The sequence below is a fragment of the Nonomuraea sp. NPDC048916 genome (assembly GCF_040649575.1).
Taxonomy (GTDB): domain Bacteria; phylum Actinomycetota; class Actinomycetes; order Streptosporangiales; family Streptosporangiaceae; genus Nonomuraea.
In genome coordinates this window covers 1-57,531 of the sequence record NZ_JBEZFS010000006.1, presented here as the reverse complement: position 1 = coordinate 57,531, position 57,531 = coordinate 1, and the positions used below count along the sequence as shown (strand labels likewise).

Below are 57,531 nucleotides of genomic sequence, written 5' to 3'. Positions count from 1 at the left end.
TAGAGCGGGGGTCTCGATCTGGAGGGGACAGTTCGACCTCCGAGCTAATACCCAGCTCCACAAGCGCTGCTTGCTTGCGCGAGATCCAGTCCTGCGCGATCCCCAGCAGGTCAGAGCGCTCTAGCATGATCCACCGAGGCCGAGATTCCTCGCTTCGGGAAGCTCCGGCTTCGGCAAACCACGCTTCTCCGCGAGCCGTGCATTGATGGTGGTTGAGTCTGACAACTTGTAGTCACCCGAGCGACCTCCAGGGATCAGCAACGAACGTGGGACATCGAATTCCGCATACACGGAACCTGGTCGAGCTGAGATGTAGGCCTTCGGATCAGCTGGATGGACCACGTAAGTAAATCCACCTCCGCCGCGTTGAACCATGCCAGTGCGGCTCATTGCGTCATACTCGGCCTGCGACATCCATCTTCCGACACGGACAAGGTCGTCATCCCCATCATTATGGACGAGGATCGCTTGGTCTCCGGCCAGCACGTGGTAGGTGTGGTGTTCGTCGATGGTCAGGTTGTGGACGCGCTGGGTGGCGGTCCACTTCTGGATGGCGGTGACCTGGACGTGCGTGCCGGCTGAGGTCTGCAGCCACATGCCGGGCTGCAGCTGGGCGGCAGGCATCCACAAGCGGAGGGCGGGCACCCAGAACGGGTGGTTGTGGGTCGCGGTGATCGACCCGGTCGCATCACCGCGGTCACCGTCGATGTCGATCGTGAGTTTGACGAGTCGTTTTGTGCCTTGGCCGGCGATCAGAGCGGTAACCGGTCGGGGCTCGGTGCGGCTGGTTGTCGGGTCGGTGGCGAGGACCTCGCCGCCGATCTTCACCTCTTCGATCGGTTTGCTCGTGCCGTCGGCCATGAGGACCTTGGTGCCGGGGACGAAGCTGTTGCCCGGTGGTTCGCAGGTGAAGATGGGCACTCCAGGGTCGCCGTCGAACGAGCCCGTATCCGTGTCGTCGGGGTCGACTGCCGCTACACCGTCTGAGCAGGTCCCTGTGCCATATTTAGAATCATCACAGTGGATGATCGGATAGTCATCCGGGTCGACCCCATAGTCATAGAAATTCATTACCTGTGAGTCGTCAATGAAGATTTGGTCTGGGTGCGCACACGGCTGGCCTGGCTCACACTCCTGCCTACACCCTATATCCTCACACGTGGGAGCACATTTCTTCTGACAACCGTCAGTGTTTTCTACTTCCTCCTTCTTCTTTGGCGGCTTAGGATCGCATTTGCTCTTGCTCTTGCATTTCGTTGGCGGCTTAGGGCCGCATTTGCTCTTACATATCGTTGGCGGCTTAGGACCGCATTTGCTCTTACATATCGCTGGCCTGGGTTCGCGGTAATCATCTCCAGAAAGGCCTTTTGAGCCCGTCTTCCTTCTAATCGGAGACTCGGCTTCTAGCGTTTTCGTGCCTTTCGACAAATCAACTCTCGGGTCTTGTGCAAGCCCTATCGCAAAAATAACGACGTTGCCTTTTAATGGGCCCACGCCTTTCCTTGGTACGGTTTGCACGGGCTTTTTAAGATTGACAGCTCTCGCGGGAGGCTTCGCTATCTTGCGCGGATCGCCGGATCCCCCGCCTTGATCCACGTAGTGACCAGTGGGATCCATGCCCGTCAGCGGGCCGCCGTTTGCGTAGGTGTAGCGGTTGGCCTGGACGGATGGGTTTGGTGTGAGCGTCCAGGTGTCTCGGGAGGTGAAGGTGCCGGTGCCGGGTTGGTACCAGCGGGCGTGCATGTTGACGGTGCCGGTGTCGGGGTCGGTGAATTCGCTCTGATAGCCGAGCGAAGGTTTCGTGCCTGTCTGGGCGAGTACTTCGCCGTAGGGGTTGTAGGCGGTGGAGCTGGCCAGGGCGGTGCCGGAGAAGGTGCCGATCACGTCGTCGTGGAGGTCGGTGAGGGCGCCGAGGGCGGGGTCGGTGCCTTCTTGGATGCTGAGCAGGCCTCCGAAGGGGTCGCGACCGTACTTGGCCTGGATGGTGCCGGCCTGGTCGGTGATGGTGACGATGTCGTTGTCCAGCCCGGCGTACACGAAGCGCTGCTGGGCGCTCTGGCCCTGACGGGTGGCCACGCGATCGAAGGCATCGTAGGTGTAGACGGCGTCGCCGTCGTTGATGAGCCGGTCGAAGGCGTCGAAGGTCAGGTGCTTGGTATTGCCGTTCTTGGTTTCCGTGGCGAGGGTGCCTCGCGGGGTGTAGGTGTAGTCGCTGCCGTCGCCGGAGGTGAGGCGGTTGCGCTGGTCGTAGGTGTAGGTCTTGTTGCCCGCTTGGGTGCGGTTGCCGGAGGCGTCCCAGGCATAAGCGGTGGTGACACCGTCGGGGCCGGTCCAGGAGATCAGGCGTCCGGCGTGGTCGTAGCCGTAGGTGTTGGTGCCGGCGCCTGCCGTACCGGCGGTGGTTTTCGAGGTGAGGTTGTCGTCCTTGTCCCAGCCGTAAGTGATCTTCGCTAACTGGCCGCCTGTGCTGTTCTTGAGTGTGTGGGTGGCTGTCCGGTCGAGCGCGTCGTAGGTGTAGGCCTGGGTGTTGACCGGGTTGGTGGAGGCGACGCTGGTCAACCGGTCGGCCTTGTCGTAGCCGTAGGTGTTGATGCGTCCGCTGACCGGGTCGGTGACGGTCTTGAGCCGGTTGTCGTTGTCCCAGGTGTAGGCGGTGGTTCCGGTCACATCCACACGTTGGGTGGGGTTACCAAGTTCGTCGTAGGCGAAGGCACTGTTCTGGCCTGATGGGCCCGCCACTCTGGTCAGCAGGCCGCGGTCGTTGTATTCGAGCGTCTGGTCGCTTACCGAGGTGACGCGGCCGGCCAGGTCATAGCCGTATGTCTTGTCCGGGGTGGCGATGCCCTCGCCCGATCCGCTGATTGTGGTGACCTGGTTCAGCTGGTCGAACTGCCGGTCGTGCCGGACACCGCCGGGCTGGATGAGAGCGGTCTCGTTGCCGGCGACGTCGTATACGTGGGTCCAGGTGCGGTCGGCCAGGTCGGGGTGGGCGGTGGTGGCGGGCTCGGTCAGGGCCTCGATGAGGCCCAGAGTGTTGTACGTGGTCCAGGTGGCGTTGCCCCGGCCGTCCGTTAGGCGGGTGCGCGCGCCGGCGGCGTCGTAGCCGAAGGTGGTGGTGATCGACTCACTGCCGGAGACGGGTTCGATGAGTTCGGTCAGCGCGTTGGTGGCGTCGAAGGTCCGCCTGGTGATGCGGCCCTCGCCAGAGGTGATCTGGGTGAGGTTGTCCACGGCGTCGTAGCCGTACCCGCGGGTTTTCACGGTCGCGCCCGCGCTGTCCAGATTCTTCAGAGTGGTCAGGCGGCCGGCCAGGTCGTAGTCGGCGGTGATGGCATTGCCCAGCGGGTTGGTGGCCTTGGCCAGACGGCCGCTCAGGTCGTAGGTGAACGTGGTGGCGTCGCCCAGCGGATCAGTCTCTGTGGTGACCTCTGCCGCAGCATTGACCGTGTAGCCGGTGGTCTTGTTTCCCGGCAGGATCATCTTGGTCAGGTCGCCTGCGTCGTTGTACTCCAGTTTGGTGGTGTAGGCGGCGGTCGGTTGGCGCTCGATCACGGTCTGGGTGATCTGCCGGCCTAGATCGTCGTAGGTGGCCTCGTTACGTGCTCCGGTCGGGTCGAGCGCGGCCAGTTCCTCACCGAGGAGGTCGTAGTGCGATATCCACTGCCCGGCCGGTTGGCCTGCGGCGGCCGGGGGGCAGTGACGCGGACCGGGTTGTGCAGCGCGTCGTACTCGATGGTGGTGATCTGGCCGCGCGGATCCGTCGTGCTGATCAGGCGGCCGGCGGGATCGTAGCCGTAAACGGTTCTGGGGGTGACCGCGCTGCCACCGGGAGGCGTATAGGGCATGCCGGTCAGCGAAATGAGCCGTCCGGCCCGGTCGAACGCCGAGGTGGTGGTGCGCCCTTCGGCATCTACCACGTGCGTCTGACGGCCGAGGGTGTCGTATCCGAAACGGGAGGTGACGCGTCCCTGCTGGGACGACCCTGCCTTGTCGATCGCTACGGGCGGGGATTTCATCTCGATGAGCCGACCGGCGAGGTCGTAGCGAAGAGTAGTGGTGAACGCCGCCGGATCGGCACCCGAGAGGTTGCCTCGCGCGTCGACCTCCTCCAGGAGGAGGCCGCGATCGTCGACCTTCCACGTGGTGGTGAGGTCCTGCCCATCGTTCTTGATCGTGTGACGGACGAGCGCGTTCTCCTTGTTGTAGCCGAACTCGCTCGCCTCGACGCGCGTGGTGCCCGTCGCCGTGCGTTTGGCGGTGATGATGTTGTCGTTGGCGTCGTAGCCGTAAGTCGTCGTACGGGCCAGCTCGGCCGGATCGAACGTTTCCGAGGTCAGCCTGCTCGCGGCGTCGTAGACGTAGTCCGTGCGGGCGACTCCCCCGCCGGACACCTGCCGGATGGGATTGCCCGCTGCGTCATAGGTGTTCGCCTCGATCACCACGTCCTGGGCCGTGGTCGAGCCGTTCAGCTTGACGTCGTCGGCGATCACCTGCGAGAGCAGGTCGTCGTTGAAGTAGGTGTAGGACGTCTTGCGGCCCATCGCGTCCACCCACGTGCCCAGCCGGCCGCCCGGGTCATAGGCGAACGACTCGAGCGTGATCTCCGTGGCGGTGACGGGAGCGACCGGGCTGCCGGTCCAGTTCTTCAGTGTGCGGGAGGCCAGCTCACCGCGGTTGGTGTAGGTGAAGCCGAACACCGCGCCCAGCTCATCGGTGACCGTGGTGCGAGCGCCCACCTGGTCCCAAGCCGTACGCACCACGCCGCCCTCCGGGCCGGTGGCGGTCTCCTCGCGACCGTGATCGTCATAGGTGTAGGCGGTGGTCCGCTCCGGATCGCCTCCGGTCAGATCCTTGACGGACTCGGACAGCACGTTGCCGTCCGGGTCGTAGGTGTAGGTGGTCTGCGCGGTGTGGGTGGCGTCGGTGACCTCGTTCTTCACTCCCGGCTCGGTCTGGGTCAGCAACCGCCCGAGCTTGTCGTAGGTGAAGGAGGTGATGACGCCGGCCGGGTGGGCTTGAGACACCTGCGTTGAGGCGGTCGCTCGTCCGATCGCGTCGTACTGCAGTTGGGTGATCAGGCCTGTTGGATCGCTCTGCTCGGCGAGGTCACCTGCTGAGGTGTAGCGGTAGCTCCAGGTATTGCCCCGGGCGTCGGTCTGTGACGCCGCCAGGCCTGCCGGCGTGGTGCCGCCGCCCACCGCGGTCTCGCTGCCGTCGGTGTAGGCGATCGTTGTCGAGCGGCCGTTGGGGAAGTCCGTTGTCGCCGGGGTGGTCTGCTTGGTCTGCTCGCCGAAGCTGTTGTACTCCCACGCGGTGGCGTAGGTGTTGTCGGTGCTGCCGGCCGAGCGCGCGTCCCGGACCTTGACGACCCGGTCATTACGCGGATCGAACTGATCGGCAGCGTTGAGGTAGTACTCGGCTCGGGCCGTCTGACAGTTTCCCGAGGCGCGGCAGGTGATGGTGGTCAAAGCGTTGCCGCGCTTGTCGTTGCTCCGCTGCGTCGTGTTATTGTTCGGGTCCGTGATCTTGTTGAGGTAGCCGCCGGTGTCGTAGGTGTAGCTGGTCTTCTTGCCCAGTTGGTCGGTCTGGGACGTGATCCGGTATCCGCGCCAGGCGTCGTAGACCGCGATGATCGTCGCGTTCTTGGGGTCGGTGACCGTCACCGTGGAGGTACCGGTGCTGCGATTGACCACGGGCTCGCTGATCTGCCAGGTGCCGCCATGCTGGTCGGTGTGTGTCTTGAGGCGATCGGTCGTGGGCTCGTAGACGTTGACTGCCCTGACCCGCCCGGAAGGCAGGGTGACCTGGGTGAGCTTGTGCGGGGCGGCGTTGCGGGCTTCGTAGTGACGGACCACTTCATAGGGCTCGAGTGGCCGGTCGTAGACGGCGAACTCGTCGACCCAGCCATCCAAACCGCCGATGGTCGACGTCGGCCGGTTGCTCGTGCCGGTGATCGACGCCGTGAGGGTTCCCACCACGGCTCCGTCCACGTACATGGTCTGCACGTTGTCCGCGACGGTCAGCACCACGTGATGCCATGCGCCGTCGTTGACCGGCGCCGCGGTGATGATCGGTGTCGAGGTCGACTGGTAGGAGCCGCGAAGCTTCCCATCGGCTCCGATGCTCAAGACGTTCGTCTTCGTGCCGCCGCTTGAGGCGATCGACATGACCGTGCCGCTGGTGCTGGTCTTGAACCACGTCTCCAACGACGCGTACTTCCCAATCGCCGGGACGATCCCCGAAGGAAGGCTAACGCTCGTGGTGCTGGTGAGTTTTACCGCGCCGTCAGGAGTCCCGGCCAGGGCTCCCGGCTGTGCCCGGACAACCGCGCCGCTGTAGGTGGCGTTCCCTGCCCTCCACCCCAAGTCGATGGCACTGCCCGTGGCCTCGCCGAGCCGCCAATAGTGGTACGGATCGGAATCGAGCACCGAACTGCGATACTGCGAGCCCGGATCATGGCCGTAGGTGGTACACCGCGATTCGGGATCGCACACCTGCTGCAGCACATCGCCGTTGTAGGCGTAGGTCCAGGTCAACGGCGCGCCGTCCACGGCGTCGGTGGACACCGAGGTCACATGATCGCCGCTCCACTGGAAAGCCAGCGAGCGTCCCCCCGGCGAGGTGACCTCGGCGAGTTTCCCACTCGCGTCGTACGTCAACTCCTGGCTACGGCCACGCCCGTCCGTGATCTTGAGCAGCCGGCCCGCTCCGTCGAACAGATAGGTGTTCGACACCTTGTCCATCAGACGCCAGCCACCCCCGGCCAGCACGGCGAGAGTCGCGTACATGCCGGGGGGCGGCTGGAACGTGCCGTCCTTCTTATCGGCGAATCGGACCTCACGCCCATCCGGGTACGTCACCAGCAGAGCCTCACGACCGTGGATCGTCTCCGGGGTGATCCTCATGTCCCAGCGGGTCGACCACCCCGCGCCGAAAACGCCCGTGCGGCGCGTATCCATACTGTTGTAGGAGCGCACCACCGACAACGGCGGCCCCGCCGCCGGAACCTGGGCGTCCGTGGCCGTCGTGGTGTAGTTGCCCGCCTGCTGATGAAACTCCTGGCCGTCCACCCCGGAGGTGGACAACTGCGAGGTGATCGTCGGCTGCCGCACGCCGACCGTGAACGTCTGGACCGGCGAGTAGGCAGACTGGCCGCCGATGGTCGAGGCGTCAGACAGATCCACGCGCCACCAGTACTGCCGTCCCCATGAGAGCGTGCCGGCAGGGATCGGCCAGTCAGCCGACAACGAGCAGCAATCCTCATAGGTGATGCAGCCGGACATCGCCGGGTTGTCGCACACCTCGAAATCAAAGCCGATCACCCCGCCCGACCAGGTGCTGCCCACCACCTTGAGGATCGGCTGCTCGGTCAACACCAACGCCCCATTCACCGGGGTCATGGACGTGGCAGTGGGAGCCGGCGGCAGCGGGCACGGGCCGATCAGCATCCAACCTGTCGGCTCTTCGTGCGGAGGGTAGTAGTTGAGATTGGCCGGAATATTCTGTGTCGCCTGCCAAATTCGCCCGCCGGAGTAGACGCGCGTCCCATAAGCGACGTATACGCCCCGCTGCCAGGGTGATTCATTACCACACGGCGGTTCAGCGGCGATCGCGAGCGTCTTCGCGGCCGTAACGTCCGGCACGGCGGAAGTATCATGGACGAGACCTTGTCGCTGCTCTTCAGGCACCGCATTCTTCGGAACCTTGATTTTCGACTTGGGAGTACCCGCAGCGGCGGACGTCGCGGTGACCTCGGTGTCGACCATTGATGGCAGTCCTGCCGCAGTGCCCGCCACCTGCTTCGGCGTCTCCGGGGTCGCGTGAACCACAGCACCCGTTTCGGTGACAGCCGCCGCTAATGCGGTTCCCGCAGTTATGCCCACGAGTCCAGGCAACACGGTTAAAAGTACGAGAATGACAACAGGCACCGATCTAAGAACAAATCGACTTGAGAAGGCCGCACGCATGCGCCATCACGCTCCCGAACCACGTAGGGCGCCATCCGACGCCAGACGAAGCCCCACCCCATACGGAAACAAGGTTGCTGACTCGTGCAGCTCGGAGCATGTTGCCAAACGGGCAAAGCGTAACTTTTGCCAGCAAAGGCAACAAGATCTAATTTAGTTAGACAAAATCATGGAAGGTGACTTACCACTTCTATGCTCTGCCGTTGAACCCCGGCGCGCGTCGACGGGTGCTCACCATCCGTCACGCGTCCCTTCGGACCCCGGGTGGCTCTGACCGTGGGATGTCACGTCCCGGTCAGGAACGGGTATGCGCCCGTGGCGCTCCGAAAATTGGTTGATCCCACGGATTAGCCTGGATGGGATGCCTCCCGATACGAGTTCACCACGTCGTCCCCTGCTGTCCTCCAACTCGCTGTGGCGGATGAGGTCCTACCTCCGCCCCTACGTCGCCAGGCTGGTGTTCATCTGGCTGGCCGCCCTTCTCGGCATCGGCGCGAGCATCGCGCTGCCCCTGGTCGGCAAGGAGGTCGTCGACGGGCCCGTGCTCCGCGGCGACTCCGGCGCCCTGCTGCCCCTCGGTCTCCTCGCGCTCGGTCTGGGCGTCCTGGAGGCGTTCCTCATCTTCATCAGGAGGTGGTCGCAGATCGGGCCGGTGCTCGGCCTCGAGACCAGGATCCGCGACGACCTCTACGAGCACCTGCAGCGGCTGCCGATGGGCTTCCACGGCGAATGGCAGTCGGGGCAGTTGCTCTCGCGCGCGACGACCGACCTGTCGACGATCCGCCGGTTCCTCGGCTTCGGCATGCTCTTCCTGGTCATGAACATCCTGCAGCTCACGATCGTGACGGTGCTGCTGCTGAACATGTACTGGCCGCTCGGGCTGCTGGTGGCCGGGTCGGCGGTGCCGATCGTGGTGGTGTCGCTGCGGTTCGAGAAGCGCTACATCAAGATCTCCCGGCAGGTTCAGGACGAGCAGGGCGATCTGGCCACGCTGGTCGAGGAGTCGGCGATCGGGATCAGGACGATCAAGGCGTTCGGCCGCAGGCACCACGTGTACGACCGGTACGACGACGCCGCGCTCAAGGTCTACGACACCTCCATGGACAAGGTGCGGCTGTCGGCGCGGTTCTTCACCTTCCTCGAGGTGATCCCCAACTTCACGCTCGCGCTGGTGCTGCTGCTCGGCGCGCTGGCCGTGGGCGGCGGGTCGCTGACGCTGGGCACGCTGGTCGCCTTCACCACGCTGATGCTGCAGCTGGTGTGGCCGATCGCCAGCCTCGGCTACATCCTGGCGATGGCCCAGGAGGCGATGACCTCGGCCGACCGGGTCATGGAGGTGATGGACACGGTCCCGGCGATCGAGGGCGGCTCGCGGACGGTCGAGCGGCCCCGCGGCCACCTGCGGTTCGAGGGCGTGGAGTTCCGCTTCCCCGGCGCCGACCGGCCGGTCCTGCACGACGTCTGGCTGGACGTGCGGCCGGGCGAGACGGTCGCCATCGTGGGCGCCACCGGGGCGGGCAAGACGACGCTGACCTCGCTGGTGCCCCGGCTGATCGACCCCACCGCGGGCCGGGTCACGATCGACGGCCACGACGTGCGCGACCTGACGTTGCCGGCGCTGCGCGAGGTGGTGGCGACGGCGTTCGAGGAGCCGACGCTGTTCTCGATGAGCGTGCGCGAGAACCTCATGCTCGGCCGGCACGACGCCTCCGAGGAGGAGCTGGACGCCGCCATCCGCACCGCGCAGGCGATGTTCGTGTACGACCTGCCGTGGGGTCTCGACACGCGGATCGGCGAGCAGGGGCTGTCGCTGTCCGGCGGGCAGCGGCAGCGGCTGGCGCTGGCAAGGGCGGTGCTGAGCAGGCCGCGGATCCTGGTGCTCGACGACACGCTGTCCGCTCTCGACGTGGAGACCGAGGCACTGGTGGAGGAGGCGTTGCGCCACGTGCTACGCGAGGCGACCGGGATCGTGGTCGCCCACCGCGCCTCGACGGTGCTGCTGGCCGACAAGGTGGCGCTGCTCGCGGGCGGCACGATCACCCACGTCGGCCGGCACCAGGAGCTCCTCGCCGAGGTGCCCGAATACCGCGAGCTGCTGGCGCAGGACGCCGACTTCAACCCGTCGGAAGGAGCGCTGCGATGACGGCGCCCGCGACCACCACCTGGCGTGGTGTGGCCTCCGAGGATCAGGACGAGCTGTCCGAGAAGGTCTCCCTCCTGCTGCGCGACCGTTCGCGCCGGCTGCTCGGCGACCTGCTGACACCGCACCGCAAGGCGATCGCGCTGCTCACCGCGATCATCGTGGTCTCCAACGCGGCGGGGCTGGCGATCCCCTACCTGGTGAAGGTGGGCATCGACGCCGGCATCCCGCCGATGCTCAAGGGCACCGGTCCCGGCACGCTGATCACCGTGGTCGGCGTGATCCTGGCCGCGGCGGTCACCCAGGCGCTGACCAGGCAGGCGTTCCTCAAGCTGTCGGGCCGCATCGGCCAGAGCATCCTGCTGGAGCTGCGGCGCAGGGTGTTCGAGCACTTCCAGCGGCTGTCGTTGAGCTTCCACGAGAAGTACACGTCCGGCCGGGTCATCTCACGGCTCACCTCCGACATCGAGGCCATCGCCGAGCTGCTCCAGTCGGGGTTCGACGGCCTGGTCACCGCGGTGCTGACGCTGTTCGGCACCGCGGCGCTGCTCCTGGTGCTGGACGTGCACCTCGGCCTGGTGGCGCTGATCCCGCTGCCGATCCTGCTGCTGTTCACCCGGTGGTTCCGCCGCCAGTCCGCGATCGTCTACCGGCGCACCCGGGAGACGGTGGCGCTGGTGATCGTCCACTTCGTGGAGTCGATGACCGGCATCCGCGCGGTGCAGGCGTTCCGCCGGGAGCCGCGCAACCAGGAGATCTTCCGGCAGCTCAACGACGACTACCGGGGCGCCAACGCGCGCAGCATGCAACTGGTCGCGGTGTTCATGCCGGGCATCAAGCTGATCGGCAACGTCACGGTCGCGGGCGTGCTGGTGTATGGCGGGTGGCTGGCGTTCCAGGACGAGGTCACGGTCGGCGTGCTCGCCGCGTTCCTGCTCTACCTGCGCCAGTTCTACGAGCCGATGCAGGAGATCAGCCAGTTCTACAACACGCTGCAGTCGGCGGGCGCGGCGCTGGAGAAGCTGTCGGGCGTGCTGGAGGAGGAGCCGGCCGTGCCGGAGCCGCGCGAGCCGGAGGCGCTGCCCCAGGCACGCGGCAAGGTGCGGTTCGAGGGGGTGCGGTTCGCCTATGTCGACGAGACGCCGATCCTGCCCGGGCTCGACCTGACCGTCCCGGCGGGGCAGAGCGTGGCGCTGGTCGGCGCGACCGGCGCGGGCAAGACGACGCTGGCCAAGCTCATCTCCCGCTTCTACGACCCGACCGAGGGCCGGGTGCTGCTCGACGGCGTCGACCTGCGGCGGCTGGACGAGACCTCGCTGCGCACGGCCGTGGTCATGGTGACGCAGGAGAACTTCCTGTTCAGCGGCACGGTGGCCGACAACATCAGGTTCGGCCGGCCGGACGCCACCGACCGGCAGGTGCGCGAGGCGGCCAAGGCGATCGGCGCGCACGAGTTCGTCATGTCATTGCCCGAGGGCTACGACACCGAGGTGGGCAAGCGCGGCGGCCGGATGTCGGCGGGGCAGCGGCAGCTGGTGGCGTTCGCGCGGGCGTTCCTGGCCGATCCGGCGGTGCTGATCCTGGACGAGGCCACGTCGAGTCTCGACGTGCCGAGCGAGCGCCTGGTGCAGCGGGCGCTGCGGACGATCCTCGCCGACCGGACGGCTCTCATCATCGCGCACCGGCTGTCGACCGTGGAGATCGCCGACCGGGTGCTGGTCATGGAGCGCGGCGAGATCGTGGAGGACGGCCCGCCCGACCGGCTGATCGCCGCCTCGGGCCGTTTCGCCGGCCTGCACCGGGCCTGGCTGGAGAGCCTCAGTTAGTGCGGGTGCGCCCTGACGATGAGGTTCTCGTACAGCTCGTAGCCGATGAAGCCGAGCACGGGCAGCCCCATCGCCACCAGCAGCCTGCCGGGTAGAGGCGCCCGCGCCGGAGGCAGCACCCCCCTCGCCGCGGCGGCGGCCACGGGCGCCGCCGCCAGGGGCTCCGGTTCCGGCGCGGGCACCAGCTCCGGGTGTCGCGCGAGGTAACCGACCGGGAAGGAGGTGACGTGGTAGACGCCGCAGTCGGGGCAGCAGGTCCCCGACCAGGGCGGCTGCACCGGCACTCCTGCCTGGAGCCAGATCTCGACCTCGTTGCCGTAGTCGTCGGCGACGTGCCTGACCGTGTACGCCTCTTCCCAGACGTACCAGCAACGCAGGCATTCGAAGAGCCACATCCTCCGAGTGCTGAATCCGTCGCGCACGAGGACCACCCCCCGGTGACCGACCGCCATCAGCACCGAGTGTCCTTCTTCCGTCACGCTACGAAAAGACGTGACTTATGACACCCATCGCTATGGAATGCTCACCTGCTGTCAGGTTAGGTGCCGGGAATGCCGTTTACGCACCGGACTGAGCAGCGGGGTCGCGTCGGGCGTCACGGGACCCAGCGGCGGGATCAGCTCGGGATGCCACCTGAGATATCCCTCGGGGAACGTGGTGGCCGCCTGGCAGCCGCACCGCGGGCAGATCGCGCCCTGCGCCGGAGGCGGTACGGCCACGCCCGAACGCAGCCAGATCTCGCGGTAGTTGCCCTTCCGGTCCTCGCCGCGCCGTACGAGGTACTCCTCTTCCCACACGTGCCAGCAGCCACGGCACTCGAAGGGTAGGACTCGCCGCTCTTCTTCCATGGGATTCACCCCCTTTTATGAGTGTCCGCCCAGGTTGATGACCTCGCAAGCCGCCCCGGGCGAATCGGCCGTTCCAGTGAGGGGCCGTTCCAGTGAGGGGCCGTTCCGGCGAAGTGGGCGTTCCAGTGAGCGGGCGAACCCGGCCCGCCTCAGCGGGCGGTGAGCACGAAGACGATCGCGCCGGCCACCGCGCACAGCGTGCCGAACCAGGCGAACAACACGTCCAGGCCGCAGTCGAGAGGGCGGCCGCCGTGCAACGCCTCCTGAACGCGCCGGTAGCGCACGCCGGTCCGCAGCAGCAGGACGCCCCCGCAGAGCGCGGCCAGCGCGAACCCCACGGCGGCCACCGGGGCATGGCCGTACCGGAACGACAGGCCGGTGGCGGCGAGCCCGCCGGTGGACAGCATCACGGCGGTGCGGACCCAGGCCAGCCTGGTGCGCTCGCTCTGCAGCCCGGAGTCCCAGATCTCGCCGGACATCGTCAGACCGAGAGCAGGATGAGGACCAGCGCGATCACGGCGACCAGCGCGACCCCGTAGCCGAACACGGCGGCCAGGGCAGGCGGCGGCAGGGGCGCCTGGGCGCGCAGCGCGCGCTGGATGTTGCGCCAGCGCGGATAGGCCATGCCGGCGGCCAGCGCGGAGAGCGTCACCAGGACGACGGCCAGGGCGGTGCGCACCCACGGGACGAACACGTCCTCGGGCACCGCCGCCATGGCCACACCTCCCGCGCTGAGTGCCAGAGCGGTGCTGAGCCAGGTCAGGTAGGTGCGCTCGTTGGCGAGCGTGAAACGGGGATCCGGCTCCATGGACTCAACGCTAGTTCGTCCATATTTCCCCTAGAGAAGCCGGGGTTCAGCTGCAGGCTTGGGCGACTTTCTCCAGGTAGGCGGCGGTGTCGGTGCCGACCTTCTGGACCGCGTCGACGGCGTCGTTGACGTCCTTGACGTCGATGGCGCTCAGCGTGCTCGCCAGGTTGTCGCTGGCCTCCTTGAGCGTGGTGTTGGCCGCCTTGTCGGCGACGCCGTTGAGCTTGCCCGCGGCGTCGTCGAGGGCCTTCTCCATGGCTTGCGGGTCGTCCTTGAGCTTGGCGATCTCGGCGCCCAGATCTGCGACGATCTTGGGCGCCTCCAGGCAGGCCTGAGCCTTGTCGATCGTGTTGTTGACCTCACCGCATCCGGCGGCGAGCACGAACAGGACGAAGGCGGCAAGGGGCACGAAGCGGCTCTTGGGAGGGCGCATACCGCGACCCTACCCAACCGTTCGTGCCCCCCGCGCTTTTACAGCTTCGCGAAGCAGGGGCCGTCCAGGGTGTAGCCCTGGGCGGTCGGCCCGACGAAGAAGTCCTTCACCATGGTCACGCCGGTGGGCGCCTTGTCGTCCACCTTGTTGATCAAGGTCTGCCGGAAGGTGGCCGTGTTCGGGTCGTCGGCGTAGTTTCCGGCCTCGGGTGGCAGCATGCCCTCGTAGTCGACGGTCTTGAGCGTCTTGACGGCCGCGAGCAGGCCCTTGCGGCTGATGTCGCCACCGGCGACCATCTTGTCCAGCGCCGCCTTCAGCGGGTACGCCCAGGCCCAGCCCGAGGTGTAGCCGTCGTTCGGGGTGACGCCGGACAGTGCCTCACGCATGGCCTGGTGGCCCGGGGTGTCGGCGTCCCACGACTTGCCCGGGGCCGACTGCTCGTACAGGGCCTTCAGCGCGGGGGCGGCGGGCGACTTGAGCAGGGCGGGGTTCCAGGTCGGGCCGGTGCCGATGAAGCGGCCCTTGTATCCGGCGGCGGCGGCCTGGCCGACGATGGTGGCCGCGTCGGCGGGACCGGTGGTGAGGATCACCAGGTCGGGCTTGTTCTTGGTGATCTCGGTGATCGCGCGGCCCTGCTCGGTGGCGCCCGAGGGCGTCTCCACGGCGGTGAACGTGAGCCCGTTCTTCTCCGCCGCGATCTTCGCGCCGGCGGCGGCGTCGGCGCCGTAGTCACCGGCCAGGTGCACGGCCATCACGCTCTTCGGTTTGTACGCCTCCATCGCGTAGTCCACCGAGTTCATGGCCTCGACGCAGTAGTTGGACCCGGTCTCGACGATCACGTCCTCGAACTCCCACGCCGAGGTCCAGGAGGCCGGGGCCGCGACGATGCTGGCGGCCTTCAGGTCGCCGATGATGGCGGCGGTGGTGGGTGAGCCGAGCGTCTGGGCCAGGCCCAGCACCTGGTCCTTCATCTCGTTGTAGACCTGGCGGTGCACTTCGGGGTTGTACTTGTTGTCGCGGACGAACTTGGTGACGTCCACCTCGTACTTTCCGCCGATGCCGCCCGCCTTGTTGACGCGGGCCCAGAACGCCTTCTGCGCCTCGGTGATGGGCACGGCCAGCGCCGCGAACGGGCCGGCGGTCAGGTCGGAGATGCTGCCGAGGTAGATGCACCCTTTGTTTCTGTCGACCGCGGAGGGACAGGGCTCGCTCGTGACCCCTGTCGTCTGGGCGCCCTTGCTGCCCTCGTCGTCCCCCCGGATGACGCCGCATGCGGACAGAAGGGTCACTACAGCAGCGGTTACCACCACATAGCGACTCTTCATGACAAATCCCTCTCTAATAGGAGAACGGCCATGACTTCCAGTAGTTGCGCGCCCGAACCCAGAGCCCGAACAGGCCCCGCGGCTCGAAGACCAGGAACAGCACGATCAGCAGGCCGTACAGGACGGTCTCGACCTGGAACACGTTGGGCGTCTGGGTGGTGTCGCCGCTGATGACCGGCAGCAGCGCGGGCAGCGCCCTGGTCACGGGCTGCAGCAGCGAGATGAACAGCGCGCCCGCGATCGCCCCCGAGACGGTGGCGACGCCGCCGATCAGCACCATCGCGATGAACTGCACCGACAGCAGCAGGCTGAAGGAGCCCGGCTCGACGTAGCCGGAGAGGCAGTAGAGCAGGCCGCCCGCGCATCCCGCGTAGAACGAGGAGATGCCGAACGCCAGCACCTTGTAGCGGGTCAGCGGCACCCCGATGACCTCGGCGGCGATGTCGCGGTCGCGGATCGCGGCGAAGGCCCGGCCAACGCGCGAGCGGGCCAGGTTGCGGGCCGCGACGGCGAAGACGACGAGCAGCGACAGCATCAGCAGGTAGAGCACCTGCTCCTTGGTGCCGAGCGGCCCGTCCTGGTCGAGCCGATAGCCGAACAGCTGCGGGATCGCCGCCTCCCGGCCGACGCCCGGCCCGCCGGTGAGCTCCTTCCACTCCTTGAAGACGTGCTCGCCGAGGAAGACCAGGCCGAGCGTGACGATGGCCAGGTAGAGGCCGCGCAGCCGGGTGGCGAGCGGCGCGACCAGCACCCCGGCCACGGCGGCGACGAGCCCGGCCGCGGGCAGCCAGATCCAGATCTCGGCCAGGCCGTACCCGAGGTTCTCGCCGCCGGGCGGCCCGGACAGGGCCGCCGCGGTGTAGGCGCCGATGGCGACGAAGAACGCGTGCCCGAGCGACACCTGCCCCGCGTAGCCGGTGACGATGTTCAGCCCGATCGCCCCGATGGCCAGCACGTACGCCCCGGCCAGCACCTCCAGCGAGCGGTCGGCGAGCACCACGGAGACGGCGAACGCCAGCAGGACCAGCAGCCCGGTCCAGATCCGCTTGGCCCGGGTGTCGAGCAGCGCCATGTCCTGGGCGTAGGAGGTGTAGAGCAGCGGCCGGCCGCGCACCCGCCGGGACCGGCCGGCCGAGACGCCCGCTGAGACGCCGGGAGGAGTCGTCACACCCGCTCGACCTCCCTGGTGCCGAACAGGCCGTAGGGTCTGACCAGCAGCACGATCAGCATCACCACGTACGGCGTGACCACCGCGAAGTTCTGCCCCAGCCACGGCGCGAACTCGCCCTGGTAGGACTGGAACAACGACTCGACCACCCCGATGGCCAGCCCGCCGACGACGGCGCCGCCCAGCGAGTCGAGCCCGCCCACGATGATCGCGGGCAGCGCCTTGAGCGCGATCACCCAGGTCAGCTGCTCGATGCCCTGCCCGGTGCCGACGAACATGCCGGCGATCGCGGCCAGGAACCCGGCGAGCCCCCACGACAGGGCGAACACCATGCCCACCGAGACGCCCTGCGCGAGCGCCGTCTCCTGGTCGAACGCCGCCGCCCGCATCGCCAGCCCGTACCTCGTGTAGCGGAAGAACGCGAACAGCAGCGCCACCAGCACGGCCGTCACCACGAGCATCGCCAGCCACCGCTGCTGCACCACCAGCGGCCCGAGCGAGACCTGCGCGAACCCCCACGGGTCGCCCACCTGACGCACGTCCCTGCCAATGAAGCCGTTGACCACCACCCGGACGACCACGTCGATGCCGAGCGTGATGATGGCCACGACGAACACCGGCCGTCCCACCATGGGCCTGATCGCGATCCGCTCGATCGCCAGCGCCACCCCGGCGATGAGCAGCGCGGCCAGCAGCACCGCGGGGTAGAAGCCGGTCACCTGGGCCAGGTAGCTGACCGCGACCCCGCCGGCCAGCATCAGGGCGGGCTGCGCGAAGCTGATCACCCGGGTCGCCTTGTAGATGATCACGAAGCCGAGGGCGAGGAGCGCGTACACCGAGCCGTTGCCCAGGCCCCGGATCACCGACTCGAGCACGCCCTTCACCGGGTGTACATCCCTTCGACCAGGTCCTCGAACAGCTTGGCGATGGCCGCGCGTTTGACCTTCTGGGTGGCGGTCAGCTCGCCGTCCTCGTGGTCGAGCTCCTTGGGCAGGAACGCGAACCGCCTGACCTGCTCGACCCGGGCGAACCGCTCGTTCACCTCGTCGACGATGCCGCGCACCAGCTCGCGCGTCTCGGGCTTCTCCGACAGGTCGCGGTAGGTGGTGTAGGTGATGCCGCGCCGCCGCGCCCACTCCCCCACCGTGTCGGGCTCGATGCCGATCAGCGCGACGAGGTAGGGCCGCTGGTCGCCGACGACGACGGCCTCCTTCAGGTACGGCGACGCCTTCAGCGCGTTCTCGATCTGGCTGGGCGCGACGTTCTTGCCGCCGGCCGTGATCAGGATGTCCTTCATCCGGTCGGTGATCCGGACGTGGCTGCCGCCGACCAGTTCGCCCACGTCGCCGGTGTGCAGCCAGCCGTCGGGCTCCAGGACGTCGGCCGTGGCCCGGGGGTTGCCCCAGTAGCCGGCGAAGGTGCCGGGATGCCTGGTCAGGATCTCGCCGGTGAGCTCGTCGATGCGCAGCTCGGTCCCGGGGTGCGGCTCGCCGACCGTGCCCAGCCGTACCCTGCCGGGGCGGTTGGCGGTGGCGATGGCGGTGTTCTCGCTCATGCCGTACACCTCGTGCATGGGGATGCCGATCCCCATGTAGAACTTGAGCACGTCGGGCGCGATGGGCGCGGCGCCCGAGGCGGCGTAGCGGACACGGCGCATGCCGAGCCGCTCGCGCAGCGCGCGGTAGCAGAACACCCAGCCCAGCCCGTACGCCAGCCGGGTGCCCGCGGTGTGCCGGCCGCCGGTGCGCACCAGCGTGTCGCCGACGCGGTCGGCCACCCGCAGCCAGAACCGGCTGGTCAGGCGCTTGACCGGGGTCGCGGCGTCCTGCCTGATGTCGACCTGGGCGAGCACCTTCTCCCAGATGCGCGGCACGCCGAACAGGATCGTCGGCTGCACCTCGCGCAGGTTGGCCTGCACGGTGTCGATCGACTCGGCGAAGTTCACCTGCACGCCGGAGGCGGCGTTGAACCAGACGGTGAACGCCCGCTCGGCGACGTGGCAGAGCGGCAGGTAGGACACGACCAGGTCGCGTTCCGAGGGCGGCGGCGAGGTGAAGCCTCCGCCGGTGACCAGCGTCTCCACGGCGAACTCGACGTTGCGGACGGTGAGCATCACCCCCTTGGGCGGCCCGGTGGTGCCGGAGGTGTAGATCAGCGTCATCACGTCGCCGGGCGTGGCCCCGGCCATCCGGGCGCCGACCGCGCCGGGGTGCCCGGCGCGGTGCTCGGCGCCGAGCGCGAGCAGCTCGGGCCACGACATCAGCCGCGGGTCGGTGTAGCGCCCCCGGATGCCGCGCGGCTCCAGGTAGACGATGTGCCGCAGGCCGGGGCACTCGTCGAGGACGGCCAGCGCCTTGTCGACCTGCTCCTGGTCCTCGGCCACGAGGATCTTCGCGCCCGAGTCGGTCAGCAGGTAGGAGACCTCGGCGGGCGGGTTGGTCGGGTAGAGGCCGACCGTGATGCCCCTGACCGCGACCGTGCCGAGGTCGGTGTAGAGCCACTCGGGCCGGTTCTCGGAGTGGACCGCCACCCGGTCGCCCGGCTCGACGCCGAGCGCGAGCAGGGCGTGCGCGACGAGCTCCACCTGCTCCCAGTAGCCGGACCAGGTCACCTCCTGCCAGATGCCCAGGTCCTTGCGCCGCATCGCGACGGCGCCGGGGGCGGCCAGGGCGCGTTCGCGCACCCTGGTGACGATGGTGGCCGTCATGCGGTGCCTCCCAGGTACGCCTCGATGACCTCTGGATCGTGCTGCACCCGCGCCGGGGTGCCGAGCGCGACGGGCCGCCCGAAGTCGAGCACGAGCACGCGGTCCGCCAGGTCCATGACCAGTCCCATGTCGTGGTCGACGAGCACGATCGGGATGCCCAGCTCGTCGCGGATGTCCAGGACGAACCTGGCCATGTCCTCGGTCTCCTCCAGGTTCATCCCGGCGACCGGCTCGTCGAGCAGCAGCAGCCGGGGCTCCATGGCCAGCGCCCTGCCCAGCTCGACCCGCTTCTGGATCCCGTACGGCAGCAGCCGTACGGGGTGGCGGCGCCAGGACTCCAGCTCCAGGAAGTCGATGATGTCCTCGACCCGGGCGCGGGCCGCCAGTTCCTCGCGCCTGGCCCGGCCCAGCCACAGCACGGCGGCGGCCGCGCCGTAGCGGAAGTGGTGGTGGCGGCCGAGCATCAGGTTGTCCAGGACGGTCAGGTTGTGGAAGAGCTCGACGTTCTGGAACGTCCTGGCCAGGCCCATCGCGGCGATCTCGTGCGGGCGCCTGGACAGCAGGTCCTCGCCGAGGAAGGCGACCCGCCCGCTGTCGGGCCGGTAGACGCCGGACAGCACGTTGAAGATCGACGTCTTGCCCGCGCCGTTGGGGCCGATGATCGCGAACAGCTCGGCCTGGCCCACGTCGAAGCTGACACCGTCGATCGCCTTGACCCCGGCGAAGCTCAGGTGCACGTCCTCGAAGGTCAGCACGGGGCTCACGACAGCCATCGCTTCCTCCGCTTGTAGTGCTTGACCTCGCGGAAGGACCTGACGGCTCCGAGGTAGAACTCCTTGATGTCCTCGTCGGCCAGCAGCTCGGAGGCCGGCTTGTCCATGACGATCTTGCCGGTCTCCATGACGTAGCCGTGGGCGGCGATCGACAGCGCCATCGTGGCGTTCTGCTCGACCAGGAGGACCGTGGTGCCCTGCCGGTTGATCTCGACGACGAGGTCGCGGATCTGCGCCACCAGCGCGGGGGCGAGGCCCAGGCTCGGCTCGTCGAGCAGCAGGTAGCGGGGGCCGGCCATGAGCGCGCGGCCGACGGCCAGCATCTGCTGCTCGCCTCCCGACAGGTAGCCGGACACGCTCCTGCGGCGCTCGCGCAGCAGCGGGAACAGGTCGTAGACCCGGTCCAGGTGGGAGGTGCCCGCGGTGTGGCCGCCGACCTTGAGGTTCTCCTCGACGGTGAGCTCGGCCAGGATGCGCCGTCCCTCCATGACCTGGCTGATGCCTCGCCGTACGATCTGGGCGGGTTTAAGCTGGTGGATGGGCTCGCCTTCGAGCGTGACGGAGCCCTTGGTGATGTCACCGTCGTGCACGTCGAGCAGGCCCGACAGCGCGCGCAGCAAGGTCGTCTTGCCGGCTCCGTTCGCGCCGAGCAGCGCGACGATCGAGCCGGGGGGGACTTTGAGGCTCACGCCGCGCAGCACGAGCATCACGTCGTCATAGACAACCTCGAGATTGCGAACCTCAAGCAAGCCGGGCTCCTCGGGATTGTGTCCTACGTCACTCCCCGATGGTCACAATGTCCACCGTTGGCACGCGGTGGAGCAAGAGGTCCGGCCAAATTGGAACACGATTCTGGTTCTAGGATCATGCCATGACCATCTGTGAGCACCTCGTCAAGGCGGACGACCCTCCGGCGCGGACACCACAGGGCTGCGAGGAGTGCCTGGCCGCCGGAAGCGGCTGGGTCCACCTGCGTCGGTGCCTGGAATGCGGCCATATCGGATGCTGTGACTCGTCACCCAACAAACACGCCACGAAACACTTCCAGGCCGTGGGACACCCCGTGATCGAGTCCTTCGAACCCGGCGAGCACTGGCGGTGGTGCTTCGTCCACGCCCAGATGGCCTGACGCCCCCGGATCACCAGTCGCGGCGGTCGTCCCTGTCGTCGTACTGGTCGGGACGGAGCCGCTCGCCGGTGGAGAACATCGGGTCGCCCACGTAGGGGCGCGAGATGCTGGGCGCCTCGTGGTCACGCGGATACGGGGTCGCCAGCGGGTCGAGGGGATCGATCGGGGCCGTGTAGCCCTGGTGGCCGTCCTGGCTCGGGTAGCGGTCGCGACCGGCCGCCGGCGCGGGGGCCTGCCGCCGGCCCGCGCCGGGGATGCCGTGCATCGGGGTGCCGAGCCCCGCCGCGCCCGGGACACTGCGCGGGGGCGGCTGCTGCTGGTAGCCGTAGTCGCTCTGCGGATAGCGATCCTGGCGCGGCGCCGGGTAGGGCTCGGCGGCCTGGGAGGGGAAGCCCAGCGGATCGGTCGACGGCGCCACCGGGCGGCTGTCGGGCAGTTGGTAGTGGGGCTCCTGGGCGCCGGCCAGATACTGCGGGCCGGAGAAGGGCTCGGGGTCCAGGTTGTACGGCCGGCCGCCGAAGGTGTCGGGCTCGGTGTACTGCGGGCCGGAGAACGGCTCGGCGCGGCCGGGCTCCCGGTAGGCGGGAATGGGCTCGCCGGTGTGCGGGTCGGCGTACTGCGGGCCCGTGAAGGGCACCCGCTCGCCGTACTGCGGCGTGTCGCGGGACGCGGCCGGCTCCCCGTAGGAGGCCACCAGCTTGTCCTGGTGGGCCGGCCCTCTGGCCACGAGCACGTCGTTGGGGCCGGTCGTGGGCCGCTCGTCGTGCGGCGGCGGCGGAGGCTGCGGACCGGCGGGGGGCGGCCGGTGATACTGGCCGGTGCCCGGGATCGCCTCGGTCACCGGATCGTGCTGGGGCACGGCGGGCTGCTCGCCCGTGGCCTCCGCGTAGCCGTCGTCGAGCGTGTCGAGCAGGCGCCCCACGTCGTCCATCGGCATGCGGAAGCTGGCCGTGCACATCTCCCCCCGCCACAGGCTGAGGACCAGGGTGCCCTCATGCCACGTGACCCGGAGGCACCGTTCCTGACCTCTGGCATCGAAGAACACTTCACCGAACGACGGCAACGGGACAACTTCCGACATGGCAGACATACTGCTTTAACCAGCCTTTATTCGTCCACTCAACCCCGGAAAACCCTACTTAACCGGACTTCCCATCCTTATCTTGGGTCCATCTGGTCGCGTCTGGAAGCTCCTCGACGGACAGCTTGGAGTTCCGGTCGTTCAGTGTGCCACGCGAGCCGCCCCCTGGCTCCGGGAACGCCGGGATGCGTATGCCCGGTCACACCGCGTTCGGCGCGGCGACCCCGGATTGCCGGTAGCGTTTAGTGCCGTGCCGGACTCCCATCTCCCGTCAGTCGACGAACTGCTCAGCATCGCGGTCAACGCTCTCGGAGGGAGCGAGCGCCAGGGCCAGATCACGATGACGCAGGCCGTCCAGCGGGCCATCGACGAAGAGGAGCACCTGGCGGTCCAGGCGGGCACGGGCACCGGCAAGTCGCTCGCCTACCTGGTGCCCTCGGTCCGGCACGCGATGGACACCGACAAGACGGTCGTGATCTCCACCGCCACCATCGCGCTGCAGCGCCAGCTGGTCGACCGAGACCTGCCCAGGCTGGCCGAGGCGCTGGGCAAGGAGCTGCCGCACGAGCCGTCGTTCTCCATCCTCAAGGGCCGCCGCAACTACCTGTGCCGCTACAAGGCGACCGCCGGCTGGCCCGAGGACGACGAGCAGGACCAGCTGTTCGACCCGCGCGAGGTCAGCGCGACCGGGCGGATGGTGCAGCGCATCCAGGAGTGGGCGGAGGAGACCGAGACGGGCGACCGCGACGAGCTGGTGCCCGGGGTGAGCGAGCAGGCCTGGCGGCAGTTCTCGGTGAGCGCCCAGGAATGCCTGGGCGCCACCCGCTGCCCGAGCGGCGCCGAGTGCTTCGCCGAGCTGGCCAGGTCCAAGGCCGGCGAGGTCGACGTGGTCGTCACCAACCACGCGCTGCTGGCCATCGACGCGATGAGCGACATGTCGGTGCTTCCCGAGCACGATCTCGTGGTCGTCGACGAGGCCCACGAGCTGGTCGACCGGGTCACCTCGGTGGTGACCGGCGAGCTGTCCGAGGGCTCGGTGTCGCTGGCCGTGCGCCGCGTGGGCCGGCTGATCGAGCAGCCCATCGCCGATCAGCTGCTGGAGGCGGGCGAAGACCTCAAGGCGCTGCTGGCCGCCGCCCCGGCGGGCCGCGTCGACGAGCTGCCCGAGGTGCTCGGGCTCACGCTGGCCCTGCTGCGCGACACCTCGGCCCGCTGCCTCACGGCGCTGGGCCCGCGCGGCGGCGACAAGGACGACCCCGACAAGGCGGGCCAGCGCAAGGCGGCGTTCACCGCCCTCGACGAGGTCCACGACACCGCGGTGCGCATGCTGGAGGCCTACGGCCACGCCTCGGAGGCGGACCGGGCCGAGGTGGTCTGGCTCGACGCCGGCACCGACCGCCGCCCGCCGACGCTGCGCGTCGCGCCGCTCACCGTGGGCGGCATGCTGCGCGAACGGCTCTTCGGCGACCGCACCGTCGTCCTCACCTCCGCCACGCTGGCGCTCGGCGGCACGTTCGACGGCCTGGCGCGGCAGTGGGGGCTCGGCGACGGCAAGGGCGAGTGGCAGGGCATCGACGTCGGCTCCCCGTTCGACCACCCGCGGGCCGGCATCCTCTACGTCGCCAAGCATCTGCCCCAGCCCGGCCGCGACGGGCTCCCCCAGGCCTACCTCGACGAGATCGCCGAGCTGATCGAGGCCGCGGGCGGGCGCACGCTGGGCCTGTTCTCCTCGATGCGGGCCGCCAAGGCGGCGACCGAGGCGCTGCGCGAGCGGCTCGACGTGCCGCTGCTCTGCCAGGGCGACGACTCGACCATGCTGCTGGTCAAGCAGTTCGCCGAGGACGAGGCGACCTGCCTGTTCGGCACCCTGTCGCTCTGGCAGGGCGTCGACGTGCCGGGCCCGGCGCTGCGCCTGGTCATCATCGACCGGGTGCCCTTCCCCCGCCCCGACGACCCGCTCACCTCCGCCCGGCAGCGGCACGTGGCGGCCAAGGGCGGCAACGGCTTCATGACGGTCGCGGCCACCCACGCGGCGCTCCTCCTGGCCCAGGGCACCGGCCGCCTGCTGCGGTCGCAGCACGACAAGGGCGTCATCGCGGTGCTCGACCCGCGCCTGGCGACCGCCCGCTACAGCGGCTTCCTGCTGGGCTCCCTGCCGCCCTTCTGGCGCACCACCGACCCCGCCATCCCCCGCGCCGCGCTCAAGCGCCTGTCCGCCGAGGGCTGACCCGGCCGGGCCCCTGCGATCGAGGGCTCAGGGGCCCCAGGGCAGCAGGTCGGGGCGCTTGGGGTCGAGGCCGTCACCGGACGAGGTGCCGCGCAGGCGGCGGGTCACCCACGGCACCAGGTGCTCGCGGATCCACTGTGCGTCCTCGCGGCGCCTGGCCCGCGGATCGACCGTGCGCTCCGGCCACACCTTGCGCCAGTCGTCGAACGGCACGCCCAGCACGTCGAGGACCCGGGCGGCGACCAGGCGGTGGCCGTCCTCGTTCATGTGCAGCCGGTCGTCGCTCCAGGCCCGCCAGTCGCGCAGCCCCTGCATCGACCACTGGTCGACCAGCCGGCACCCGTAGAGGTCGGCGATCGAGCGGAGGTGCAGGTAGAAGACGGCGAAGCGGCCGCGCAGGCGCCGCATCAGCGGCGTGTCACGCGGATCGACCCCGGTGAACAGCAGCACGTCGGCGCCGCCCGCCCGCAGCTCACGCACGGCCCGCGCGAGCGTCTTGGCCATCGCGTCGGGATCGCTGCCCGGCCGGAGCAGGTCGTTGCCTCCGGCGCAGAGGCTGACCAGGTCGGGGGCCATCTCGACGGCGACCGGCACCTGCTCGGCGACGATCTGGTCGAGCAGCCTGCCCCGCACCGCCAGGTTGGCGTAGCGGAACGAGGGGGCGTCGGCGGCGAGACGTTCCGCCACCCGGTCGGCCCAGCCGCGGTAGTGGCCGTCGGGGCCGGTGTCGTTGAGTCCTTCGGTGAAGCTGTCACCGAGCGCCACGAAGGAGCCGTAGTGCCTCATCGCCTGGTGCTCATCTCCATCGAATGCGGACGTCACCGGCCGACCGCCTGGTAGGCGGCTTCGAGCAGCTCCTCGGACGGGCCTTCGAGGCGGGCGGGCTCGGCCAGGCCGTCGAGGACCACGAACCGCTGCTCGGCACCGCGGTTCTTCTTGTCGAGCCGCATGTGGTCGCGCAACCGCGGCCAGGCGTCGGCGCGGTAGCGGACGGGCAGCCCGACCGAGGTCAGGATGGACCTGGTGCGCTCGACCAGGTCGGCGCCCACACGGCCGTCGAGCCGGGACAGCTCGGCCGCGTAGACCATGCCGATGGCGACGGCCTCGCCGTGGCGCATGTGGTAGTGCTCGGCGCGTTCGATGGCGTGGGCCAGCGTGTGGCCGTAGTTGAGGATCTCGCGCAGCCCCGCCTCGCGCAGGTCGGCGCCCACCACGTCGGCCTTGACCCGGATCTTGCGCTCGATCAGCTCGCGGGTGTGGCGTCCTTCGGGCCGGGTGGCCGCCTCGGGGTCGTCCTCGATCAGCGTCAGGATGGCCGGATCGGCGATGAAGCCGCCCTTGATGATCTCGGCGAGCCCGGCGACGTAGTCGGCGCGCGGCAGGCTCGGCAGCGTCGCGAGGTCGCAGAGCACCCCGGCGGGCGGCAGGAACGTGCCGACGAGGTTCTTGCCCTCGGGCGTGTCGATGCCGTTCTTGCCGCCGACCGCCGCGTCGACCATGGCGAGCAGCGTGGTCGGGACGAACACCACCTGGACGCCGCGCAGCCACGTGCCGGCGACGAACCCCGCCAGGTCGGTGGTGGCTCCCCCGCCGACGCCCACCACGGCGTCGGAGCGCGTCACGCCGTAGCGGCCGAGCGCCGACCACAGCTGGGCGGCCACCTCGACGGTCTTGGCCTGCTCGCCGTCGGGCACCGGCAGCGCCACCACGTCGTGGCCGGCGTCGGACAGCGCCGCGCACACCGGGCGGGAGATCTCGGGCAGGCCGGCCGGGTGGACCACCGCGACCGTGCGCACCCCCGGCCTGAACAGGCCGGGCAGCTCCCCCAGCACGCCGGTGCCGACCACCACGTCGTAGGGGCTGTCGCCGCGCACGGTGATCCTCGTGGCGGTCATCGGCCGAGCCCTTCGACGATCTCCTCGACCAGCTCCTCGACCTCGCGCTTGTCGGTGACCACGGTGATCGTCGCCAGCCGCTCGTAGATGGGCCGCCGCTCCTCCATGAGCTTCTTCAGCCGGCTGCGCGGGTTGAGCACGAGCAGCGGCCGGGCCGAGGCGAGGCCCACCCGCTGCACCGCGTCGGACAGGCCCACCTGAAGGTAGACGACCGGCCGGCCGGTGAGCAGCTCCTGCGCCTCCTCGCGCAGGACGGCCCCGCCGCCGACGGACAGCACGCCGTCGTGCTCGGCCAGCGCCCGCCGCAGGGCTCCCAGCTCGAGCTCGCGGAAGTGGGCCTCGCCGTCCTCGACGAAGATGTCGCTCACGGGCTTGCCCGCGACGACCTCCACGTCGGTGTCGGTGTCGCGGAAGGGCACGCCGAGCCGCTCGGCGAGCAGCCTGCCGAGAGTGGACTTGCCGGACCCGGGCGGCCCGATCAGCACGGCCTTGATCATTTGATCACCATCGAGGAGAGGTAGCCGGACAGGTTGCGGGCGACTTCCTCGACGGAGTCGCCACCGAACTTCTCGAGCGCCGCGTCGGCCAGCACCAGCGCGACCATCGCCTCGGCGACGATGCCCGCGGCGGGGACCGCGCAGACGTCGGACCGCTCGTGGTGGGCCTGGGCCGCCTCGCCGGTCTTGACGTCGATCGTGGCCAGCGCCCGCGGCACCGTGGAGATGGGCTTCATCGCGGCGCTGACGCGCAGGATCTCACCGTTGGTCATGCCGCCCTCGACGCCGCCCGCGCGGTTGGTGATGCGGCGCACGCCGTCTTCGGCGGTGTAGGCGATCTCGTCGTGGGCCCGCGAGCCGGGCCTGCGGGCCGTCTCGAAGCCGTCGCCGACCGCCACGCCCTTGATCGCCTGGATGCCCATGAGCGCCCCGGCCAGCCGGGAGTCGAGGCGGCGGTCCCAGTGGGTGTAGCTGCCGAGGCCGGGCGGCAGGTTGTAGGCGAGCACCTCGACCACGCCGCCGAGCGTGTCGCCGTCTTTGTGCGCCTTGTCGATGACGGCCACCATGGCGGCGCTGCCCTCGGGATCGGCGCACCTGACCGGGTCGGCGTCGATCCGCGGCAGGTCGCCCGGCCCCGGAAGCGTCTCGGCCTTGGTGCGCGCCTCACCGATGGAGACCACGTGGCTGACGATGTCGACGCCGAGCGCCTGCTTGAGGAAGCGCCTGGCCACCTCGCCGAGCGCCACCCGGGCCGCGGTCTCGCGGGCGCTGGCCCGGTCGAGGACCTGGCGGGCGTCGTCGAAGCCGTATTTCTGCATGCCGGCCAGGTCGGCGTGACCCGGCCTGGGCCGCGAGCGCGGCGCGTTGCGCGCCAGCCCCTCGAGCTCCTCGGGGTCGACCGGGTCGGCCGCCATGACCTTCGCCCACTTGGGCCACTCGGTGTTGCCGATGCGGATCGCGACCGGGCTGCCCATGGTGCGGCCGTGACGCACGCCACCGATGATCGTCACCTGGTCCTGCTCGAACTTCATCCGGGCGCCCCTGCCGTAGCCGAGGCGGCGGCGGCGCAGCGCCTCGTCGACGGCGGCCGTGGTCACCTCGACTCCCGCGGGCAGGCCTTCCATGACGGCAACGAGCTCCGGGCCGTGAGACTCTCCGGCGGTCAACCAGCGCAACATGCCTACAAGTCTTCCACGTGCCGCCCAGTGAGATGGCCCGGCGTTCGCCTGCTGAGACATCCGGCTGCCGGGACCTTAGACGCCCACGCAGAAGGCGGTGAGCGCGCCGAGCAGCATGAACGGGCCGAGCGGGAACTCGGTGCGGCGGCCGGCCCGGCCGGTGACGAGCAGCGCGACCGCGTAGAGCGCGCCGAGCAGCTGCCCGGCGACGGCGGCGAGGACCCAGGCGGGCCAGCCGAGCGCGGCGGCGGCCATGCCGATGAGCCCGGCCAGTTTGACGTCGCCCAGGCCCATCGCCGCCGGCCGGACGAACCACAGGAGCCCGTAGACCGCGGCCAGGGCCGCGCCGCCGAGCAGCGCGCGGGGCAGCTCTCCGGTGGGCAGCAGGCTCAGGGCCAGGATCGGGTACGACGGCAGCGTGATCACGTCCGGCAGCCGGAAGGTGCGCCAGTCGATGATCGCCAGGGCAGTGCCGGCGAGGGCGAGATACACGTACGGCAGGCCCGCGCGCCAGGCGGTGAGGGCGGTCACCGCGGCGGTGGCCAGCTCGACGGTCGGCGGCCAGGCGGGCACCGGCACCGTGCGCAGGGCGCCGGCCAGGGCCGCGCGCCCCTCGGCGCGGAGGTCGTCGGGGTCGTCGCCGAAGGCGCCGGCCAGAGCCCGGACATAACGGCCCGCGACGAGGCCGAGCAGCGCCACGAGTGCAACCACGTGGCGACCCTAGCCCGGCCCGGCGCCCGGCGGGCGCCGTTCAGCGCCGTCCCACGGCGGTCACCGCCCCGGGCACGGCCGTCAGCGGGCTTCTCCCGGGGGAACCCGCACGGTCGCCGTGCCGGGCAGGGCGTCAGTGGCGTTTGCGGGAGAACCAGCGACGTCTGCGGGCGGGTTCGACGCGGGCCACGGTCACGCCGGGCAGCCGGTCGAGCGTGCCCGACTGGGCCGCCGCGAGGGCCTCCAGGGCGGTGCCCTCGATCACGAACGGCACCGGCCCGGCCACGTCGACCACGACCGCGGCGGCCCGCTCGTGGACCGCCGCCTGGCAGACCTGGAGCGTGGTGGCCTGGATCGGCCGCGCGTCGGGCCGCCACCTGGTCAGCGCCTCGGTGCCGGTGAACGCGAGCACGGCCTCCCTGCCGTCCTTGCCGACGAGCTTGGGCAGCGCCATCTCGCTCTCCTTCTCCTGCTTCAGCCCGTGCTCGCCCACCTCTGACTCGGTCAGCAGCGCGACCACGGGCACCAGGAGACGGGAGCCGGTCAGGGCGCCCAGCACCTCGGCGGGACCGGCGGCGTCGTCCTGGTAGGAGGCGAGGGCGGCGGCGACGGCGGGCGCGGCGCTGCCGTCGTCGCCGGGGTCGAGAGGTCGCGGAATGCTCGGCACAGGTCCCGAGACTACCCGCGCGCCCCGCCGGTCTCCCCCGCGGCGTCCGGCGGCACCGATAGGGTCGTCCCCGCGAGGGCCGGGCCGAGGGACCGTCCGCTGGACGAGGGCTCGCCCGCGCGGGCCACGATGGGCGAGGCCGTCCAGAGCCGCGACAGGGGGCGATCTACGTGTACTTCGAGCATGCGACCGCGATCTGGCGGGACTTCCCGGAGCTGGCGCCCGGCGCGCTGTTCGCCGGCGGGATCAGCGGAGAGGTCCGCCCGGACACCCGGATCGAGGCGTTCGCCGCGGTCGCGGCCTCCCGGCTGGCGGCCTCGTCCGAGGCGGAGCTGCCGGAGATCCAGGCGTGGCGGCGGGCCTTCTCGCGGATGGGGCTGAAGCCCACGCAGTACCGGTGCGCCTCGGAGTCGCTGCTGCGGCGGTTCCGGAAGGAAGGGGCACTGCCGCGGATCCATCCCCTGATCGACGTGTGCAACGCGGTGTCGCTGGCGTTCGCGATCCCGGTGGCGGTGTTCGACGTGGCGGAGGTGACCGGCTTCCTGGAGGTCCGCCACGCGGTCGGCGACGAGACCTACCTGTCCTTCTCCGGCGAGACCGAGCACCCCGAACCCGGCGAGGTGATCTTCGCCGACGGCGCCGGGCGGGCGCACGCCCGGCGGTGGTCCAACCGGCAGAGCCGCCAGTCGGCTGTCAGCGACACGACCCGGTCCGTGCTGGTCGTCGCCGAGGCGCTGCACGCGTCGGCGGCGCTGGACGTCGGGCGGCTCATGACCGCCCTGGCCGGCGAGCTGAGCGCCCTGTGGTCCGTGGACCCGAAGCCCGTCACACTGAGCGCGTCCTCGCCGCGCTTCGACTTCTGACGGTGATGACGCAGCCGAGTGCCTCCCGGCAGGGTCTGCCCCGGCTTCTGACCGTACGGACGACCGGGACGACCATGCGGACTCCCCGGGACGCGTGATTCCCGGGGAGCCGCTCGTACGGGCTGGTCAGGGGGTGGAGATGGCCGCCACCGGGCCGCCGCCGGACGGGCCCTGGTGGACGGCGGCCACCGAGACGAACACGGCGGGGTCGCCGGTCACCGAGGCCGCCACGCCGCCCACCGTGGCCTTGATCTGGCGGTGCCAGTGCACGTCGGAGTCGTCCAGCATGATGTTGCGCCGGCCCCTGACTCTGCCCGTGGGGTCGGCCTCGCACTTCATGAAGACGTTCACGAGCCGGTCGCCCAGGTCCGAGGGGTGGGGGCGGTCGGGCAGCGACAGCCCGGAGTCGCGGATCGCGTCCCAGATGCCGTCGGCGTCCAGGGCGTCCTTCATCACGCCGTGGCCGATCCGGTAGCGGCCGCCGATCCCTCGTACGTTGCCGACCAGCACGATCTGCGCCCGGTCCAGTTCGACTCCCGAGGAGCAGGAGGCGACCGACGAGTACAGCGACAGGTCCTTGTGGATCTGGTCGGCGCGGGGCATGTCGATCTCGCCCAGGGCGACGGCGATGCCGAGGGCGGTGGTCGAGTTGGACAGGTCCATCGACGGGCCCGTCTCCTCGATCGCCGTGTCCTGGCCGCGGTTCTTGGCGTCGGTGATCGTGGCCAGGGTGAGCAGCGGGGTCTTGGTCTGCACGTAGTGGACGTCGCGCGGGTCGTCGATGCCGGCGATCTTCATCGCCTCGCGCACGCCGGCCGCGACCTTCTCCACCATGGCGGGGCGGCCGATGTCCTCGGGCAGGATCACCTCGCTCATCGCCACGCCGACCGACACGCGGGGCTCGTCGGAGGCGACCGCCTGCGACGGGTCGAGGGTGGCGAAGATCGTGGCGTGCGGGCTCAGCACCCCGTCGGTGCCGCCCGACCACACCAGCGGCACGTTCTCCGGCGCCGGATGCCCCTTGGCCGCCAGGACGTCACGGAACGCCCGGTCCGCCAGGATGCGCGTGTAGTCGTTCACGCCGCCGTTGCCCTCGGTCTTGCCGATCACGGCGAGGACCCGGTGCGCCTCGATCACACCGTCGTCGATGAGCCGCTCCAGGCCCGAGGCGTCGGTCACGCTCTCGATCGGTACCTTCCGCACTTCAATCGGATCCGGCATTTATCGCCCTTTCTCGCATGTGAGCCGCAATAGCAGGGAGGGCCGCCGGCCCGAGCCGCCCTCGGGCGAGATACCCGGCCTCGTCCGGCGGCACGCCACGCCCCGACCCTACTGACGACTTCGGCCCCCTTTCCTGGGCAATGTCTGCCAGACGTTGCGGGCAGTGCCGTCACCCGTTGAGATGTACGGCAGGGCGGCGCGTTCCCGGGTTCGCGGCCGCGCTGTCCGAGTGGCCCGGCGGCCGTCGCCTCCTGGCGGTGCCGGGACGGCGGTAGGGTCGCGGGTGTGATGCGCGAAGCGGTCGTCAACGGGATCACCATCGTCTTCCGGGAGGAAGGGGCCACGGAGGCTCCCGCGCTGGTGCTGCTCCACGGCCGCACCGCCGACCACAACGACTGGAACGGCATCACCCAGCACTTCGCCGCCCGCCACCACGTCATCGCGCCCGACCTGCGGGGCCACGGCGGCAGCGGCCGGCCCGGCGACTACGCGCTGCCCGACATGGCCGGGGACATCGTGGCCCTGCTCGACCACCTCGGCATCGGGCGGGCCACGCTGGTGGGCCACTCGCTGGGCGGCGTGGTCGCCTACCTCCTGGCCATGCTGCATCCCGGCCGGGTCGATCGGCTCGTCGTCGAGGACCCTCCCCCGCCCTTCCCCATCGAAGGACGTGCGCCCATCGTCGAGGACGGATCCACCGGCTTCGACTGGCGGATGGTGCACGACACCGAGCGGCAGTTCCTCGCGCCCGACCCGGCGTGGGCGGAGGGGCTCGGCCGCGTCACCGCTCCCACGCTGGTGCTGTCGGGCGGGCCGTCGAGCCATGTCCGGCCCGAGCCGCTGGCCGAGCGCATCCCCGGCGCCCGGCTGGTCACGATCGACGCGGGGCACCTGATCCACACCTCGGCCCGGAAGGCGTTCCTGGCCGAGGTCGACGCGTTCCTGGACCAGGACGAGCGCGAGGCCGGGAGCGAGGTCAGCTGAGGCAGGCGCGGAAGACCGCGGTCAGCCTGTCGACCACCGCCTGGCGCGGCGCCGGCGTCACGGGCCCGAACACCTGCTGAAACCTGCCGCCGCCCATGATGATCGCCGTGGCGATGGAGGCGCGCAGCTCGGCGTCCTCCCCGTCCAGGCGGGCGATCAGCGGCTCCAGGATGGCGGTCCTGACCCGGTCCTGGGCCAGCTCGCGGATCGCCGGGCTCGACGCCGAACGCTCCAGGGTGGCGAGGACGGGGCTGTCCGTCTCGGAGCCGAGCCGGTCGGCGACATACTCGGCCAAGCTCGTGGCCAGGTCGCCGCCCTCCTCGAGCACGGCGGGGAACCGGCCCTGCTGGGCCAGGACCTCGGCGAACAGCTCCCTCTTCGAGCCGAAATAGCGGTTGATGAGGGCGATGTTGGCGTTCGCCTCGGCGCCGAGCATCCGCATCGTCACCTCGTCGTAGCCGTGCTCGGCGAACAGCCGGCGGGCGGCGTCGAGGATGCGCCGCCTCGTGCCCTCACGGCTCCTTGGTTCCACGGTGTAGACAATAGGGTCCCGATCCCGTACGGCAACGAACCGGGGCGGTTGGCAATACTGACCCCTATCATCCGCGTTGAGTGGTGTGACCGTAATGTCATAAAGATCGGGCAGGGTGGGGGCGTGCGAACGAAGCTCGGCGATCACCTGCGGGAGCGGCTGTACGCGTTCTGGCTGAAGGCACCGTCGATCGCCCAGTGCGCCATCGGCGCCGCGCTGGCCTGGACGGCCGCCACCCAGCTGCTCGGTCACCCCAGCCCCTTCTTCGCGCCGATCGCGGTGCTGATCTGCGTCGGCGTGGGCCTCGGGCAGCGGCTGCGCCGGGTGGCCGAACTGGTCGTGGGCGTCAGCCTCGGCGTCGGCGTGGGAGACCTCCTGGTCGCCTGGATCGGCTCCGGCCCCTGGCAGATCGCCCTGGTCGTGGCGCTGGCCATGGCCACCGCCGCGCTGCTGGACAGCGGGACGCTGTTCGTGTTGCAGGCCGGGTCGTCGGCCGTGCTGGTCGCGGCCCTGGTGCCGGGCGACAGCACGGGCGGCCTGGACCGGATGCTCGACGCGCTCACCGGCGGCGCCATCGGGGTGGCCGTGGTGGCCCTGCTGCCCGCCAGCCCCTTCAACCTCGCCGCCAAGCACGCCTCGGAGGTGCTCGACGCCCTGTCCACGGTGCTGGAGCAGGCCGCCGAGGCGATCGAGAAGCGCGACGTCGACCTGGCGGCCGAGGCGCTGGAGGGAGCGCGCGGCACGCAGGCGGCGATCGAGGAGTTCGAGCAGGCGCTGGCCACCGGCAAGGAGATCGCCATGATCTCGCCGCTCCACTGGCACCGCCGCGCCAGGCTGGCCAGGTACGAGATCGCGGCCGTGCCGGTCGATCACGCCCTCCGGAACGCCAGGGTGCTGGCCCGCCGCACCCTGGCGGCGCTGGGCGAGACCGACCCGCCGTCCGCCTCTCTGGCCGACTCCATGCGCGAGGTGTCGGAGGCCGCTCTGCTGCTGCAACTGGAGCTCGGGGCCGGCCGCGAACCCGTGCTGGCCAGGCAGGCGCTGCTCGCGGTGGCCGGCAGGCAACGGCCCGAACGCCTGGGGTTCTCCGCCGACGTCATCGTGGCGCAGCTCCGGTCGATCGTCGTGGACCTGCTGCTGGCCACGGGCGCCGCTCCGGACGAAGCGGGCGCCGCGCTCGCCCCGCTCGACAACCCCAGGCGCACCTGACGTCCCCGGCCGCTTACGGCGTCCGTCTCGGACGCCCGTGCAAGGTGGGGCCGGACCACGGCGAACGCGGCCCCGGAAGACCGCCGGTCAGGTGGACAGGCGCTTCAGGCGGGCGGCCGCCTCGTCGATGACCTCCTCCTTCTTGCAGAAGGCGAACCTGACGAAGTGGCTGCCACGCGCGGGATGGTCGTAGAACACCTGCGTCGGGATCGCCACCACCCCGGCCAGCTCGGGCAGCCTGCGAGCGAACTCGAACCCGTCGGTGAAGCCGAGCGGCCTGATGTCGGTCTGCACGAAGTAGGTGCCCGAGGGCCTGAGCACCTCGAACCCGGCCGCGGCCAGACCGCTCATCAGCCGGTCGCGCTTGTCCTGCAGGCCGGCGCGCAGCTCCGCCACCCAGCCGAGCTCGTGGCGCAGGCCGTGGGCGACGGCGAGCTGCCACGGCGCGCTCGCGGTGTAGGTGGTGAACTGCTTGACCGTCTGCACGGCCGTGACCAGCTCGGGCGGCGCGCACACCCAGCCGGTCTTCCAGCCGGTGACCGAGAACGTCTTGCCCGCCGAGGAGATCAGCACGGTGCGCTCGCGCATGCCGGGCAGCGTGGCCAGCGGGATGTGCTCGACGTCGTCGAACGTCAGGTGCTCGTACACCTCGTCGGTGATGGCGATCAGCCCGTGCTCCTGGCAGAGCTCGGCGATGACGGTCAGCTCGGCCCTGGTGAAGACGGTGCCCGTCGGGTTGTGCGGCGAGTTGACCAGGATCGCGCGGGTCCTCGGAGTGACGGCCGCGCGCAGCTCGTCGGGGTCGAAGGTGAAGCGGCCGGCCTCGGGCCGCATGGTCACGGCCACCAGCCGGGCCTGAGCGAGCGCGATCGAGGCGGCGTAGGAGTCGTAGTAGGGCTCGAACGCGATCACCTCGTCACCCGGCTCGCACAGCGCCAGCACGCTGGTCGCGATGGCCTCGGTGGCGCCGACCGTCACCAGGACCTCGCGGTCGGGGTCGTAGGTCAGGCCGTAGTGGGCGGCCCGGTGATCGGAGACGGCCTGGCGCAGCTCCGGCACGCCGGGGCCGGGTGGGTACTGGTTGGCGCCCGACCTGATCGCCTGGACCGCGCGGTCGAGCATCGCGGCCGGGCCGTCGGTGTCGGGAAACCCCTGACCCAGGTTGATGGATCCGGTGCGTACGGCAAGCGCGCTCATCTCGGCGAAAATCGTCGTGCCGAACCCGCGCATCCGCGAAACTAGTGCTTCCGTCACGGGCCCACCCTAATAGTCTCGTCAGGTGATCACCCAGGTCGCCCTCGCACTGGCGCTCGCCTTCCCCCCTGTCTCCCCGGTCCTTCCGGCCGCGGCTCCGGGTGACGTCGAGCGGAGCCCGTGTCCCGTCGCGGTGCCCGATCACACCGTCTGCGGTTTCCTCGTCGTGCCGGAACGCCGCGACTCGCCGGGCAGGACCATCAGGGTCGGCTACGCCGTGCGCACCTCGACGGCGGCGAACCGGGCGCCGGACCCGGTCGTGTTCATGAACGGCGGCCCCGGCGCGTCGTCGATCGGGCTCACCGGGTTCCTGAGCCGGATGTTCCCCGACCGCGACGTGGTGACGGTGGAGCAGCGCGGCGGGCGGCACTCCCGGCCCTCGCTGGGCTGTCCGGAGACGGCCGAGGCGATCCTCGGCCTGCTGCGCGAACCGGCCACGGGCGGCGCGGCCGGCACGGGCGTCGTCGTGGAGGCCGGGCCGGGTGGGCGGGTGGACGGCCGGGCGGGTGTCGTGGCCGCGGCCGTGGCCTGCCGGGAACGGCTGCGGGAGCAGGGGGTCGACCTGCGCGGCTACACGACCAGGGAGATCGCGGCCGACGTGATACGACTGCGCGAGGCGCTCGGTCACCCGTCGTGGAACCTGTTCGGGGTCGGCTACTCGACCCGGGTGATGCTCGACGTGGCGGCGGCCGATCCGGGCGGTGTCCGGTCGGTGGTGCTCGACTCGTTCCAGCCCGAGGGCGTGGCCCGGTACGACGACGCCCACCGCGACCTGGCCGGCGCGCTTGCCCGGCTGGGCCTGCGCGACCGGTTCGAGGCCATGGTGCGCAGGCTGAACGCGCGGCCCGCCCGGGTGACCGTGACCGACCCGCTGCTCGGCACCGATTTCACCGCCCGGCTGACCGGCGACGACACGGCGGCGCTCCTGGCGGAGGCACTGCGGAAGCCGGGCGGGGCAGCGGTGGTGGCCGTGCTGGTCGGCGCGCTGGCGAGCGGGCATGACGAGTTGCTGAGCCCGCCGGCCGACGCGCTGGCCGAGGGGCTGATGGCGCGCGAGCTGGGGCTGTATCACGCGGTGCGGTGCCAGGACGAGGTCCCGTTCAACACCTTCGACGCCAGCTCCCGATTTTTCACCGTAAAAGCCGACAAAGCGGTGTGTGACGCGTGGAAGCTTCCCGCGTCGGCCCCCGCGAACTCCACGACGGACGCGCCGGTCCTGGCCGTCGGCGGGCGGTTCGACCCCGCGACGCCCGCCAGGACGAGCAGGCCGGCCGCCGAACGACTGCCGCACGGGCGGTTCGTGGAGTTCGCCGGCGCGGGGCACGCCGTCTTCCTGGCCGAGGCATGCGCCCGCGAGCACATCCGGGCCTTCGTGGCCGACCCGGCCCGGCGCCTCTCCCCCTGCCCTCCGGAACACGTCACGGCGCCGTCCCGCCCCGGCGACGTGCGCGTCAGCGCGGCCCCCTACCAGGTGGCGGCCGCGCCGTGGCTGGCCGCGCCGTTCGCGCTGTTCGCGCTGGCCTCCCTGGCGCAGCTGCTCGCGGGCGCCCTCAGGGGCCGGGCGCTGACCGCGTACGCCGGACTCACCGGGGTGGCGTTCACCTGGCTCATCACGCAGGAGATGTACGGCGCGGCCGGCGCCGGCCAGGCGACCCTGGCCGTCGGCGTGCCGGCGATGGCCGGGCCGTACACCTGGGTGGCCGTCGGCTCGGCCGTGCTCGCGCTCGCCGCGTTCGCCCGGCGGCGCGGATGGGGACAGGCCGTGGCGGCTCTCATCGGCGCCGGATTCCTCGTATGGTGGTTCGCCTGGTTCCTGTGACGCGCATCCGTGAGCTCGACGCCCTCCGCGGCTTCGCGGTGGGCGGGATCATGCTGGTCAACACCTGGCAGCACGTGCCCCGCGTGCCCGACGGGCCGCGCACCGGCGTCGACTGGGCGATCGACGCGCTGTTCCAGGCCCGCTTCTACCCGATCTTCTCGCTGCTCTTCGGCATCGGTTTCGTGCTGTTCCTGCAGCGGGCCGGCCACTGGGTGCTGCTGAGCAGGCTGGCCTGGCTGTTCGGCTTCGGCCTGCTGCAGCACACGTTCTACGAGGGCGAGGTGCTGACCGACTACGCCTTCTACGGCGCGCTGGTGCTGCTGCCCGCGTCGTTCCTGGCGGGCGGCCTGCCCGTGCTGATCCTGGGGCTGGGGGCGCTCGTCTGGGCGATGCGGGAGGGGGGCGGCTCGCTGTTCATCCCCGGCCTCTTCCTGGTCGGCATGGCGGTGATGCAGCTGCGGCCGTCCGGGCGGCTGCTGTGGCCCGGGTTCGCGGTGAGCGCGCTGGCGACCGCGCTGCTCACCCCCGCCTGGGTCATGACGGGCGACTGGATCGTCTACAGCGTGGCCGCGCTGGCCGGGGCCACCGCCTACACGACCGGGCTGCTGCTGGTCCTGCGGGCCGGCTGGTCGGCGCCGCTGTCGGCCGTGCTGGAGCCGATGGGCCGGATGGCGCTGACCAACTACGTCTCCGGCACGCTGGTGATCTTCCTCACCGGCCCGTTCGTGGCGAGCGACCCCACCCGCTGGTCGGTGGTCCTGGTGGCGGCGGTGACCGTGCCGGCGCAGGCGTGGGCCAGCAGGTGGTGGCTGTCGAACTTCCGATATGGCCCGCTGGAGTGGATCTGGCGGTGCCTGACCTGGTTTCGATGGGTGCCCAACCGGTTAGAGTCGGGCCGTGACCACAATCGCCCTCTGCCAGATCCCGGTGGCTCCTGATCCGGCGGCAAACCTCAAGAGGGTCCGCGAGGCTCTCGCCCGCGCCGAGGGCGCCGACCTGGCGATCTTCCCCGAGGCGACGCTCACCCGCTACGGCCGGCGCATCACCGGCCTGGCCGAGCCGCTCGACGGGCCGTTCGTCTCCGGCGTCGCCGAGGCGGGCGACGGCCGCGTCCACAACACGGCCGTCGCGATCGACGCCTCCGGCGAGCTCAAGGCCGCCTACCGGAAGATCCACCTGTTCGACTCGTTCGGCGCGAGGGAGTCGGAGCTGGTCGCCCCCGGCTCCGAGCCCACGGTCGTCGAGCTGGCCGGCGTCAGGGTGGGGCTGATCACCTGCTACGACATCCGCTTCCCCGAGCTGGCCAGGGCACTGGTCGACCAGGGCGCCGAGTTGTTCGCGGTGATCGCCGCCTGGGGTTCGGGGCCGCTCAAGGAGGACCACTGGATCACCCTGGTACGCGCCCGGGCGCTGGAGAACACCATGTGGACCGCGGCCGTCGGCCAGGCGCCCAACCCGGCCGAGTCGAGCGACGGGTTCGGCGTGGGCCGCAGCATGCTGGTCGACCCGCTGGGCGTGGTCCGCGCCGATCTGGGCACCGCGCCCGGCGTGCAGGTGGTGGAGCTGGATCCCGAGGCGACCGCGGCCGCCCGGGCGACCCTGCCCTGCCTCGAACATCGCGTGCTCCAGGTCAACAGATCGTAAAATGAAACAGTGAGCAGAACGCAGATGCAGAAGGTGGTCCCGCCGCGTCTGCTCGTCCCCTACCTGTCGGGCAAGCGCACGGTCATCTCCGGCTACGTCTACCGCGTCCAGGACTGCTCGCGGCTGACCACGCCCAGAGCTCTCTTCTACGGGCTCGACCTGGTGTTCGACGGGTCCGAGCTGACGGCCGACGTGCCCGAGCTCTACGTCATGCGGTGGCACTCCCGCGACGTCGACACCTACGCGGTCCCCTACGGACCCCACATGGGCGGTGACTGGAGCGACGCGCCCCCCTTCGCCGGCAACGGGTTCACCACCTCGTCCACGCACGTGGTGCCGCAGTTCCACACCATGCCCATGCCGATCCCGGCGGGCGCCGAGATCGTGCACCTGACCGGCGAGGGCGAGCGCCGCTTCGCCGACTACGACGGGCTGACCTGGCGGCCCGCCGCATGAGTGCCGAGATCACGCCCGTGGCCTCCGGCTTCGTCGCCCGCATCGGCGAGCGCACGCTGCCGGCCGCGCTGGGCCCCGACAGCGACCAGGTGGTGCTGTTCAGCGAGGAGGAGCTCGACGGGTTCGAGGCGGCGTCCGGCTACTGGCGGCGCGAGGTCCGCCGCGACGAGCTGGAATGGCTGGTGCTGGTCCGCACCGTCGGGGCGTTCGGCGGCGAGCCGTGCATCGTCCTCGACGAGGACGACGACGGCCTGCACATCGCCTACACCGGGCACAGCGGCATGAAGGCCGAGGCGCTCGGCTACTGGATGGTCGACCACGGCGCCTACGAGGTCGTGGTGCCCCGCGAGGAGGTCTTCTCCATCCGGGTCGAGCGGATCCCGATCGCCTGAGCCGCCCGGTCAGGAGCCCAGGTGGCGATAGCGGGCCAGGCGGGCCGCGAGCCGGTCGGCCGCGGGCCTCGCGAGCAGGAGGGCGATCTCGTGCTCCAGTGCCCGGCCCACCCGCTCGCAGAACGCCCGGTGCTCGTAGGCGGCGTCGGGCAGCTCGGGGATGACCCGGTCGACGATCCCGGCGGCGCGCAGGTCGGTGGCGCGTACGCGCTGCGCCTGGGCGATCTCCGGCGCGAAGTCGACCGAGCGGTAGAGGACCGCCGAGGCGCCCTCGGGCGGCAGCGGGGCCAGCCAGGCGTGCTGCGCGCACAGCACCCGGTCGGCGGGCAGCAGCGCGAGCGCGGCGCCGCCGGCGCCCTCGCCGAGCAGCAGGGCGACGGTGGGCGCGTCCAGGCTCACCAGGTCGGCCAGGCAGCGGGCGATCTCCCCGGCCAGGCCGCCCTCCTCGGCGGCCTTCGACAACGCCGCGCCGGCCGTGTCGATCACGGTGACCAGAGGCAGCCCCAGATCGGCGGCCAGCCGCATGCCGCGCCTGGCCACGCGCAGCCCGGCCGGGCCGAGCGGCGAGCGGGAGCGCTGGCCGAGCCGGTCCTGGCCGAGCACCACGGCGGGCGCGGCGCCGAATTTCGCCAGCGCCAGCAGCAGTCCCGGCTCGTTCTCGCCCACGCCGGTGCCGTTGAGCGGGGTCACGTCGGTGGCGGCGAGCTTGAGCAGCCCGCGCACGCCGGGCCGGTCGTCGCGGCGGGACCTGCTGATCGCCTCCCACGCCTCGACCGGCCGCAGGTCCTCCTCAGGCGGCCGGCCGGGCTCCAGGCCCGTCCGGTCGGCGCACAGCACGGCCAGCGCCCGGATCGCCACCTCGCGCGCGTCGTCGGCCGACACCACCGCGTCGACCAGCCCGTGCCGGTAGAGGTTCTCCGCGACCTGCACGCCCTCGGGGAACGGGTAGCCGTGCAGCGCCTCGAACACCCTCGGCCCGAGGAACCCGATCAGCGCGCCCGGCTCCGCGGCCGTGACGTGCCCCAGCGACCCCCAGGACGCGAGCACCCCGCCGGTCGTCGGGTGGCGCAGGTAGACCACGTGCGGCAGGCCCGCCGCGCGGTGCGCCTGCACGGCCGCGGTGATCTTCACCATCTGCACGAACGCGAGCGCGCCCTCCTGCATCCTGGTGCCGCCCGACGCGGGCGCGGCCAGCAGCGGCAGGCGCTCGCGGGCGGCCCGCTCCACCGCGGAGGTGATGCGCTCGGCCGCCACGCTCCCGATCGACCCGGCCATGAACGAGAACTCGCTGGCCAGCACGGCCACCCTGCGACCGGCGAGGAGGCCCTCACCGGTGATGACCGACTCGTCGTAACCGGACTTCGCCCGGGCCGCGGCCAGCTCGTCGGCGTAGGAGGAGCCGGGGGCCGCCGGGTCGGCTGGGGGCACGTCCCACGATGTCCACGATCCCTTGTCAAGAACCGTGTCGATCAGTGTGCGCGCGTCCGGACGGGTCACCGTTGCCCCCTCGTGTCGGCCGATGCTGCCATGGTGACGCACGAATGTACCGGCCGGTAGCTCGATGTCCGGATCACGTCTCGCGCTCTCCCAGCCAGCGGAGCACCGCGTCCCCGTCCTGGCCGAGCGCGGGCGGCGCGGTGTGCTCCATTGCGGTGAGCCCGTCGAAGCGCAGCGGCGGCCCCGGCAGCTCGACGCGGCCGAGCACGGGGTGGTCGACCTCGACGAGCAGGCCCTGGGACCGGGTCTGCTCCCAGGAGTAGACCTCGTCGAGGGAGCGGATCGCGCCCGCCGGCACCCCGGCCTCGGCGAGGCGGGCCAGCCAGTGGGCGCGGTCGTGCGCCATCAGGGCCTTCTCCATGTCGGTGATCAGCTCGTCGCGGTGCGCGAACCTGTCCCGGTTGGTCGCGTATCTCGGCTGGCCGGGGTCGATGCCGAGCAGCGTGGCCACCTTCCGCCACTGGACGTCGTTGGCCGCGGCGATCTGCAGCATGCCGTCGGCGCAGCGGAACGCGCCGTAGGGGGCGATCGAGGCGTGGTGGTTGCCGCCCGCGACCGGCACCTGCCCGCCCACGGTCCAGGCGGTGCCGTGGTAGGAGTGCACGCCGGTCACCGCGGCGAGCAGCGACGTGCGCACCACCCGCCCCTTGCCGGTGTGCTCGCGCTCGTACAGCGCGGTGGTCACTCCGTACGCGCCGTGGATGCCGGCCAGCAGGTCGGCGATCGAGGCGCCGACCCGGTACGGCTCGTCGGCCGACGGGCCGGTCAGCGACATCAGGCCCGCCTCGCCCTGGGCGATCTGGTCGTAGCCGGGTCGGCCGCCCTCGGGCCCGTCGTGGCCGAACCCGGTGATCGACAGGACGACGAGCCGCGGGTTGAGCTCGTGCAGGCGCTCGACGGGGAAGCCGAGCCGGTCGAGGACACCGGTGCGGAAGTTCTCGATCAGCACGTCGCTCTGGCGTATCAGCCGCTCGATGAGGGCTTTGCCGTCGGGCGACTTCAGGTCGACGGCGATGGACTGCTTGTTGCGGTTGGCCGCCAGGAAGTAGGTGGAAATATCGTGATCTGGTCCTACGAAGGGCGGGCCCCAGCCTCGCGACTCGTCGCCCCCGGCCGGATGCTCGACCTTGATCACCCGCGCGCCGAGGTCTCCCAGCATCTGCGCCGCGTGCGGCCCCGCCAGCGCCCTGGACAGGTCCAGCACGACGATGTCCTTGAGGGGTCCGGGCAAGTCAACCTCCAGCTTGAGATCCGGGGCGAGAGCACATTCTCTCTCCTAACCCCACAACTCACCTACCCTGAGTCCGTGCAATCACTGGCCCGCCGCGTCCGGAAGCTGGAGCCCTCGTGCGGCCCGGTCCGGCTGGTCGCCGTCGACGGCCCCGCCGGGTCCGGCAAGACGACGTTCGCGGGCGGGCTCGCGACCGCGCTCGGCTGCCAGGTCGTGCACAGCGACGACTTCCCGGTGCCCTGGGACGAGGGCCCGGGCCCCTGGTTCGACGCGCTCCACGAGCAGGTGCTCCGGCCGCTCCGGCAGGGCCGGCCCGGCGCCTTCCGCCGTTACGACTGGGTACGCGGCGAATACGGGCCGCTCGTCGAGGTGCCGGTCGCGCCGGCGCTCGTCGTCGAAGGCGTCGGAACGGCCCGCGAGGCCGCGGCGCACCTGCTGGCGTACACCGTCTGGGTGGAGGCGCCCGAGCCGGTGCGCCTGCGCCGGGTGATCGAGCGCGACGGACCCGAGCTCGCGCCCCGTTGGGACGCCTGGTTCGCGGCCGAGGAGAAGTGGTTCGCCGACGACGGCACCCGGGATCGGGCCGATCTCGTCGTCAGCACCTGCTGACGACCCTTGAGCTCGGTCGGCCAGGTGTCCCGAATCGCGGCCTCGCAGCAAGGGGAAGCATCTTGCCAGGGGACGGTTCCAATATTACGGTCAAGGCCGTTATGTCCTCTAAAAAGGAGCTGCTTGTGCGCATTTTCCTCGCGGCCATGCTCGTCGCCTTATCCATCACCGCTCCGGCCCAGGCCGAATCCCAGGCAACCCCGCCGACCGGGTGCGGGTTCCAGAATCTCGGCACGCTGCCGCTCACCGGAGCCACCACGGCGGGCACCGCGCTCGACGGCGACCGCGTCTACTCGGTCACCTCCAGCGCGTCCGGGCCCGCCATGCTCGCCATCAGGAACGCCTCCGACGCCACCCTGATCGCCGAGCACCCGCTGCCGCTCGCACTCGGCTCCTGGGCCGTGACCGTGGCCCCGGACCACTCCGTCTATGTCGGCAGCTACAACGCCACGGCCGGAGCCATGGGCAGGCTGTTCCGCTACGACCCCGCGACCGGCCAGGTCAGCGAACTGGGCATCGCGGTGCCCGGCGAGACGTTCGTGTGGACGGTGGCCGCCGCCCCCGACGGCTCCGCCGTGTACGGCGGGACCTCGCCCAACGGGCGGCTGTTCCGCTACGACACCGCCAGCGGGCGGATCGACGACCTGGGCAGCCCGGTGCCGGGCGAGCAGTACCTCCGTGACCTGGCCGTCGGCGACGACGGCACCGTCTACGCAGGCCTCGGCGCGCAGAGCATGAAGGTCGCCGTGCTGAAGCCGGACGGCACCCTCATCGAGGTGGTGGATCCGCCGATCACCGGAAACGGCTACGCCTATGATCTCGACATCGTCGGCCGGCACCTGCTGGTGCGATTCACCACCTCGACCGGGACCAACCCGATGGGCGTGTACGACCTGGCGACGAAGTCCTGGGAAGGCGTGGTCGACGACGTCGACAGCCTCACCGTGGGCGGAGGCCGGCACGGGCACGCGGTCTACCTGGTCCAAGGGGACGAGCTCGCGAGATATGACCTTAAAAGCGGAAAAATCGCGAGACTGGGCTTCGACGACCTCGGCGGCGGCGCCGCCAGACCGCTCGGCTGGCTCGGCACCACACTCGTCGGCACCTCCTCCACCGGCCGTATCTGGCACTACGACCTCAAGACCGGCAAGGGAACCCTCTTCGACTCCACGGTGACCGGTCAGCCCGTCAGCATCCGATCCATGGGGCTCGGCCCCGACGGCCGCGTCTACGCCGGCGGCTTCTTCACCGGCGGCCTGGCCGCCTACGACCCCGGCACCGGCGAGTCCCAGTTCTGGCCGAACGTCGGCCAGAGCGAGGGCATCGTCACCCACAAGGGCAAGCTCTACCTCGGCGTCTACCCCGGCGCCCGCATCTACGAGTTCGACGGCACCGCCCCCAGAGAGCTGCTCAACCTCACCGACCAGGAGCAGGACCGGCCGTTCGCGATGGTGTCGGCGGGCGACCTGCTGGCGTTCGGCACCGTGCCCAAGTCCGGCGTCGTCGGCGGAGCACTCGGCCTGCTCGACCCCGCCACCGGCGCATCGAGGATCAAGCGCGATCTGATCCCCGGCCAGAGCATCATCGGCCTGGCCTACCGGGACGGCATCCTCTACGGCACGACCTCGGCGTTCGGCGGCACCAGCACCCCGCAGGGCGAGGCGCGGGCCTTCGCCTACGACATCGCCACCGACACGCTCAAGTGGCAGACCACCCCCGTCCCCGGCAACCTCGCACTCGGCTCGATCACCTTCGACGGCGACGGCAAGCTGTGGGGCCTGACCCCCGACTCCCTCTACGAGCTGGACCCCGCGACCGGCCGGACGCTGCGCCAGGTCAAGCACCAGACCTACCCGTGGTCCACCGTGACCCAGGTCTGGCTCGACACCAACATCGAGCTCGGCCGCGACGGCCTGCTCTACGGCAAGGTGCAGGGCAAGGCGTACAAGATCGACCGGGCGACGATGAAGCTCACGCTCATCGCCCGCCCGATCTCGATCCTGCTCGAAGGCCCTGACGAGCACATGTACCTGTCGCGCTTCGAGAACTTCTACACCTACCGAATCTGCGACTGATACCTGAACAACTTCGGGCCTTCCGCGAAGTAGACGTCACCGGACCCGTGCACCGCGAGGTGGTGCACGGGTCCCTGCTTCAGTACGGCCCTCGCCTCCGTTCTCGGGCTGACGGTGAACACCTCCGTGCCGGCGTGCGCGCCGTACAGCAGCCTGTCCTTGGGGTTGAAGGCCAGCTGGCCGCTCGCGCTGGTGCTCGCCGACAGCGTGACCCGGGAGACCACCTCGCGGGCCGCGACGTTCACGCCGAACACCTCGCCGCCCGCGACGCCCCAGAGGCGGCCGCGGTCGTCGAAGGTCAGCGCGGGGATGGCCGGCTTGCCGGGCGCGGGAACGAACTCCCACAGCAGCCGGTCGTCCCTGACGGACCAGGCGAACAGCTTGGCCTCCGGCTGCGTCGGCGGGGTGGCCGACTGGCCGCTGTAGATGGAGGTGCCGCCGTAGAGCACGCCGTCGCGGTAGGCGAGGGACACGATGCTCTGGTCCTGTACGACACTCCGCCGGGAGTGCTTCAGCTTGCCCGTGGTGGGGTCCCAGATGGCCAGGACACCGCCGAGCTGCCCGAGGTCGGGCATGGTGCCGGCCGCCACGTACCGGCCTGCCGAGACCAAGGCGCGCGGCCTGATCTGCTTGTCGGCGGCCAGGTCGAAGAGCCTGGCCGGGTTCGGCTCGGGGCCCGGCTCGGGGTTGGGCGAGTATTCGGGGCTGTGCCACGGCAGCTCGGGGTCATAGGCGTAGACGCGGGCCTCGGGGTAGGCGCCGACATAGAGCTTGCCGCGATGCGTGGTCATCGCCTCCGTCTGGGAGAAGGTGTGGAACTCCTGCACACCGCCGGTCTTCGGGTCGAGCGCCGCGAAGCCGCCGTTGAGGAAGCCGCCGGTGTAGACCCGGCCGTCAGGACCGCCGGCGATGGCGGTGATGTCGATCGGCTCGCCCTTGATGCCGGTCTGGACGAACGACTTCGCCCCGGTCTGCGGGTTGTAGCGGAACATCAGCCCGCGCCAGAGCAGCCCGACCAGGCTCTTGCCGGGGTAGTCGGGCAGGCCGAGCTCCGCCCAGCCGATGCCACGGGTGTTGGCCACCCGTCCGGTGACGGGCAGGCCGGTGGGGGTGACGGCACGGGTGCGCGGATCGTAGCCGACCAGCTCCCCTGCCTTTACAAAGTAGACCTTGCCCTGCTCGTCGGGCGGGGACACGTCGAGTCCGTGCGCCTCGTCGAGCGCGTCCACCCACTGGCCTGCTGCGATGTCCCAGACGTGCAGCGGCCCCGGGAACGCGCCGCCGAACCTGACGAACACGAAGCCCGCGGCCACGTTGAGGTCGTAGGCCCACTTGTCCTGCACGTCCAGGCCGGGCGGTGTGGGCAACCGCTTGACCGTGCCGTCGGCGGCGTCCACCTCGAAGAGGGCCGCGGGGTTCTCGGTGCCCGCGTAGATCTTGCCGTCGGCGTAGTCGACGCTGCGCACGTAGGAGTGGGCCGCCGAGAGTTTGCCGTAGTCGCGTACCCCGGTGGCGGGGTCGTAGCCGAACAGCCTGCCGCCCGGGGAGGTGCCGCCGTAGACGGCCGCGCCCTCGCCCCCCGCCACGGTCCAGATGAAGTTCTCCGAGGCGAGCGGCCGGCCGAGGTCGGTGACGCCCGACTCGCGGGTCCACCGGTAGAGACGGCCGTCGCCGTAGGTGCCCGCGTAGACGCTGCCGTCGGGGGTCGCGTCCACCGCCCAGGCGCCGGCCGCGCCGGGCAGGTCGAGCCGGGCGAGCTCGGCACCGGTGGCCGGGTCGACCGCGTTGAGATGAGCCGGAGCGCCGGAGGAGGCGCTCCAGAGCACCGGGGCGCCGGCCGGGCCGGGAGCGACGGTGCCGCCGAGAAGCAGCACGTCCTGGAGGGGCACGCCGAGGTCGGTCAGCGTGCCACTCGCGGCGTTCGCCGGGGCCGCCGGTCCGACCAACGCCAGGGCGGTGATGCCGGCGACGAGCGCACGTTTAATTAAGGTCATGACCGAAAAATAAGAACTGACGAGGCCCACGTCAAGAAGTTCTCATTACGGTTAGGGCCGAAAATTGGCAGACCAGGCGAGTCAGGGCCGGTAGGCCAGCACCTTGGCCAGCGCCTCGGCGATGTCGGCGGCGCGGGCCGGGTCGTCCATGAGCATCGACTGGCGTACCCAGACCACGCTCCTGGCGGCCTCCTCGGACGCCGGGCACGCCTCGGCGCGGGCACCCTCGGCGGTGAGAGCGGCCATCGCGGCGAGCGGCGGGTAGCCCGCGTCGAGCGGCACGCCTTCGGCGGCCATCGCGGCGAGCAGGAGGTCGCGGTCCACGGGCGCGTGGACACGCAGCATGAGCAGGTGCCGGGAGTCGCGGGTGGTGCCCGGCGGCCGCGGCACCACCGTCACCGGACGGCCGGCGGCGGCCGGGGATCCCGCCTCCGCCTGCCCGGCGCCGGGCAGGTGCGCGAGTTCGCGTTCCAGGGCGTCGCAGAACGCGTTCCTGCGGTCGATCTCCTCGTCGAGCCGGTCCAGCCAGGGCAGCAGGAGGGCCGCCTGGATCTCGGTGAGGCGCAGGTTCCAGCCGACCGCCGGGTGGCCGTACCACTGGCCGCCGAGTGCCCGGCCGACGTTGCACACCGACCAGATCGCTTCGTACGCCGCCTCGTCCCGGCAGACGATCAGGCCGCCCTCCCCCGCCGTCATGGCCTTGCTCGCCTGGAAGCTGTACACCCCGGCGTCGCCCAGCCCGCCGACCGGCCGGTCCTGGTAGGTGGCGCCGTGCGCCTGGGCCGCGTCCTCCACGACCGCGAGGCCGTGCCGGGCGGCCAGGGCGTTGAGCGGATCCATGTCGACGGGGCTGCCTGCCAGGTGGACGGGCATGACGGCGGCCGTCCTGCCGGTGACGGCCCGCTCGACGGCCTCCGATGACAGGTGCAGGTGTTCCGGGTCCACGTCCGCGATCACGGGCGTGGCACCGGCGAGCAGGACCGCGGTGGCCGAGGCGACGAAGGTGTAGGCGGGCACGATCACCTCGTCACCGCGGCCCACGCCCAGCCCCTTGAGCGCGGCGAACAGGCCCAGCGTCGCGTTCCCGACCGCGACTCCGTACGGCACGGCGGACGCGCGGGCGAACGCGGCGGTCAGGTCCGCCACCACACGGCCGCCCTGGGTGGCGCCCCAGAGTCCGCTGTCCAGCACGTCGCCGACGAGCTTGCGCTGCTCGGGGTCGAGGGGCGGCGGCCAGGCCGGCCACGGGGCGGAGCGAACCGGCGTGCCGCCGTAGAGGGCGAGGGTCAAGGGAGGGTTCCTTCCAGGCGTCAGGCGGGTCCGGTGGCGGGCAGATTCAGCAGGCGGGCCAGGTTGCCGCCCTGGACGAGGGCCCGGTCGGCGTCGGTGAGCGGGGCCAGGGCGATGCGGCCGTAACCGGTTCGCTGGTCGAGGAAGCACGCGTCCGACCCGAACACCACGCGCTCGGCTCCGGCCAGGGCCGCCAGGCGGGCGATCCAGCGGCCGGTCATCTTGGAGCCGCACACGTCCAGGTAGAGGTTCGGGTGGTCGTCGACGATCCGGGCCGCGCGGGCGAAGCCGTTCGGCCACAGGCCGGTGTGGCCCATGAGCAGCGGCACGCCCGGATGGCGGGAGGCGACGGTGGCGAACTGGCCGGGGTCGCTCCAGGGCGAGTCCGTCTGGCCATGGGAGAGAACGGGCAGACCGAGCTCCCAGACCGGTTCGTAGGCCGGGTCGTCGAGGCGGCACTCGTGCACGTCGGGATGGATCTTGACGCCCCACACGCCGTCGCGGGTCAGCGGGGTGCGGTGGTGCGGGTTGTAGACCTGCCAGACGCCGAACCGGCCGGGGAAGCGCTCGGCGATCTCCATGGCGAGCCGGTTGCCGCGCACCGCGTCGGGCCCGACGGCGAGCAGGTGGCTGATGCCCATGGCGGTGACGCCGATCCGGTCCATGGTGGCCACGAGGCCCTCGGCGGTCGGGTCGGGGATGAGGAAGTCCGGCCAATTGCCGACGTGGCCGTGCGCGTCGAGGATCATCGGGACCCTCCCTCGGGGCCGAGCATCCGGTCCAGGGAGCCCGCCGCGATCGACTCCACCTCACCGTCCGTCAGGGCGAGGTGGTCGAGGAGGAAACGCGGGCCGCAGTCGTCGGCCACCGGGGCTCCGGTGCCGAACACCAGCCGCTCCGCGCCGAACCGCTCCGCCAGCCACTCGACGCCGCCCTGGGTGTTGACGGTGCCGATCTCCACCCAGACGTTCGGCGCGACGGTCAGCAGCTCGGCGAGCGCGCGCAGCCTGCGGTAGCCGGGGTTGAGCAGCAGGATCCGCTGGCCGGGCAGCCGCTCGGCCAGGGCGCGGAGCTGCGCGGGCGTGGTCTCCTCCAGGTCGACGGCGACCGGGAGGCCGAGCTCGGCCAGCCAGCTCAGGGCGATCGGGCCGGTCAGGTCGAAGCGGTGCCGCTGCGGGCAGAGCCTGATCAGGCGCACGTCCCAGTCCAGGACCTCGCCCGGCGCGGACGGCGCGGACGCTCCCGGCACGCCCGGCACCACGACGGGCACCGGGACCAGCCGGTGGTCGTCCAGCGCGAGGAGGGCGTCGTTGCCCGCCTGCGCGTCGGAGTAGAGGCTGAGCGTGTGGGTCACGAAGGCCCGTCCGATGCCCAGCCGGTCCATGTCCGCCGTCGGGTCCACCGGCAGGTCGTCGAACGGCACGGGACCGACCAGCCGGTGGGCGTCCACCACTAATTTCGGCACAGACCGAAACCTAGCTTTCCGTGGAGGTGGCGGTCAAGGGCGGGCAGCCGGGGTCCAGCCTGATCCTGGCCAGGTCCCGGCCCACCAGGGCCCAGGCGTGCCAGGAGCCGGGCTCGAAGTGGAGCTGCGGATTGGTGTGCCATTCGTCGCCCAGGCCGGTCGCCAGCAGCCGGGCCCCGCCCTCGACGTCGGCGCCCAGCTCGTAGGCGTTGCCGCCGCCCCGGAACACGGAGGTGAACACCCTGCCGCGGTGCACGGTCAGCTCGCCGTACCCGGACAGCATGCCCTGCTGGACGACCTGACGCGTGGCCAGGTCCATGGCCATCCAGGCTCCGGAGTCGCGCTTGTAGGAGGCGTACAGCAGGCCCTCGTGCACCTTGATGTCCTGGAACGTGCGGTGTCCCGGCAGCGGGTCCACCTCCCAGAGCACCTTGCGGGTCTTCAGGTCGAAGGCGGCGACCGAGGCCGACGTCCTGGTGGGTGTGACCCCGCCGCCGCCGAGCACGTCCCCGCCCAGGTAGACGACGCCGGCCCGGCTGTCGAGCGACAGGCTCATCAGGCTCTGGTCGGTGATGACGTCCACGTAGACGTCCATCTCGCCGGTGTCGGGGTCCACTACGGACAGGGCGCCCTTGAGCTTGGCCGACAGCGGGGCGGTGGCGACCAGGAGCTTGTCGGTACGCGGGTCGTACTCGATGTCCCACGGCCGCTGCTGGTCGTGGCCGAGGTAGCCGAGGGTGCGCACCTCGTCGGTGCGGATGTCGACGCTGACGATCCCTCCGGTGGGATACATGGCCGCGTAGATCTTGCCGCCCCGCCGCACCATGGCCTTGGGCTCGCCCGGCACCCGGATCCTGCGTTGCTTCCCGGTGCGCAGGTCGCGCACCTCCATCGAGAAGTGGCCGCCGATGTAGAGCGCCCGGTCCTGCACCAGCAGCATGCTCTGCGGCCGCTCGGCACCCGTCGGCAGCCCGGCATCGATCAGGTCGGTGAACTCCGACGTGCCCGCGCCCGGGTCCAGACGCCAGACGCCGCCGCTGCCCGCGAAGGCGAGCAGGGTGCCGTCGTCCAGTGGATGCAGCAGCCTGGTCTCGTCCCCGAACGAGGGGGGATCGATGACCTTGGTCAGGGCGGTGTCACCGGTCCGATAGCGGTACACGGTCCCGTCGGGGCGGGAGGCGGCGTAGACGGTGCCGTCGCCCGTGGGCGTCAGGGCGTCCAGCAGGCCCGACTCCACGCGGACGCGCCGCGCGTCCGTGCCGTCCCTGCGCACGTCGATCAGCTCGCCGCCGCTGGCGGCCAGCACGCGGTCGCCGTTGACGGCGACCACCCCGATGCCGGCGCCTCCGGCGGCCAGCTCCTGAACGGCGCCGCTCACCCGGTCGACGCGCATGAGCCGGTTCTTCTCCAGCAGTCCCGCGTAGACGTACTCGGCGTCGGCCGCGACCGCGCGCACGTAGTGCTCGCCCTGGACGAGCACGTCGAACCTGCGGACGGCGCCCGTGCCCGGCACGTACTCCCACACCCGGCCGTCAGGAGAGGTGCCGGCGTAGAGCGTGCCGTCCGGGGCCGCCGCCAGGCTCCACACGAAGCCGCCGTTCTTGCCGAAGGAGTGCAGGTGCCGCACCTCTCCGGTGGCGATGTCGAAGCTGTAGAGGTCGGGCACCGGGTAGCTGCCGACGTACACCTTGCCGCCGGACACCGTGACGGCCCAGCCGCCCTCGGCCTCGCCCTCGGACGGGACGTCGGGCAGCGTGACGCTCCTGACCACCTTGCGGGTCTTCAGGTCGAACTCGGCGAGCACGGGCGGTTTGGGACCGCGAGTGACGACGTAGGCGTGGCCCTCGTGGACCGCCGCCCCGACGATGGCCCCGGTCACCGAGGCCGGGCCGAAGGTCCGCACGGCGGGTCCGGTGCAGCGGCCGGGCACGGCGGCCCCGGTCGCCGCGGCGGCCGGGGCCACATTCGCGGCCGGGACCGCGACGAAGGCGGGTGACAACGCCGCCAGGGCGATCAGCAGGGATCGGAGCATTCCAGAACCTCACGTTCATAACTGCTCGATTTTGGCCCTGACCGTAATCTTATGAGCATCGGTTGTCAATGACATGATGTCGGGCATGACTATTAAGGAGGGGGCCGGAATGGCTTTCGACGCCTGGGGTCTGATCGGCGGGCTGGAGGTGACGCTCGACGTCGACGTGCTGGTGGGCGCCTATCCCGACCGGGACGGCCCGGACGGCACGCCCGGGTCGGTGGGCGCCCTGCTCACCGCACATCGCATCCGAGCGGGCGCGGTGGCGAGCCTGCGAGCGGCCCTGTTCGACGTACGGACCGGCAACGACGAGGTGCTCACCCTGGCGCGGCCGAGCGGCGACGCGACCGAGGGCGCGACCGGCGGCGTGCCCGGCCGCGTGCCCGGCGAGGTTCCCGCCGGCCCCGGGTGGGCGCCCGTCGGGGTGGTGGACCTGCGTGATCCCCTCGGTGGCGGCAGGGAGCTCGACCGGCTGGCCGAGGCCGGGGTCAGGGCGGTGCGGCTGTTTCCGGACGAGCAGGGCGTGGAGGCCGGCTTCCCGTCCGTCCGGCAGGTCGCCCGCCGGGCGGCGGCGCTCGGGCTGGCGGTGCTCACGGGCGGGGACGTTCGCCGGTTCTGGCAGCCGTTCGCCGGACTCGGCGCCACGGTGGTCTTCCTCGACACGCACTTCTACCACCTGGGCGACTTCCTGGTGGCCGCCGCCGAGGAGCCCGGGTTCCACACCTCGACCCGCCTGCTCAACTCCCCCGACGCGCTGGAGACGGTCGCGGCCGAGGTCGGCGCCGAGCGGCTGCTGTACGGCTCGCGCGCCCCGCACTACGAACCGCTCGTCCCCCTGCTGCGGCTGGCGACCGGCGGGCTCAAGCCCGACGAGGTCGCCGCGGTGGCCGGAGGCAACGCGAGGAGGCTCCTTTCATGATCATCGATGTGCACGCCCACTGGGGCCCGTGGTTCTTCACCATGGACGTGGCCGAGTCGAGCCTGGCCACCATGGACCGCTACGGCATCGACCGGGCGATCGTCTCCGCCACCGAGGCCGTCATCTACGACGCCCCGGCGGGCAACCGTGCGCTGGCCAAGGTGCTCGACGGCCAGGAGCGGCTGTACGGGTACGTCACGGTCAACCCGCGCAGGCTCCGCGAGGCGGCCGCCGACCTGCGCGACCACCTGCCCACCGGCCGCTTCGTCGGAGTCAAGATCCACACCGACTACACCGGGTCGCCCGCGGCCTCGCCGCGCCTGCGCGAAGCGCTCGCCCTGGTCGCCGAGGCGGGTTGCCCGGCCCTCGTGCACACCTGGGGCACCTCGGTGCTCGACCTGGCCCAGGTCTGCCTGGACACGCCGGGCCTGCGGGTGATCGCCGGGCACATGGGCGCCGACGGGTTCGGGCACGCCATCGAGGCCGCGAACGCCTGCGACCGGCTCTACCTCGAACCCTGCTGGTCGCACGCTCCAGCGGGACGCATCGCCGCGGTGGTGGCGGCCGTGGACGACAGGCAACTCCTGTTCGGCACGGACGCCACGCTGATCGACCCGTCGTCCGCCTTCGGCGCGGTCGCGGCGGCGGAGCTCACCACCGAGACCGCCGAGCGGATCGCCTGGCGGAACGCGGCCGCGCTTTTCAAGATCTAGACATTACGGCCCTGTCCGTTATAGCGTGCGGCGAAACTTTGACCAGGGAGCCGCACATGATCCCCCGCCGTCGATTCCTGCAAGCGGCCGCCGCCACCACGGTGGCCGCCTCACTCCCCATGACCATCGCCGGTGCCGCCAACGCCGCCACTGTCACCAGCCCTGTTGAGGGAACCGTCACCGACCTGGGCCCGGCCAGCGTCGCCAGCCCACTGGGCAACGCCGAGTTCGTGGGCGGCGTCCTGTACGCCGGCTCTCGCGGCCTGTCGCCCAACGTCGTCGGCGCGTACGACCTGAGCAAGGATTCGGTCACGGCCCATTTCGACATCCCCACGGGCATCGGCGTCTGGGCGATGTGCAAGGTCGGCACCGACGTCTACATCGGGACGCATTCCAAGTCCGACCTCTACCAGCTCGACACGGTCGCCGGCACCGTCACCAAGGTCGCCTCCTATCCGGACCACTTCATCTGGACCCTGGCCGCCTCCCCCGACGGCAAGATCTACCTGGGCACCTCCGAACCCGGGAAGGTCAAGGAGTACGACCCCGCCACCGGGGCCAGTCGCGACCTAGGCGAGGCCGCCCCCGGCGAGGCGTACGTCCGCAGCATCCAGGCCGACGACACCCACATCTACGCGGGCGTCGGCGCCAACGCCCACCTCATCGCCATCGACCGGGCGACCGGCGAGAAGAAGGAGCTGCTGCCCGCCGCCCTGGCGGACCGCGACTGGGTGTCGAGCATGCACATCTCGGACACGCATATCGCCGGCGGCATGAACTCCCTGGCCGAGATGATCGTCCTGGACAAGGCGAACCCGGCCGACTACAAGGTCGTCAAGGCGACGGCCCCCGGCGAGAAGTACATCGTCTCGGTGCTCATCCACGACGGCTTCGTCTATTTCGCGGGCCGCCCGTCCGGCACCTTCTACCGTTACGACCTGGCCTCCGGCGAGCTCAAGGTCCTCGGCGTCCCGTACTTCGAGGCCGCCACCCACCGCATCCTCGCCCACGAGGGCCGGATCTACGGCGTGCAGGACAACGCGGTGTTCGTCTACGACCCGGCGACCGGCGCCCTGGAGTACCGCAACCTGGTGCAGCGCGGGTTCAAGGCCGCGCCCGAGGAGCCGATGTCCGTCCACAGCGACGGCGCGCGCGTCTACGTCGGCGGCAAGAGCGGCGCCGACATCCACGACCTGACGAACGGCAAGGTGACCCGGCTCGCCATCCCCGGCGAGCCGAAGACCATGCTCACCCTCGGCGACACCACCTATCTCGGCGTCTACACCCAGGCCGCGCTCTACGCGCACCGCGCTGGCGACGCCGAGGCCCGCCTGCTCGCCCGCACCGGCAACCAGCAGGACCGCCCGCGCGACCTGGCCTACGACGCCAGGACCGGCCTGATCGTGATGCCCACCCAGCCGGAACCCGGGCACATGAACGGCGCCCTGTCCTTCTACTCCGTCCGCACCGGCTCCTACGTCACCCAGCGCCCCGTCGTCGAGCGCCAGACCGTCTACTCGGTCGCCACCCGGCACGGCACCGCCTACCTCGGCACCCTGACCCAGGAGGGCCTCGGCCTGCCGCCCGTCACGACCACCGCCCGGCTGGCCGCGTTCGACCTGGTCAAGCGGCAGCTGCTGTGGCAACTGGAGCCCGTGCCCGGTGCCCGCTCGATCATCTCGCTCGCGCTCGGCCCGCTCACCCTGTACGGCATGGCGAACACGGGCGAGGTGTTCGAGTTCGACCTGCGGAGCAGGAAGGTCACCAGGACGCTCAAGGTCGGCGCGAAGGGGGGCGATCTGTTCGTCGTCGGCCGGGTGGCCTACTGCACGGACGGCGACAAGGTGTACAAGATCGACCTGGTGACGTTCACCGCGAAGCCGATCGTCGAGGAACTGGCCGGGCAGTGGTTCGGCGGCGAGCCCAAGCTGGCGCTGGATCCCTCGCGACGGGCACTCTACGGGGTGAAGGGCCGCAACCTGGTCCGCATCGCGATCGACGCCCGCCGCTGAACACGGCCGCCCCCAACCCGCGACGGCCTGACCTGGACGACCGGGTCAGGCCGTCGGACTGGGCCGACGTGATGTTCCGCCCGGTGTTCCGCCCGGTGTTCCGCCCGGTGTTCCGCCCGGTGTTCCGCCCGGTGTTCCGAACGTGAGGATCGCGGCGTGTTCGTCGTGGGACAGCGACGGCCCGAAGGGGTCATGGGCATGGGACTCCGGGATGCGCCCTTCGGCCGCCGCCAGCCACAGCATGCGCTGGACGTAGCCTTCCATCGGCTCGGTGAAGGTGACCTCTGCCAGCCGGTCCAGGCTGCCGGACGCCTCGTCGAACGCGCGCAGGCCGGAGCCCCGGAAGGTGTCCAGCACGGCGGCCGTGGTCTCGACCCGAGCCGCCGCGATGCCGACCAGGGCCGCCTCGGCCCCCCAGAGCAGGGACGGGCCGAACATCCGGTCCTCGCCGGTGATCGCCAGCCTGCCCGCCTGCTTGGCGAGCGCGATCGCCCGCTGGCAGGCCATCGCGTCGGACAGCAGCGCCGTCTTGAGCCCCGCCACACCGGGATGCCGCAGGATCTCCCGCAGCACGGCCGGCGGGCAGGGGCGGGTGTAGAGATCAAAGGCGATCATCGGCAGCCCGGACGCCTTCCACACGGCGTCGTGCAGCGCCACCCGGTCTCCTGGCGACGGAAAGACGAGCACGCCGTCCGCCCCCAGCTCGGCCGCCACACGCGAGTCCGGCACGCCCGAATCCAGCACACCCGAGCCCGGCCCACCCGGGTCTGGCACCGCGTGCCCGAGCGGCTCGACGCCGGAGGCAGCCGTACCAGGGTGTTCCGCGCCGGTGGGTGCCGGAGGCGGGGAGCCGCCGACGCCGACCAGGACGGGAACGCCGAGGGCGACCGCGCGTTCGATCACGCCGGCGCGTACGTCCGGCGGCAGGAACGGGCCGCGTCCCGTGTGGGCCAGCACCGCGAGGCCGCCCGCGCCGTCCTCGACCAGCCCCGCGAGGTAGCGGGAGACGAGATCCAGATCCACCTCCCCGAGCGCCGTCATGGGGGTGGCCGCGGCCGCGATCAGGCGGCCGCGGAGGCGATCACGCAGGCTTTGTGCCGAAATATCCACGCAAAGGAGCTTATTTGAACCCAGTCATGGCGATGCTGTTCACCAGATACCGCTGCAGCAGGAAGAACACCAGCAGGCACGGCACCACCGAGATCGTCGTCGAGGCCATCAGCAGCGACAGCTGTGTCTCCTCGGTACGCAGCGTGGTCAGGCCGACCGTGAGGGTCCTGGTGGCGTCGCTCTGGCCGACGACCAGCGGCCAGAGGAAGTCGTTCCAGTGCCACAGGAACACGAACACCCCGAGCGTGGCCATGATGGGCCGGGTCAGCGGCACCACGATCGTCAGGTAGACCCGCAGCTCGGAGGCCCCGTCGACCTTGGCCGCGTCGAACAGCTCGTCCGGCAGGCCCAGGATGAACTGCCGCATCAGGAAGACGGCCTGCGCGTTGGCCAGCGTCGGCACGATCAGGCCCCAGAACGTGTCCACCCCGTCCAGGCTGTTGACCAGCACGAACGTCGGGATGAGGGTCGCCTGGAACGGCACCATCATGGTGGCCAGGAACGCCCAGAACATCGCGTCTCGGCCCGGGAAGCGCTTCTTGGCGAACGCGTAGCCGGCCATCGAGGCGGTGGCCAGAATGATCACCACCGAGACCACCGAATAGACCAGCGAGTTGACCGTCCACTCCACGAAACCGGAGGCCGACAGCACATTGGTCAGGTTGTCCAGGGTGAGCGACTCCGGCCAGCGCGTGGGGACGGTCGGCTCGCCCGCCGGCGAGAGGGCGACGATCACCATGGCCACGAACGGGCTGACGGTCAGCACCGCGAGCACGGCCAGCAGGGTGACGAGCGCCCACCTGCCCCGCGGGCGCGGCGCCCGCGGGGCC

General features: G+C 70.8%; 49 protein-coding genes. 17 read left to right on the top strand and 32 right to left on the bottom strand.

Features of this window, described 5'->3' with window-relative positions; all coding sequences use genetic code 11:
- Positions 1–120 precede the first annotated feature (120 nt).
- Both AB0C16_RS07570 and AB0C16_RS07565 read right to left on the bottom strand, forming a co-directional pair.
- Positions 121–3,552: an RHS repeat-associated core domain-containing protein gene (locus AB0C16_RS07570; protein ID WP_357680007.1), complete on the bottom strand. Its 3,432-nt coding sequence runs from the start codon at positions 3,550–3,552 to the stop codon at positions 121–123.
- Between the two features lie 20 nt (positions 3,553–3,572).
- Complete coding sequence (locus AB0C16_RS07565; RefSeq protein WP_357680005.1) at positions 3,573–7,766, bottom strand: DUF6531 domain-containing protein; 4,194 nt, start codon at positions 7,764–7,766, stop codon at positions 3,573–3,575.
- Between the two features lie 622 nt (positions 7,767–8,388).
- Here AB0C16_RS07565 and AB0C16_RS07560 point away from each other — a divergent pair.
- Both AB0C16_RS07560 and AB0C16_RS07555 read left to right on the top strand, forming a co-directional pair.
- Complete coding sequence (locus AB0C16_RS07560; protein WP_357680003.1) at positions 8,389–10,110, top strand: ABC transporter ATP-binding protein; 1,722 nt, start codon at positions 8,389–8,391, stop codon at positions 10,108–10,110.
- Positions 10,107–11,933, top strand: coding sequence for an ABC transporter ATP-binding protein (locus AB0C16_RS07555; protein ID WP_357680001.1), 1,827 nt, complete (start codon positions 10,107–10,109; stop codon positions 11,931–11,933). The genes AB0C16_RS07560 and AB0C16_RS07555 overlap by 4 nt, the downstream gene beginning before the upstream one ends.
- Here the strand turns inward: AB0C16_RS07555 and AB0C16_RS07550 are convergent.
- From AB0C16_RS07550 to AB0C16_RS07500, 11 genes are all read right to left on the bottom strand, one after another.
- On the bottom strand, positions 11,930–12,328 hold the full coding sequence (locus AB0C16_RS07550; RefSeq protein WP_357679999.1) for a hypothetical protein: 399 nt from the start codon (positions 12,326–12,328) through the stop codon (positions 11,930–11,932). The genes AB0C16_RS07555 and AB0C16_RS07550 overlap by 4 nt on opposite strands.
- Before the next feature lie 138 nt (positions 12,329–12,466).
- Positions 12,467–12,781 (bottom strand): hypothetical protein, encoded by a 315-nt coding sequence (locus AB0C16_RS07545; RefSeq protein ID WP_357679997.1) that lies wholly within the window; start codon positions 12,779–12,781, stop codon positions 12,467–12,469.
- Between the two features lie 149 nt (positions 12,782–12,930).
- The gene (locus tag AB0C16_RS07540; RefSeq protein ID WP_357679995.1) at positions 12,931–13,260 is read right to left on the bottom strand and encodes a DUF202 domain-containing protein; all 330 of its coding nucleotides are present in this window, start codon (positions 13,258–13,260) and stop codon (positions 12,931–12,933) included.
- A 2-nt stretch (positions 13,261–13,262) separates the two neighbouring features.
- On the bottom strand, positions 13,263–13,589 hold the full coding sequence (locus AB0C16_RS07535) for a DUF202 domain-containing protein (protein WP_189126460.1): 327 nt from the start codon (positions 13,587–13,589) through the stop codon (positions 13,263–13,265).
- Positions 13,590–13,635: 46 nt separating this feature from the next.
- The gene (locus tag AB0C16_RS07530) at positions 13,636–14,022 is read right to left on the bottom strand and encodes a hypothetical protein (RefSeq protein WP_357679993.1); all 387 of its coding nucleotides are present in this window, start codon (positions 14,020–14,022) and stop codon (positions 13,636–13,638) included.
- Between the two features lie 38 nt (positions 14,023–14,060).
- A complete protein-coding gene (locus tag AB0C16_RS07525) occupies positions 14,061–15,347 on the bottom strand; it encodes an ABC transporter substrate-binding protein (RefSeq protein ID WP_357679991.1) in 1,287 nt (428 codons plus the stop codon).
- A 13-nt stretch (positions 15,348–15,360) separates the two neighbouring features.
- Positions 15,361–16,515: a branched-chain amino acid ABC transporter permease gene (locus AB0C16_RS07520; RefSeq protein ID WP_357679989.1), complete on the bottom strand. Its 1,155-nt coding sequence runs from the start codon at positions 16,513–16,515 to the stop codon at positions 15,361–15,363.
- Positions 16,512–17,399: a branched-chain amino acid ABC transporter permease gene (locus tag AB0C16_RS07515; RefSeq protein WP_357679987.1), complete on the bottom strand. Its 888-nt coding sequence runs from the start codon at positions 17,397–17,399 to the stop codon at positions 16,512–16,514. The genes AB0C16_RS07520 and AB0C16_RS07515 overlap by 4 nt, the downstream gene beginning before the upstream one ends.
- Positions 17,396–19,222, bottom strand: coding sequence for an AMP-binding protein (locus tag AB0C16_RS07510; RefSeq protein WP_357679985.1), 1,827 nt, complete (start codon positions 19,220–19,222; stop codon positions 17,396–17,398). Before AB0C16_RS07510 ends, AB0C16_RS07515 begins: the two co-directional genes overlap by 4 nt.
- Complete coding sequence (locus AB0C16_RS07505) at positions 19,219–19,995, bottom strand: ABC transporter ATP-binding protein (RefSeq protein ID WP_357679983.1); 777 nt, start codon at positions 19,993–19,995, stop codon at positions 19,219–19,221. Before AB0C16_RS07505 ends, AB0C16_RS07510 begins: the two co-directional genes overlap by 4 nt.
- The gene (locus tag AB0C16_RS07500; protein WP_357679981.1) at positions 19,983–20,744 is read right to left on the bottom strand and encodes an ABC transporter ATP-binding protein; all 762 of its coding nucleotides are present in this window, start codon (positions 20,742–20,744) and stop codon (positions 19,983–19,985) included. The genes AB0C16_RS07505 and AB0C16_RS07500 overlap by 13 nt, the downstream gene beginning before the upstream one ends.
- A gap of 122 nt (positions 20,745–20,866) precedes the next feature.
- Here AB0C16_RS07500 and AB0C16_RS07495 point away from each other — a divergent pair, with 122 nt between their 5' ends.
- Positions 20,867–21,124: a UBP-type zinc finger domain-containing protein gene (locus AB0C16_RS07495; protein WP_357679979.1), complete on the top strand. Its 258-nt coding sequence runs from the start codon at positions 20,867–20,869 to the stop codon at positions 21,122–21,124.
- A gap of 10 nt (positions 21,125–21,134) precedes the next feature.
- On the opposite strand, the gene AB0C16_RS07490 is transcribed toward AB0C16_RS07495, so the two are convergent.
- The gene (locus tag AB0C16_RS07490; protein ID WP_357679977.1) at positions 21,135–22,205 is read right to left on the bottom strand and encodes a hypothetical protein; all 1,071 of its coding nucleotides are present in this window, start codon (positions 22,203–22,205) and stop codon (positions 21,135–21,137) included.
- 250 nt (positions 22,206–22,455) lie between these two features.
- Here AB0C16_RS07490 and AB0C16_RS07485 point away from each other — a divergent pair, with 250 nt between their 5' ends.
- Positions 22,456–24,432 carry an ATP-dependent DNA helicase gene (locus AB0C16_RS07485; protein ID WP_357679975.1) on the top strand — a complete coding sequence of 659 codons (1,977 nt, stop codon included), beginning with the start codon at positions 22,456–22,458 and terminating at the stop codon, positions 24,430–24,432.
- 27 nt (positions 24,433–24,459) lie between these two features.
- Here the strand turns inward: AB0C16_RS07485 and AB0C16_RS07480 are convergent, their stop codons facing one another.
- The 6 genes from AB0C16_RS07480 to AB0C16_RS07455 form a co-directional block, all read right to left on the bottom strand.
- Positions 24,460–25,218 (bottom strand): SGNH/GDSL hydrolase family protein, encoded by a 759-nt coding sequence (locus AB0C16_RS07480; protein WP_357679973.1) that lies wholly within the window; start codon positions 25,216–25,218, stop codon positions 24,460–24,462.
- 32 nt (positions 25,219–25,250) lie between these two features.
- Complete coding sequence (gene aroB, locus AB0C16_RS07475) at positions 25,251–26,327, bottom strand: 3-dehydroquinate synthase (protein WP_357679971.1); 1,077 nt, start codon at positions 26,325–26,327, stop codon at positions 25,251–25,253.
- Positions 26,324–26,824 (bottom strand): shikimate kinase, encoded by a 501-nt coding sequence (locus AB0C16_RS07470; RefSeq protein WP_357679969.1) that lies wholly within the window; start codon positions 26,822–26,824, stop codon positions 26,324–26,326. Before AB0C16_RS07470 ends, aroB begins: the two co-directional genes overlap by 4 nt.
- Positions 26,821–28,002, bottom strand: a complete 1,182-nt coding sequence (aroC, locus tag AB0C16_RS07465) for a chorismate synthase (protein WP_357679967.1) — start codon at positions 28,000–28,002, stop codon at positions 26,821–26,823. The genes AB0C16_RS07470 and aroC overlap by 4 nt, the downstream gene beginning before the upstream one ends.
- Before the next feature lie 75 nt (positions 28,003–28,077).
- A complete protein-coding gene (locus tag AB0C16_RS07460) occupies positions 28,078–28,713 on the bottom strand; it encodes an A24 family peptidase (RefSeq protein ID WP_357679965.1) in 636 nt (211 codons plus the stop codon).
- A 133-nt stretch (positions 28,714–28,846) separates the two neighbouring features.
- Positions 28,847–29,380 (bottom strand): SseB family protein, encoded by a 534-nt coding sequence (locus AB0C16_RS07455; RefSeq protein ID WP_357679963.1) that lies wholly within the window; start codon positions 29,378–29,380, stop codon positions 28,847–28,849.
- A gap of 170 nt (positions 29,381–29,550) precedes the next feature.
- On the opposite strand from AB0C16_RS07455, the gene AB0C16_RS07450 reads away from it, so the two are divergent.
- Positions 29,551–30,243, top strand: coding sequence for a phenylalanine--tRNA ligase beta subunit-related protein (locus tag AB0C16_RS07450; protein ID WP_357679961.1), 693 nt, complete (start codon positions 29,551–29,553; stop codon positions 30,241–30,243).
- A 126-nt stretch (positions 30,244–30,369) separates the two neighbouring features.
- On the opposite strand, the gene AB0C16_RS07445 is transcribed toward AB0C16_RS07450, so the two are convergent.
- Positions 30,370–31,446, bottom strand: coding sequence for a ring-opening amidohydrolase (locus AB0C16_RS07445; protein ID WP_357679959.1), 1,077 nt, complete (start codon positions 31,444–31,446; stop codon positions 30,370–30,372).
- Positions 31,447–31,752: 306 nt separating this feature from the next.
- On the opposite strand from AB0C16_RS07445, the gene AB0C16_RS07440 reads away from it, so the two are divergent.
- A complete protein-coding gene (locus AB0C16_RS07440) occupies positions 31,753–32,448 on the top strand; it encodes an alpha/beta fold hydrolase (protein WP_357680345.1) in 696 nt (231 codons plus the stop codon).
- Here the strand turns inward: AB0C16_RS07440 and AB0C16_RS07435 are convergent.
- The gene (locus AB0C16_RS07435; RefSeq protein WP_357679957.1) at positions 32,441–32,980 is read right to left on the bottom strand and encodes a TetR family transcriptional regulator; all 540 of its coding nucleotides are present in this window, start codon (positions 32,978–32,980) and stop codon (positions 32,441–32,443) included. The two genes, AB0C16_RS07440 and AB0C16_RS07435, sit on opposite strands and share 8 nt — an antisense overlap.
- Before the next feature lie 123 nt (positions 32,981–33,103).
- Here AB0C16_RS07435 and AB0C16_RS07430 point away from each other — a divergent pair, with 123 nt between their 5' ends.
- Entirely contained in the window at positions 33,104–34,189 is a 1,086-nt protein-coding gene (locus tag AB0C16_RS07430; protein ID WP_357679955.1) for an FUSC family protein, read from the top strand.
- A gap of 87 nt (positions 34,190–34,276) precedes the next feature.
- Here AB0C16_RS07430 and AB0C16_RS07425 read toward each other — a convergent pair whose 3' ends face one another.
- On the bottom strand, positions 34,277–35,443 hold the full coding sequence (locus tag AB0C16_RS07425; RefSeq protein ID WP_357679953.1) for a pyridoxal phosphate-dependent aminotransferase: 1,167 nt from the start codon (positions 35,441–35,443) through the stop codon (positions 34,277–34,279).
- A gap of 25 nt (positions 35,444–35,468) precedes the next feature.
- Here AB0C16_RS07425 and AB0C16_RS07420 point away from each other — a divergent pair, with 25 nt between their 5' ends.
- Genes AB0C16_RS07420 through AB0C16_RS07400 form a run of 5 tightly spaced genes read left to right on the top strand, consistent with a single transcriptional unit; the run spans position 35,469 to position 39,754 of the window.
- Complete coding sequence (locus AB0C16_RS07420; RefSeq protein WP_357679951.1) at positions 35,469–37,262, top strand: alpha/beta hydrolase; 1,794 nt, start codon at positions 35,469–35,471, stop codon at positions 37,260–37,262.
- On the top strand, positions 37,259–38,200 hold the full coding sequence (locus AB0C16_RS07415; protein ID WP_357679949.1) for a DUF418 domain-containing protein: 942 nt from the start codon (positions 37,259–37,261) through the stop codon (positions 38,198–38,200). Before AB0C16_RS07420 ends, AB0C16_RS07415 begins: the two co-directional genes overlap by 4 nt.
- The gene (locus tag AB0C16_RS07410; RefSeq protein ID WP_357679947.1) at positions 38,160–38,906 is read left to right on the top strand and encodes a carbon-nitrogen hydrolase family protein; all 747 of its coding nucleotides are present in this window, start codon (positions 38,160–38,162) and stop codon (positions 38,904–38,906) included. The genes AB0C16_RS07415 and AB0C16_RS07410 overlap by 41 nt, the downstream gene beginning before the upstream one ends.
- 9 nt (positions 38,907–38,915) lie before the next feature.
- The gene (locus AB0C16_RS07405) at positions 38,916–39,362 is read left to right on the top strand and encodes a hypothetical protein (RefSeq protein ID WP_357679945.1); all 447 of its coding nucleotides are present in this window, start codon (positions 38,916–38,918) and stop codon (positions 39,360–39,362) included.
- Positions 39,359–39,754, top strand: a complete 396-nt coding sequence (locus AB0C16_RS07400) for a hypothetical protein (RefSeq protein WP_357679943.1) — start codon at positions 39,359–39,361, stop codon at positions 39,752–39,754. The genes AB0C16_RS07405 and AB0C16_RS07400 overlap by 4 nt, the downstream gene beginning before the upstream one ends.
- A gap of 9 nt (positions 39,755–39,763) precedes the next feature.
- Here the strand turns inward: AB0C16_RS07400 and AB0C16_RS07395 are convergent, their stop codons facing one another.
- Together AB0C16_RS07395 and AB0C16_RS07390 are read right to left on the bottom strand one after the other, a co-directional pair.
- Positions 39,764–41,251, bottom strand: a complete 1,488-nt coding sequence (locus tag AB0C16_RS07395) for a carboxyl transferase domain-containing protein (RefSeq protein WP_357679941.1) — start codon at positions 41,249–41,251, stop codon at positions 39,764–39,766.
- A gap of 73 nt (positions 41,252–41,324) precedes the next feature.
- Positions 41,325–42,482: a CoA transferase gene (locus tag AB0C16_RS07390; protein WP_357679939.1), complete on the bottom strand. Its 1,158-nt coding sequence runs from the start codon at positions 42,480–42,482 to the stop codon at positions 41,325–41,327.
- A gap of 75 nt (positions 42,483–42,557) precedes the next feature.
- Between AB0C16_RS07390 and AB0C16_RS07385 the strand changes: the two genes are divergently transcribed.
- Together AB0C16_RS07385 and AB0C16_RS07380 are read left to right on the top strand one after the other, a co-directional pair.
- Positions 42,558–43,091: a hypothetical protein gene (locus tag AB0C16_RS07385; protein ID WP_357679938.1), complete on the top strand. Its 534-nt coding sequence runs from the start codon at positions 42,558–42,560 to the stop codon at positions 43,089–43,091.
- Between the two features lie 125 nt (positions 43,092–43,216).
- Positions 43,217–45,166: a hypothetical protein gene (locus AB0C16_RS07380; protein WP_357679936.1), complete on the top strand. Its 1,950-nt coding sequence runs from the start codon at positions 43,217–43,219 to the stop codon at positions 45,164–45,166.
- Here AB0C16_RS07380 and AB0C16_RS07375 read toward each other — a convergent pair.
- The 5 genes from AB0C16_RS07375 to AB0C16_RS07355 form a co-directional block, all read right to left on the bottom strand.
- Positions 45,148–47,160: a hypothetical protein gene (locus AB0C16_RS07375; protein ID WP_357679935.1), complete on the bottom strand. Its 2,013-nt coding sequence runs from the start codon at positions 47,158–47,160 to the stop codon at positions 45,148–45,150. The two genes, AB0C16_RS07380 and AB0C16_RS07375, sit on opposite strands and share 19 nt — an antisense overlap.
- Positions 47,161–47,241: 81 nt before the next feature.
- On the bottom strand, positions 47,242–48,450 hold the full coding sequence (locus AB0C16_RS07370) for a DegT/DnrJ/EryC1/StrS family aminotransferase (protein ID WP_357679933.1): 1,209 nt from the start codon (positions 48,448–48,450) through the stop codon (positions 47,242–47,244).
- Positions 48,451–48,470: 20 nt separating this feature from the next.
- Positions 48,471–49,199, bottom strand: coding sequence for an amidohydrolase family protein (locus AB0C16_RS07365; RefSeq protein ID WP_357679931.1), 729 nt, complete (start codon positions 49,197–49,199; stop codon positions 48,471–48,473).
- Entirely contained in the window at positions 49,196–49,915 is a 720-nt protein-coding gene (locus tag AB0C16_RS07360; RefSeq protein WP_357679929.1) for an amidohydrolase family protein, read from the bottom strand. The genes AB0C16_RS07365 and AB0C16_RS07360 overlap by 4 nt, the downstream gene beginning before the upstream one ends.
- Before the next feature lie 10 nt (positions 49,916–49,925).
- A complete protein-coding gene (locus AB0C16_RS07355; RefSeq protein WP_357679927.1) occupies positions 49,926–51,947 on the bottom strand; it encodes a hypothetical protein in 2,022 nt (673 codons plus the stop codon).
- Between the two features lie 85 nt (positions 51,948–52,032).
- On the opposite strand from AB0C16_RS07355, the gene AB0C16_RS07350 reads away from it, so the two are divergent.
- The 3 genes from AB0C16_RS07350 to AB0C16_RS07340 are packed head-to-tail and all read left to right on the top strand — an operon-like array spanning position 52,033 to position 55,591.
- Entirely contained in the window at positions 52,033–52,866 is an 834-nt protein-coding gene (locus tag AB0C16_RS07350; protein WP_357679925.1) for an amidohydrolase family protein, read from the top strand.
- Positions 52,863–53,579: an amidohydrolase family protein gene (locus AB0C16_RS07345; RefSeq protein ID WP_357679923.1), complete on the top strand. Its 717-nt coding sequence runs from the start codon at positions 52,863–52,865 to the stop codon at positions 53,577–53,579. Before AB0C16_RS07350 ends, AB0C16_RS07345 begins: the two co-directional genes overlap by 4 nt.
- A gap of 56 nt (positions 53,580–53,635) precedes the next feature.
- The gene (locus AB0C16_RS07340) at positions 53,636–55,591 is read left to right on the top strand and encodes a hypothetical protein (RefSeq protein ID WP_357679922.1); all 1,956 of its coding nucleotides are present in this window, start codon (positions 53,636–53,638) and stop codon (positions 55,589–55,591) included.
- A 45-nt stretch (positions 55,592–55,636) separates the two neighbouring features.
- On the opposite strand, the gene AB0C16_RS07335 is transcribed toward AB0C16_RS07340, so the two are convergent.
- Positions 55,637–56,701 (bottom strand): dihydrodipicolinate synthase family protein, encoded by a 1,065-nt coding sequence (locus AB0C16_RS07335; protein ID WP_357679920.1) that lies wholly within the window; start codon positions 56,699–56,701, stop codon positions 55,637–55,639.
- A 10-nt stretch (positions 56,702–56,711) separates the two neighbouring features.
- Positions 56,712–57,531, bottom strand: an 820-nt coding sequence (locus AB0C16_RS07330; RefSeq protein WP_357679919.1) for a carbohydrate ABC transporter permease, incomplete at its 5' end; no start/stop codon positions are given.

Coding starts and splice junctions, on each gene's coding strand:
- AB0C16_RS07495 (WP_357679979.1), top strand. CDS start 20,867: ATGACCATCTGTGAGCACCTCGTCAAGGCGGACGACCCTCCGGCGCGG.
- AB0C16_RS07525 (WP_357679991.1), bottom strand. CDS start 15,347: ATGAAGAGTCGCTATGTGGTGGTAACCGCTGCTGTAGTGACCCTTCTG.
- AB0C16_RS07365 (WP_357679931.1), bottom strand. CDS start 49,199: ATGATCCTCGACGCGCACGGCCACGTCGGCAATTGGCCGGACTTCCTC.
- AB0C16_RS07375 (WP_357679935.1), bottom strand. CDS start 47,160: ATGACCTTAATTAAACGTGCGCTCGTCGCCGGCATCACCGCCCTGGCG.
- AB0C16_RS07505 (WP_357679983.1), bottom strand. CDS start 19,995: ATGGCTGTCGTGAGCCCCGTGCTGACCTTCGAGGACGTGCACCTGAGC.
- AB0C16_RS07550 (WP_357679999.1), bottom strand. CDS start 12,328: ATGTGGCTCTTCGAATGCCTGCGTTGCTGGTACGTCTGGGAAGAGGCG.
- AB0C16_RS07565 (WP_357680005.1), bottom strand. CDS start 7,766: ATGGTCGACACCGAGGTCACCGCGACGTCCGCCGCTGCGGGTACTCCC.
- AB0C16_RS07555 (WP_357680001.1), top strand. CDS start 10,107: ATGACGGCGCCCGCGACCACCACCTGGCGTGGTGTGGCCTCCGAGGAT.
- AB0C16_RS07400 (WP_357679943.1), top strand. CDS start 39,359: ATGAGTGCCGAGATCACGCCCGTGGCCTCCGGCTTCGTCGCCCGCATC.
- aroB (WP_357679971.1), bottom strand. CDS start 26,327: ATGACCGCCACGAGGATCACCGTGCGCGGCGACAGCCCCTACGACGTG.
- AB0C16_RS07345 (WP_357679923.1), top strand. CDS start 52,863: ATGATCATCGATGTGCACGCCCACTGGGGCCCGTGGTTCTTCACCATG.
- AB0C16_RS07440 (WP_357680345.1), top strand. CDS start 31,753: ATGCGCGAAGCGGTCGTCAACGGGATCACCATCGTCTTCCGGGAGGAA.
- AB0C16_RS07535 (WP_189126460.1), bottom strand. CDS start 13,589: ATGGAGCCGGATCCCCGTTTCACGCTCGCCAACGAGCGCACCTACCTG.
- aroC (WP_357679967.1), bottom strand. CDS start 28,002: ATGTTGCGCTGGTTGACCGCCGGAGAGTCTCACGGCCCGGAGCTCGTT.
- AB0C16_RS07530 (WP_357679993.1), bottom strand. CDS start 14,022: ATGCGCCCTCCCAAGAGCCGCTTCGTGCCCCTTGCCGCCTTCGTCCTG.
- AB0C16_RS07350 (WP_357679925.1), top strand. CDS start 52,033: ATGACTATTAAGGAGGGGGCCGGAATGGCTTTCGACGCCTGGGGTCTG.
- AB0C16_RS07540 (WP_357679995.1), bottom strand. CDS start 13,260: ATGTCCGGCGAGATCTGGGACTCCGGGCTGCAGAGCGAGCGCACCAGG.
- AB0C16_RS07560 (WP_357680003.1), top strand. CDS start 8,389: ATGAGGTCCTACCTCCGCCCCTACGTCGCCAGGCTGGTGTTCATCTGG.
- AB0C16_RS07510 (WP_357679985.1), bottom strand. CDS start 19,222: ATGACGGCCACCATCGTCACCAGGGTGCGCGAACGCGCCCTGGCCGCC.
- AB0C16_RS07355 (WP_357679927.1), bottom strand. CDS start 51,947: ATGCTCCGATCCCTGCTGATCGCCCTGGCGGCGTTGTCACCCGCCTTC.
- AB0C16_RS07490 (WP_357679977.1), bottom strand. CDS start 22,205: ATGTCGGAAGTTGTCCCGTTGCCGTCGTTCGGTGAAGTGTTCTTCGAT.
- AB0C16_RS07470 (WP_357679969.1), bottom strand. CDS start 26,824: ATGATCAAGGCCGTGCTGATCGGGCCGCCCGGGTCCGGCAAGTCCACT.
- AB0C16_RS07545 (WP_357679997.1), bottom strand. CDS start 12,781: ATGGAAGAAGAGCGGCGAGTCCTACCCTTCGAGTGCCGTGGCTGCTGG.
- AB0C16_RS07340 (WP_357679922.1), top strand. CDS start 53,636: ATGATCCCCCGCCGTCGATTCCTGCAAGCGGCCGCCGCCACCACGGTG.
- AB0C16_RS07480 (WP_357679973.1), bottom strand. CDS start 25,218: ATGAGGCACTACGGCTCCTTCGTGGCGCTCGGTGACAGCTTCACCGAA.